The sequence below is a fragment of the Novosphingobium sp. TK46 genome, assembly GCF_055361525.1.
This window is the reverse complement of sequence record NZ_CM143963.1, coordinates 7501-63990: the sequence shown is the minus strand read 5'-3', so window position 1 is coordinate 63990 and position 56490 is coordinate 7501. Positions and strand designations below refer to the sequence as shown.

The 56490-nt window shown below is 63.3% G+C and carries 56 protein-coding genes and 1 pseudogene (2 of these 57 cut by a window edge); 26 read left to right on the top strand and 31 right to left on the bottom strand.

Going from position 1 to position 56490, the window contains the following annotated elements; all coding sequences use genetic code 11:
* Positions 1-629 carry the 5' portion of an ABC transporter permease gene (locus ACXJ1Z_RS00315; RefSeq protein ID WP_463778687.1) on the bottom strand. Its footprint begins 187 nt before the window's first position, so only the first 629 of its 816 coding nucleotides appear in the window; its start codon is at positions 627-629; the stop codon falls past the left edge of the window.
* Between the two features lie 62 nt (positions 630-691).
* Entirely contained in the window at positions 692-1774 is a 1083-nt protein-coding gene (locus ACXJ1Z_RS00310) for a putative urea ABC transporter substrate-binding protein (protein ID WP_463778685.1), read from the bottom strand.
* 709 nt (positions 1775-2483) lie between these two features.
* Here ACXJ1Z_RS00310 and ACXJ1Z_RS00305 point away from each other — a divergent pair.
* The gene (locus tag ACXJ1Z_RS00305) at positions 2484-4964 is read left to right on the top strand and encodes a TonB-dependent receptor (protein WP_463778683.1); all 2481 of its coding nucleotides are present in this window, start codon (positions 2484-2486) and stop codon (positions 4962-4964) included.
* A gap of 100 nt (positions 4965-5064) precedes the next feature.
* Here the strand turns inward: ACXJ1Z_RS00305 and ACXJ1Z_RS00300 are convergent, their stop codons facing one another.
* Both ACXJ1Z_RS00300 and ACXJ1Z_RS00295 read right to left on the bottom strand, forming a co-directional pair.
* Complete coding sequence (locus tag ACXJ1Z_RS00300; RefSeq protein ID WP_463778681.1) at positions 5065-7146, bottom strand: AsmA family protein; 2082 nt, start codon at positions 7144-7146, stop codon at positions 5065-5067.
* A 97-nt stretch (positions 7147-7243) separates the two neighbouring features.
* Entirely contained in the window at positions 7244-7507 is a 264-nt protein-coding gene (locus ACXJ1Z_RS00295) for a DksA/TraR family C4-type zinc finger protein (RefSeq protein ID WP_463778679.1), read from the bottom strand.
* 182 nt (positions 7508-7689) lie between these two features.
* Here ACXJ1Z_RS00295 and ACXJ1Z_RS00290 point away from each other — a divergent pair, with 182 nt between their 5' ends.
* From ACXJ1Z_RS00290 to ACXJ1Z_RS00280, 3 genes are read left to right on the top strand one after another with little or no spacing between them, the layout of a single operon-like run.
* On the top strand, positions 7690-7935 hold the full coding sequence (locus ACXJ1Z_RS00290) for a glutaredoxin domain-containing protein (protein ID WP_463778678.1): 246 nt from the start codon (positions 7690-7692) through the stop codon (positions 7933-7935).
* Between the two features lie 23 nt (positions 7936-7958).
* Positions 7959-8444, top strand: a complete 486-nt coding sequence (locus ACXJ1Z_RS00285; protein WP_463778676.1) for a TspO/MBR family protein — start codon at positions 7959-7961, stop codon at positions 8442-8444.
* 27 nt (positions 8445-8471) lie between these two features.
* Positions 8472-8957: a DUF427 domain-containing protein gene (locus tag ACXJ1Z_RS00280; protein ID WP_463781129.1), complete on the top strand. Its 486-nt coding sequence runs from the start codon at positions 8472-8474 to the stop codon at positions 8955-8957.
* Positions 8958-8978: 21 nt separating this feature from the next.
* Here ACXJ1Z_RS00280 and ACXJ1Z_RS00275 read toward each other — a convergent pair whose 3' ends face one another.
* From ACXJ1Z_RS00275 to ACXJ1Z_RS00255, 5 genes are all read right to left on the bottom strand, one after another.
* Positions 8979-9617: a methyltransferase domain-containing protein gene (locus ACXJ1Z_RS00275; RefSeq protein ID WP_463778675.1), complete on the bottom strand. Its 639-nt coding sequence runs from the start codon at positions 9615-9617 to the stop codon at positions 8979-8981.
* On the bottom strand, positions 9614-10948 hold the full coding sequence (locus tag ACXJ1Z_RS00270; RefSeq protein ID WP_463778673.1) for an ABC1 kinase family protein: 1335 nt from the start codon (positions 10946-10948) through the stop codon (positions 9614-9616). The genes ACXJ1Z_RS00275 and ACXJ1Z_RS00270 overlap by 4 nt, the downstream gene beginning before the upstream one ends.
* Positions 10945-11886, bottom strand: a complete 942-nt coding sequence (locus tag ACXJ1Z_RS00265) for an NAD(P)/FAD-dependent oxidoreductase (protein WP_463778671.1) — start codon at positions 11884-11886, stop codon at positions 10945-10947. The genes ACXJ1Z_RS00270 and ACXJ1Z_RS00265 overlap by 4 nt, the downstream gene beginning before the upstream one ends.
* Before the next feature lie 97 nt (positions 11887-11983).
* On the bottom strand, positions 11984-13375 hold the full coding sequence (locus ACXJ1Z_RS00260) for a sensor histidine kinase (protein ID WP_463778669.1): 1392 nt from the start codon (positions 13373-13375) through the stop codon (positions 11984-11986).
* Positions 13363-14025, bottom strand: coding sequence for a response regulator transcription factor (locus tag ACXJ1Z_RS00255; RefSeq protein ID WP_463778667.1), 663 nt, complete (start codon positions 14023-14025; stop codon positions 13363-13365). Before ACXJ1Z_RS00255 ends, ACXJ1Z_RS00260 begins: the two co-directional genes overlap by 13 nt.
* 136 nt (positions 14026-14161) lie before the next feature.
* Between ACXJ1Z_RS00255 and ACXJ1Z_RS00250 the strand changes: the two genes are divergently transcribed.
* Positions 14162-14803 carry a hypothetical protein gene (locus tag ACXJ1Z_RS00250; protein WP_463778666.1) on the top strand — a complete coding sequence of 214 codons (642 nt, stop codon included), beginning with the start codon at positions 14162-14164 and terminating at the stop codon, positions 14801-14803.
* Between the two features lie 51 nt (positions 14804-14854).
* Here ACXJ1Z_RS00250 and ACXJ1Z_RS00245 read toward each other — a convergent pair whose 3' ends face one another.
* The 4 genes from ACXJ1Z_RS00245 to ACXJ1Z_RS00230 are packed head-to-tail and all read right to left on the bottom strand — an operon-like array spanning position 14855 to position 18751.
* On the bottom strand, positions 14855-15640 hold the full coding sequence (locus ACXJ1Z_RS00245; protein ID WP_463778664.1) for an SDR family oxidoreductase: 786 nt from the start codon (positions 15638-15640) through the stop codon (positions 14855-14857).
* A gap of 33 nt (positions 15641-15673) precedes the next feature.
* The gene (locus tag ACXJ1Z_RS00240) at positions 15674-16444 is read right to left on the bottom strand and encodes an SDR family NAD(P)-dependent oxidoreductase (protein ID WP_463778663.1); all 771 of its coding nucleotides are present in this window, start codon (positions 16442-16444) and stop codon (positions 15674-15676) included.
* 40 nt (positions 16445-16484) lie between these two features.
* Positions 16485-17267: a carboxymuconolactone decarboxylase family protein gene (locus tag ACXJ1Z_RS00235; RefSeq protein ID WP_463778661.1), complete on the bottom strand. Its 783-nt coding sequence runs from the start codon at positions 17265-17267 to the stop codon at positions 16485-16487.
* An 11-nt stretch (positions 17268-17278) separates the two neighbouring features.
* Positions 17279-18751 (bottom strand): aldehyde dehydrogenase family protein, encoded by a 1473-nt coding sequence (locus ACXJ1Z_RS00230; protein WP_463778660.1) that lies wholly within the window; start codon positions 18749-18751, stop codon positions 17279-17281.
* Between the two features lie 160 nt (positions 18752-18911).
* On the opposite strand from ACXJ1Z_RS00230, the gene ACXJ1Z_RS00225 reads away from it, so the two are divergent.
* Positions 18912-19634 (top strand): FadR/GntR family transcriptional regulator, encoded by a 723-nt coding sequence (locus ACXJ1Z_RS00225; RefSeq protein WP_463778658.1) that lies wholly within the window; start codon positions 18912-18914, stop codon positions 19632-19634.
* Between the two features lie 29 nt (positions 19635-19663).
* Here the strand turns inward: ACXJ1Z_RS00225 and ACXJ1Z_RS00220 are convergent, their stop codons facing one another.
* Both ACXJ1Z_RS00220 and ACXJ1Z_RS00215 read right to left on the bottom strand, forming a co-directional pair.
* Entirely contained in the window at positions 19664-20311 is a 648-nt protein-coding gene (locus ACXJ1Z_RS00220) for a hypothetical protein (RefSeq protein WP_463778657.1), read from the bottom strand.
* Positions 20312-20357: 46 nt separating this feature from the next.
* Positions 20358-20963, bottom strand: a complete 606-nt coding sequence (locus tag ACXJ1Z_RS00215; protein WP_463778655.1) for a phosphatase PAP2 family protein — start codon at positions 20961-20963, stop codon at positions 20358-20360.
* A gap of 116 nt (positions 20964-21079) precedes the next feature.
* Between ACXJ1Z_RS00215 and ACXJ1Z_RS00210 the strand changes: the two are divergent.
* The 6 genes and pseudogenes from ACXJ1Z_RS00210 to ACXJ1Z_RS00185 form a co-directional block, all read left to right on the top strand.
* Positions 21080-21604: pseudogene (locus ACXJ1Z_RS00210) on the top strand (ABC transporter ATP-binding protein); the annotation flags it as partial.
* Positions 21605-21615: 11 nt separating this feature from the next.
* Complete coding sequence (locus ACXJ1Z_RS00205) at positions 21616-21963, top strand: TonB-dependent receptor domain-containing protein (protein ID WP_463781128.1); 348 nt, start codon at positions 21616-21618, stop codon at positions 21961-21963.
* A gap of 95 nt (positions 21964-22058) precedes the next feature.
* Positions 22059-22352, top strand: a complete 294-nt coding sequence (locus ACXJ1Z_RS00200) for a hypothetical protein (RefSeq protein WP_463778654.1) — start codon at positions 22059-22061, stop codon at positions 22350-22352.
* Positions 22353-22441: 89 nt separating this feature from the next.
* The gene (epsC, locus tag ACXJ1Z_RS00195) at positions 22442-23416 is read left to right on the top strand and encodes a serine O-acetyltransferase EpsC (RefSeq protein WP_463778652.1); all 975 of its coding nucleotides are present in this window, start codon (positions 22442-22444) and stop codon (positions 23414-23416) included.
* A 69-nt stretch (positions 23417-23485) separates the two neighbouring features.
* Entirely contained in the window at positions 23486-23914 is a 429-nt protein-coding gene (locus tag ACXJ1Z_RS00190) for a hypothetical protein (protein ID WP_463778650.1), read from the top strand.
* 28 nt (positions 23915-23942) lie between these two features.
* Positions 23943-25040, top strand: a complete 1098-nt coding sequence (locus ACXJ1Z_RS00185; RefSeq protein WP_463778648.1) for an extracellular catalytic domain type 1 short-chain-length polyhydroxyalkanoate depolymerase — start codon at positions 23943-23945, stop codon at positions 25038-25040.
* Between the two features lie 4 nt (positions 25041-25044).
* Here ACXJ1Z_RS00185 and ACXJ1Z_RS00180 read toward each other — a convergent pair whose 3' ends face one another.
* A complete protein-coding gene (locus tag ACXJ1Z_RS00180) occupies positions 25045-25698 on the bottom strand; it encodes an alpha/beta hydrolase (protein WP_463778647.1) in 654 nt (217 codons plus the stop codon).
* 101 nt (positions 25699-25799) lie between these two features.
* Complete coding sequence (locus tag ACXJ1Z_RS00175; RefSeq protein WP_463778645.1) at positions 25800-26180, bottom strand: copper resistance protein CopC; 381 nt, start codon at positions 26178-26180, stop codon at positions 25800-25802.
* A gap of 165 nt (positions 26181-26345) precedes the next feature.
* On the opposite strand from ACXJ1Z_RS00175, the gene ACXJ1Z_RS00170 reads away from it, so the two are divergent.
* The 9 genes from ACXJ1Z_RS00170 to ACXJ1Z_RS00130 all read left to right on the top strand — a co-directional run bounded on the left by ACXJ1Z_RS00170 (position 26346) and on the right by ACXJ1Z_RS00130 (position 33645).
* On the top strand, positions 26346-26606 hold the full coding sequence (locus ACXJ1Z_RS00170) for a hypothetical protein (protein WP_463778643.1): 261 nt from the start codon (positions 26346-26348) through the stop codon (positions 26604-26606).
* Entirely contained in the window at positions 26606-27049 is a 444-nt protein-coding gene (locus tag ACXJ1Z_RS00165) for a periplasmic heavy metal sensor (protein ID WP_463778642.1), read from the top strand. The genes ACXJ1Z_RS00170 and ACXJ1Z_RS00165 overlap by 1 nt, the downstream gene beginning before the upstream one ends.
* A 10-nt stretch (positions 27050-27059) precedes the next feature.
* Positions 27060-27623: an RNA polymerase sigma factor gene (locus ACXJ1Z_RS00160; RefSeq protein WP_463778641.1), complete on the top strand. Its 564-nt coding sequence runs from the start codon at positions 27060-27062 to the stop codon at positions 27621-27623.
* Between the two features lie 25 nt (positions 27624-27648).
* Positions 27649-29418, top strand: a complete 1770-nt coding sequence (locus ACXJ1Z_RS00155) for a copper resistance system multicopper oxidase (RefSeq protein WP_463778639.1) — start codon at positions 27649-27651, stop codon at positions 29416-29418.
* Entirely contained in the window at positions 29415-30293 is an 879-nt protein-coding gene (locus tag ACXJ1Z_RS00150; RefSeq protein WP_463778638.1) for a copper resistance protein B, read from the top strand. Before ACXJ1Z_RS00155 ends, ACXJ1Z_RS00150 begins: the two co-directional genes overlap by 4 nt.
* Positions 30294-30370: 77 nt before the next feature.
* Entirely contained in the window at positions 30371-31480 is a 1110-nt protein-coding gene (locus ACXJ1Z_RS00145) for an AraC family transcriptional regulator (RefSeq protein WP_463778636.1), read from the top strand.
* A 206-nt stretch (positions 31481-31686) separates the two neighbouring features.
* On the top strand, positions 31687-32208 hold the full coding sequence (locus ACXJ1Z_RS00140; protein ID WP_463778634.1) for a nuclear transport factor 2 family protein: 522 nt from the start codon (positions 31687-31689) through the stop codon (positions 32206-32208).
* A complete protein-coding gene (locus ACXJ1Z_RS00135) occupies positions 32205-33101 on the top strand; it encodes an SDR family NAD(P)-dependent oxidoreductase (protein WP_463778633.1) in 897 nt (298 codons plus the stop codon). The genes ACXJ1Z_RS00140 and ACXJ1Z_RS00135 overlap by 4 nt, the downstream gene beginning before the upstream one ends.
* Entirely contained in the window at positions 33091-33645 is a 555-nt protein-coding gene (locus ACXJ1Z_RS00130) for a nuclear transport factor 2 family protein (RefSeq protein ID WP_463778631.1), read from the top strand. Before ACXJ1Z_RS00135 ends, ACXJ1Z_RS00130 begins: the two co-directional genes overlap by 11 nt.
* Positions 33646-33751: 106 nt before the next feature.
* Here the strand turns inward: ACXJ1Z_RS00130 and ACXJ1Z_RS00125 are convergent, their stop codons facing one another.
* Positions 33752-34921 (bottom strand): FAS1-like dehydratase domain-containing protein, encoded by a 1170-nt coding sequence (locus ACXJ1Z_RS00125; protein WP_463778629.1) that lies wholly within the window; start codon positions 34919-34921, stop codon positions 33752-33754.
* A 309-nt stretch (positions 34922-35230) separates the two neighbouring features.
* Here ACXJ1Z_RS00125 and ACXJ1Z_RS00120 point away from each other — a divergent pair, with 309 nt between their 5' ends.
* Complete coding sequence (locus ACXJ1Z_RS00120) at positions 35231-35590, top strand: GIY-YIG nuclease family protein (RefSeq protein ID WP_463778628.1); 360 nt, start codon at positions 35231-35233, stop codon at positions 35588-35590.
* 22 nt (positions 35591-35612) lie between these two features.
* On the opposite strand, the gene ACXJ1Z_RS00115 is transcribed toward ACXJ1Z_RS00120, so the two are convergent.
* Together ACXJ1Z_RS00115 and ACXJ1Z_RS00110 are read right to left on the bottom strand one after the other, a co-directional pair.
* Positions 35613-36305, bottom strand: coding sequence for a spermidine synthase (locus ACXJ1Z_RS00115; protein WP_463778626.1), 693 nt, complete (start codon positions 36303-36305; stop codon positions 35613-35615).
* A 6-nt stretch (positions 36306-36311) separates the two neighbouring features.
* Entirely contained in the window at positions 36312-36656 is a 345-nt protein-coding gene (locus ACXJ1Z_RS00110; protein ID WP_463778624.1) for a DUF6481 family protein, read from the bottom strand.
* Positions 36657-36847: 191 nt separating this feature from the next.
* On the opposite strand from ACXJ1Z_RS00110, the gene ACXJ1Z_RS00105 reads away from it, so the two are divergent.
* Positions 36848-37306, top strand: coding sequence for a YaiI/YqxD family protein (locus ACXJ1Z_RS00105; protein WP_463778623.1), 459 nt, complete (start codon positions 36848-36850; stop codon positions 37304-37306).
* Between the two features lie 24 nt (positions 37307-37330).
* Here ACXJ1Z_RS00105 and ACXJ1Z_RS00100 read toward each other — a convergent pair whose 3' ends face one another.
* The 11 genes from ACXJ1Z_RS00100 to ACXJ1Z_RS00050 all read right to left on the bottom strand — a co-directional run bounded on the left by ACXJ1Z_RS00100 (position 37331) and on the right by ACXJ1Z_RS00050 (position 51657).
* On the bottom strand, positions 37331-38230 hold the full coding sequence (locus tag ACXJ1Z_RS00100; protein ID WP_463778622.1) for a pirin family protein: 900 nt from the start codon (positions 38228-38230) through the stop codon (positions 37331-37333).
* 171 nt (positions 38231-38401) lie between these two features.
* A complete protein-coding gene (locus tag ACXJ1Z_RS00095; RefSeq protein WP_463778621.1) occupies positions 38402-39871 on the bottom strand; it encodes an efflux transporter outer membrane subunit in 1470 nt (489 codons plus the stop codon).
* A gap of 14 nt (positions 39872-39885) precedes the next feature.
* Positions 39886-43068: an efflux RND transporter permease subunit gene (locus ACXJ1Z_RS00090; protein WP_463778619.1), complete on the bottom strand. Its 3183-nt coding sequence runs from the start codon at positions 43066-43068 to the stop codon at positions 39886-39888.
* 68 nt (positions 43069-43136) lie between these two features.
* Positions 43137-44411, bottom strand: coding sequence for an efflux RND transporter periplasmic adaptor subunit (locus ACXJ1Z_RS00085; protein WP_463778618.1), 1275 nt, complete (start codon positions 44409-44411; stop codon positions 43137-43139).
* A 347-nt stretch (positions 44412-44758) separates the two neighbouring features.
* Positions 44759-46102, bottom strand: a complete 1344-nt coding sequence (locus tag ACXJ1Z_RS00080; RefSeq protein ID WP_463778616.1) for a PepSY-associated TM helix domain-containing protein — start codon at positions 46100-46102, stop codon at positions 44759-44761.
* Positions 46099-46671 carry a hypothetical protein gene (locus tag ACXJ1Z_RS00075; protein ID WP_463778615.1) on the bottom strand — a complete coding sequence of 191 codons (573 nt, stop codon included), beginning with the start codon at positions 46669-46671 and terminating at the stop codon, positions 46099-46101. Before ACXJ1Z_RS00075 ends, ACXJ1Z_RS00080 begins: the two co-directional genes overlap by 4 nt.
* Before the next feature lie 198 nt (positions 46672-46869).
* Positions 46870-47733: an acyl-CoA thioesterase gene (locus tag ACXJ1Z_RS00070; protein ID WP_463778614.1), complete on the bottom strand. Its 864-nt coding sequence runs from the start codon at positions 47731-47733 to the stop codon at positions 46870-46872.
* Positions 47726-48175, bottom strand: a complete 450-nt coding sequence (locus ACXJ1Z_RS00065; RefSeq protein WP_463778612.1) for a MerR family transcriptional regulator — start codon at positions 48173-48175, stop codon at positions 47726-47728. The genes ACXJ1Z_RS00070 and ACXJ1Z_RS00065 overlap by 8 nt, the downstream gene beginning before the upstream one ends.
* Positions 48175-49872, bottom strand: coding sequence for a long-chain-fatty-acid--CoA ligase (locus ACXJ1Z_RS00060; RefSeq protein WP_463778611.1), 1698 nt, complete (start codon positions 49870-49872; stop codon positions 48175-48177). Before ACXJ1Z_RS00060 ends, ACXJ1Z_RS00065 begins: the two co-directional genes overlap by 1 nt.
* Positions 49872-51170, bottom strand: coding sequence for an OmpP1/FadL family transporter (locus ACXJ1Z_RS00055; RefSeq protein ID WP_463778610.1), 1299 nt, complete (start codon positions 51168-51170; stop codon positions 49872-49874). Before ACXJ1Z_RS00055 ends, ACXJ1Z_RS00060 begins: the two co-directional genes overlap by 1 nt.
* Before the next feature lie 58 nt (positions 51171-51228).
* Entirely contained in the window at positions 51229-51657 is a 429-nt protein-coding gene (locus ACXJ1Z_RS00050) for a DUF2147 domain-containing protein (protein WP_463781127.1), read from the bottom strand.
* Between the two features lie 190 nt (positions 51658-51847).
* Here ACXJ1Z_RS00050 and ACXJ1Z_RS00045 point away from each other — a divergent pair, with 190 nt between their 5' ends.
* The 3 genes in view from ACXJ1Z_RS00045 to ACXJ1Z_RS00035 are tightly spaced (at most 42 nt apart) and all read left to right on the top strand, a layout consistent with a single transcriptional unit that may run on beyond the window.
* Positions 51848-52984: a thiolase family protein gene (locus tag ACXJ1Z_RS00045; protein ID WP_463778608.1), complete on the top strand. Its 1137-nt coding sequence runs from the start codon at positions 51848-51850 to the stop codon at positions 52982-52984.
* A gap of 2 nt (positions 52985-52986) precedes the next feature.
* Positions 52987-55320 carry a 3-hydroxyacyl-CoA dehydrogenase/enoyl-CoA hydratase family protein gene (locus tag ACXJ1Z_RS00040; RefSeq protein WP_463778607.1) on the top strand — a complete coding sequence of 778 codons (2334 nt, stop codon included), beginning with the start codon at positions 52987-52989 and terminating at the stop codon, positions 55318-55320.
* Positions 55321-55362: 42 nt separating this feature from the next.
* On the top strand, positions 55363-56490 hold the 5' portion of the coding sequence (locus ACXJ1Z_RS00035) for an acyl-CoA dehydrogenase C-terminal domain-containing protein (protein WP_463778605.1). The gene runs 663 nt beyond the window's last position; the window shows 1128 of its 1791 coding nt (coding positions 1-1128); it begins with the start codon at positions 55363-55365; the stop codon falls past the right edge of the window.

Genomic DNA, 56490 nt, shown 5'->3' with positions numbered 1-56490 from the left:
ATCAGGAACACCCACGCCGGGCCAAGTGACAGTCGCACCGCTTGCAGCAGGCGCGGCATGGCTTGGGGCAGGGCCACGCGGATCATAATCTGCCAACTGCTGGCCCCCAGCGTCTGCGCCTTCACGATCTGCTCGCGGGGCAAGGCGCCAACATGCGCGGCGATGTCGCGTACCATGACTGGCGAAATGCCGATGACGATCAGCGCCACCTTCGCCGTCTCGCCCAGACCCAAGGCAATGAACAGGATTGGCAGCAGCGCGATCGGGGGGATCACGGCGATGCCGGTGACGAGTGGACCGAACGTTGCACGGATCGGTGGCAGCACACCCAATACCAATCCGACGACCAATGCGGTCAGCGTCGAAATTCCGAGGCCGAGTGCGAGGCGCTGCAGGCTGGCAAGCGTGTCGGCCCAGAACACCAGCTGACCAGAGAGCTGGTCGGGCACGAACATCAGTGCCGACATCGCACTGGCCATCGCGCTGGGCAGCGGCAGGATCTTGTCCATTGGATTGGCGGCGTGCCGCTGCGCCGCCAGGAAAAGATACAGCAGCACCAGCAGCAGGATCGGCAGCGCGCCTAGTAACAGACGATCGCCTCGCTTTGGCTGACGGTTCACCCAGCGCATGACGTCAGTTCACCTCGATGGAGCGGATTGGCGGAAGTGGATGGCAAGGATTGGCGGCCGGCTTACAGCTTGCCGTCCGCCGCCATCTGCATGAAGCTGGAGTCGAACCGGAATGTCACGTGCTGTGCATCCCCCATGGTCTTGTTGCCCGGGAAAGCCATGCCCACGGCATCGGCTGAACTGGCGCCCTTGAACAGTCCCTTGCTGAAGCTGAAGTCGCGCACGCGCTGCATGTTGGTCATCAGCGTTGGCGAGGTGGTCGCAGCGACTGCTGCTTTGGGATTGGCATACAGGTAGGTGGTCTTGAGCTGGCTGTCGAAAGCCTCCGGCGAGGCTCCCGCCAGTTTGGCCATGGCCGCGCGGGCCTTTTGTCCTTCTGCATCCTGGCGCTGCATCAGCGTCACCGTATCGTACCAGATGCCCGCCAGGGCCTTGCCGAGGTTCGGATTGGCCTTGAGCGTGGCGGTGTCGACGACCATCAGATCGAGGATCTCACCCGGGATTTGGGCAGAGCTGAATACTTCCTTCGCACCCGGCAGCCCCTTGATCACGGAAAGCTGCGGGTTCCAGGCAACGACCGCGTTGGTATCGGGGCTGGAAAAGGCGCCGACGACATCCGCATCCGCAGTATTGACGGTCTTCACATCGGTCATCGACAGGCCAACGGTCGAGAGGGCGCGGGCGAGCAAGTAATGAGAGACCGATAGCTCGACCAGATTGACCGACTTGCCCTTTATCGCGGCAAGCTGGCTGGCGTTCTTCAAGACGATACCGTCGTTGCCATTGGAATAATCGCCGACAATGATCGCGCTGGTATCCTTGCCGCCAGCGGCGGGGATCGTCAGCGCGTCCATGTTGGTTATGGTCACGCCATCGAACTTGCCGGCGGTGTACTGATTAACCGACTCAACATAATCGTTGACCTGCACGAGGTTGATCTTGATGCCGTACTTGTCTGCCCACTTCTTGACGATGCCGGACTGCTGGGCATAGGGCCATGGCATCCAGCCGGCGTAGATCGACCAGCCAATGTTGAACTCGGTCTTTGCTGCGGGTGGTCCGCTGGGTTGCGAGGAACATGCAGTGAGAAGGAGCCCTCCGGCCAGCAACGCGACTGTGGCTGCTTTGCGTATCGACGTGACCATGATTCGTCCCCTTTCGCAATGCAGCATCGGTCCACAAGGGCGCCTTGTCCAGCATTGATATTACTAGCAGCGCATTTTGTAATACTCGTCGTGATCGGTACGTTGTTCCTTGCTGGCGTGGGTTCGCTGGCGGCGTGAGGCTATGCTTCGTCGTTCTGGCGGAAACGCTGCGCCAAAATCGATCGCGTCAATCACTGCGCGTTCAGCGCTTGAATTCGCCGTTATCTTGCGATCGTTCCCGAGTGCCCTGGACGCCAGCATATGACAGGTGCGTGCCCGATCGCTAAAAGTTGCATCAAAACCACACTTTTGCGCAGTGCAACATACGCAATGACATAACCATTACATTGCCTGGTTATTACGCTTGACCAGTTCCGTAATATCAATACCGTATGGTGCATCGGACCACACAGAGCGGTCCCGAACAAAGCTTTCCGTCATCACAGGGTCGTCGATTCGGCCATGGTTCGAGGATTGTCGTTTGGTTGATGCACAGGCCTGCAATGCCGTTTCCTGTCGGGGCGCAACATCTGCAAGTCATTGGCACGCAATGATGACAGTCTGGTCATCGCCGCAAGCGATCTACATTACTACCGTTTACGCGAAGTGACTTGCTGTTTTTTCAGCATCGCATGTCTCACCCGCTTGGCACAGTTGAGCATGATGACGATACGATAATTGTTAACCGGACGCGTCGATAGCCATGTAATTGGCGGGCCGCGTTCTTGGGGAGAGATGTCACCTACAGGCTTTATCAATAATAAAGGGGGCCGACGTGACCAAGCAATCTTTCCGCACAAGCCTGATTTGTGCGACGGTACTTACAGGATTTTCCCAGGCGCCCGCATTCGCGCAGGCGGCCGACGGCGCAGCCGCCGGCAACGGCAATGCCAACGAGATCGTGGTCACGGCAACTCGCCGCTCGATCTCGCTGCAGGACGTACCGATCAACATCAGCGCCGTCGGGCAGGAACAGCTTTCGCGTAATCGCATCGATGACGTGCAGGATCTCGCGGCTTTCACGCCCGGCATGACGGTCACGGACACGGGCCCGCGCTCGACAGGCAACATCGTGCTGCGTGGTATTTCTTCCGCAGACGCCAGTGGCATCAGTAACCAGAACAGCGCGGTGGGCGTTTATCTAGGAGAAGTTCCGCTATATCTCGATTTCAAATTGATCGATATCAGCCGCGTCGAAGTTCTGCAGGGACCGCAGGGCACGCTGTACGGGCTGGGTACGCTATCGGGTACGGTACGTTACATTCCCAATCGTCCCGACTCGAGCAAGTTCACCGTCGATGCGCACTCGCGCGTGTTCGACATGGCTCATGCCAAGAACCCTGGCTTCATCATGGATGGCGCCGTCAACATCCCGATCATCGCCGACCACGTCGCCTTCCGCACGACGGTGGGATACTATGATGTCCCCGGCTTTATCGACAATAACGCCTTGCTGATCGAGCCCGGCGTTTCTGATCCGCAGCCCGGCCGCAGCCCGACCGGCGCTGACTTTTCGCTGGGTACGCCCGACCAGCGTGCAGCAAACTTCTACTCCAAGAGGGATGTGAACGATGAGCGCACCTTCACCACTCGCAACCAACTGCTGCTTGAGGTCAATCCCGACATCAAGGCTTACCTGACGTACGCGCACCAGGAAACCAAGTCGAACGGAAGTCAGACCAATGGCGCCGGCGTACTCAACACCGGCAGGTATGAAAACCCGACCCGCTATCTTGAACCAGGCGCACGTAACACCGATTTGTACGCAGCCGAATTCAATATAGGCCTTGGTGAAATCGCGCAGTTGGTATCGACCACCGCTTGGACAGTGTCGAAGAACGTCCAGCAAAACGATAATACCGATTTGCTGCTTGATCTGGATTACGGGTACGAGGCGTTTCCGCAGTTCTCGTCGTTCAATCAATCGACCGAGAAGTACAAGCAGTTCAACCAGGAAGTTCGACTTGTTTCCACGCACGGCGGTCCCTTCAGCTGGGTCCTGGGTGGTTTCTATAACAACCTGCGTCGCGACAATCAGTATCGTGAGTACACACCGGGCCTACCAGGCTTCTTCGGTGTCTTCCGCCCGGACAACCTTGAGTACATGTCATTCGTCGACACGCGCATTCGCGAGAAGGCCGTTTACGGTGAAGGTACGTTCCACATAACCGAGGCGTGGCAAGTCACCGGCGGCCTGCGATATTACAAGTACGATGCCTTCGCCAGCGGTGGCACCGATACGCCGCTGACCTCGGGGGGCATCCGGCGCACGCCTTTCCCACTGGTGGTATTCGATCCGAGCCGTATCCGTTCGGGTAATACGAAGAACGACGGCTTCGTTTACAAGGCGAACACCTCGTACAAGTTCAGCGACGACCTGCTGGTTTACGGTACTTACAGCACGGGCTATCGCACCGGCAACGTCAACCGCGTGGCGCCGTGCATCCAGCCGCTACCGCCGGGACAGAACGTCTGCGCGCTGCCGAGCGAACTGTCATTCGATCCGGACAAAACGAAGAACGCCGAGATCGGCGTACGCGCCTCGCTGCTGGACAAGCGACTGCAGTTCACCGCCGACGTGTTCCATGTGAAGTGGGACGGCATCCAGGTGCCTAGCCAAACGGTCAACGGCGCGGTTGGCATTACGGTGAACGCAAGCAAGGCGGTGTCGAAGGGCGTCGAATTCTCCGGCCAATTCAAGATCACCCCGGAACTCTCGCTCCAGGGTACCTACTCGTACACCGACGCGAAGCTTACCGCCGATGCACCCGGAGTCATCGTCAGCCAGGGTGAGCAGTTCGATACGTTCGATGGCGATCGTTTGCCCGGTTCGACCAAGCACTCCGGCTCGGCGCAGTTGACCTACACCTACCCGCTGGAAAATGGGGGCGATATCGAAGCAACCTGGGCTGCGACCTACACGGGTAACATCTACTCGCGCATCGGACTGCGCGGTAATGGCGAGGTCATCCCCGATTACCTTACCCACCGTGCCTCCGTTACCTATCATGGTGAGCATTTCGACATCGGTGCCTATGTCGACAACATCTTCGACAAGTATGCGATCACCGGTATCAACAACGATATCAGTTCGTTCAACCAGGTCCGTACCGATGTCGTCGAACGATACTATGGCCGCAGCGTCCTGACCCCGCGTCGCATCGGCTTGGACATGCGCTTCCACTACTGATCCATCGAATGTGCGCTCCAAACGGAGCGTCCGAGGGCGGTACTGTGTTTCGAACCCGGACGGTCTTGGCGCCTGTCCGGGTTCGATCGCGTCAGCGGGCTCAGTCCTTCTTCTTGGGCTGTCCATTGCCAACGTCCTTGCGGGCCTCGCCCTTGGTGGTTCGCTGCGCGGCGGCGCTTGCACCGGCCAGCACGGGGCCGCAAGCGGTGGACTTCGCATTGCCCACATCGACGAAAGCGAGCAATCCGGCCACGGGCGTTCCGATCAGCGACAAGCCGATGCCCGCGCCTGCGCGACCGAGCAATTGCGGGCTGATGACCTGCAGCCTGGGCTCGGCGAAGTGGCCACCGATGCTCACCGGCGACTGGCCGGAAAAAAGGCTGAACTTCTTACCGTCAGCCTTGAAGGCGATATCCACGGCCTCGCTGCCGAAGCTGAACGCGCCGCGTCCGGTGACGACGTTCTTGCTGGTATCGATCAGGATCGGATCGGTCGCCGCGGTGCCACCGCGCACGGTGAAGGCAACCAGACCGCAATTAACCTCGATCGGCTTCTTCAGCTTGCCCTCGAACATCTTGTAGACGAACGTGCCAAGGTCAAGTTCGGCAAGCTGGGCGTTCTGGGTCCACAGTGTGCCGCGTGGCATCACGAAGGCGATCCGACCCGATGAGGTCGCGAGCGAATCATGGATAGTGTCGCCGCGCCCGGCAAGCTTGATGCGGCCGTGGATGGTGCCGGTGGTTCCTGAATCGGCAACACCGAAGCCGGCCAGCAGGCGACCCATCGGCGTTGGGGACAGACGGATATCATAGCTGATCGCGGAAGGTCGCTGGCGAGTGTCGAACACCAGGTCGGATTTCACATCGCCACGCGCCATCGAGAACGTCAGCGGCGACAACGCCAAGCGGCCACGTTCCAGTGCGAGCTTCATGGAGATGTTCGACATCGGCAGATTGCGCGATCGCACCGTCGCGATCTTCCAATCGAGACCCGCATCGAAGCGCTGCATCATCGCCACCGGCAATTCGGCGTCGGGCATGATGCGCTGTGGCGCGGCGCCGGTGGCCGAAGCGGCCGCGATCGCACCCTTACTGGCCACGATGTCGGGATTGTAGCCGATGAACGGTGCGGCATCGATGATATCGAGGCGGCGCGTCGTAAGCTTTGCATCAAGGCGCAGACGCTCCGTATTATCCGCAGTGAAACCGCCGGACACGTCGGACTGGCCGAAGGTACCGGTTAGCCTCGTGAAGCTGTACTTGCGCGCATCCTTCACCATCTGCGCCTTGAGTGCGAAGCGGCGCGTACGCGGGATCGCGACGTCGATCACTTCCATCAGCTCCGACAGATCGCGACCGCGCGCCGTAACCTTGAGCGGCACGCCTTCCACGTCAGTCAGTGTGGGCAGGGTACCCGACACGTCGATCACGCTATTGGCGGCCTTGGCCTGTAACTGCAGCTGGTTCTCACCGCCGCCGGCGCTGGCGTTGGGGGACAGCAGCTTGGCGGTGAGCGTGAATGGTGTCTTGCGAAAGCGTCCATCGCCGGTGATGTCGACGGCATCGCCGATCCGCGTGTCGGTGGCCACGATCGGCTCGACCGATAGGTTAGCCAGCAGAGGCATCTGTGGATCGAGGTATCGCACTTTGGTGCCGGCGATGACCGCCTTATCAATTTGCGGCATCTGGAAAGGCTCGCCTTGGCTATCGCTGCCGAAGGTCCAGGTGTTGCGCTTGTGTGCCTTATCCCATTCCAGATCGATGACGCCGTCTGCCAGGTCGAGTGTATAAGCATGCTTGCGGCCGAACAGCAGAGAGAAGGGAGCAATGTGCGTCTCGATCCGTTTGGCCGAGAACAGACTGGGCTTGCCCGCCCATTGCGGGTTCGAGACATTTAGCTGCTCGGCGAGGAACTTGATTCGCAGCGGGGCGAAGTACAGCTGGAAATCCCCACCCACCGTGACGGTGCGATCCGCGAGCGAGCTGGTGATGCTTTCGAACGGACGCTTGAGAAAGCGGCCCTTGGTGATGAACAGTATCAGCCACACGAGAAACAAGGCAGCGATCAGGGTCAGCACGATATTGCGCGCGATCCGCCACCGCCGTTTGCGCAAGGCGGGCGCGGACGATTGTTCGTTGGTCGCAACGACGGCGTGCGATTCGACGGCGGTGCTGGTTTCCATGGGAGGTCTATCGTCCGAACGTACCTTCTGGTTGCAGGGTGGGACTGTTGTCGTGTTCGGCCTGCCGTGTTTTTGGGTGGTTTACCGGCCTAACGGGTCACCGCAGTTGGCTGTCCTTGCTGCCGCGTCGATTGATCCCGCTCGATCGGATGCTGGCATCTCGCTTGCTCTGGCAGGCGATGCATGTGCGCGTGCCAGGCAGAGCCAGGCGCCTCCGTTCGGGAATGTCCTCGCCGCAATCCTCACAATATTGGGCGCTCTCACCTGACGGCATGCGCGCTCGCGCGATCGATACCGCGTCAAGCACCGTATGGTCGATCTGATCCTGCACGGCGCCATCACGCGTCCAGCCACCTGCCATACCGCATTTCCTCATCAGAGCAGTTCGCCCCAGGGTCGGCGTACCACGTCAGATCTGAAATCGCCGGCGCGCACAGGGTTCCTGCATGATCGCGGGTATGGCCCCGAAGGGCGGGGAACGCGTGGCATCCTCCCGCGCTTTATCGGCTGATTTACGTTTAGATCCGACACGAGGCTTTGATTATGACCGACAGCAAGAGCGCCACGTTGTACCGCATGGTCCTGCCCGACCACACCTGCCCCTTTGGCGTTCGCGCCAAGGAGTTGCTGGAAAAGGGCGGCTTTGCGGTAGAGGACAACATCCTGTCGTCGCGCGGGGACGTCGACGCGTTCGAGGCGGAACACGGTGTTGAAACCACGCCGCAGGTTTTCATCGATGGCGAACGGATCGGCGGCAGCGACGACCTCGAGCGGTATCTCGCTTCGTGAGGGTGCTGCCGCGCGCAGACCGGATGTCGCGTTCTGCCGCGCTGCTGATCGTTGCGGGGGTGCTTGGCGTCAGCGCGATCGTCGGCAGGCGAAACGCACCCGATCCCTCCCATCCCGGCATACGGCGCTGGTACAAGCGGTTGGACAAGCCCGCCTACACACCACCCGATGCGGCGTTCGGGGCGGTGTGGCCGGTGCTCGAAACCGGTCTAGCGATTGGGGGCTATCGCCTGCTACGCCGGCCGGCGACCGGATCGCGATCGCTTGCGGTAGGACTGTGGCTGTTGAACACCGGCATGATCGGTGGCTGGACGCAGCTGTTCTTTCGCAAGCGGGCACTCGGTTCCAGCGCAGTCGCATCGGGGGCGATGATCGCGACCGGCACCAGCTACGTCGCCGCTGCCGCCAGGGTAGATCGCATCGCCGCCATGACCGGGGTGCCGTTCGTCGGCTGGCTCGGCTTCGCTACGCTGCTGGCCGAGCGGATCTGGGCCAGGAACACGCGCTAGGAAGAACGAAAGATGTCGCAACCGATCATGCCGGATTTGTGTGGCCCCGGCCAGCGCAGTGTATGGGACTTTCCTAGACCGGCGGTGGCTGAACGCGTGACCCGCCATATCCGGATCATCCACAGCGACGTAGTTGTCGCGGACACGCGCACGGCGTTCCGCACCCTGGAAACCAGCCATCCGCCAAGCTATTATATTCCGCCGCAAGATATTGCCGCCGGCGTGCTCGATCGGGCCGACGGAACCTCGTTCTGCGAATGGAAGGGCCACGCCATCTATTACGATGTCGTCGTCGCAGGCGAGCGGCTGGAACGCGCGGGATGGAGCTACCCCGCGCCGACCGCACCCTTTGCCGACTTACGCGATCATGTGGCGTTCTATGCGGATCGGTTCGACGCCTGCTTCGTCGATGGAGAGAAGGTCGTCTCCCAGCCAGGCGGATTTTACGGCGGCTGGATCACGTCGGACCTCGCCGGCCCTTTCAAGGGCGTGCCGGGCAGTCGCTGGTGGTAGCGTGATGCAGGCCGGTTGGCTTCAGGCGCGACCGATCACGGTGACAAGCGGATCGCCGCTGCGTCCATCTGCCAGCAGAACGGTCGCGACTTCGCCGAAGCCCGCACGCTCGAGGTAGAGCTTGACCAGCGCGGCATGGCCACCAGTGTCGAGCCGCAGCCAGATCGCCACCGCCTTGGTGGGAAAGCACCGGTTCGAGAAGCTGACGACGAACGGACCGCCGGGTCGTAGGACCCGACGTATTTCCGCAAAGACCGCCACGGGCTGCTGCAGATATTGCACCCCCACGCAGCACAGAGCCGCATCGAAGGAGCCGTCTTCGAGGGGGAGCGATGCTTCGCGGTTGAGATCCTGGACGAACCAGCGATCGAGCCTGGGGTTGGCGGCAAGTTCAGCGGTGTTCATACCATGGCCGACCACACTGGCATATTCGATATCCGTCGGCAGATGGCTGACCCAACTCGACATCAGATCGAGAACGCGTCCACCTTGCGGAATGCGCTCGCGATAGCAATCGCTCAGTGCAGCGACCGCGCCTTCGTCGATATGGGTGACGAGCCGGGGCGGACCGTAGAAGGCCAGATCGTCGCCGTCATCCTGCCGGGCGAACGCGCCTGCGGGGAAGTCCGGCATCGCGGCTTGCTGACGCTCATCGGTCACGACGCAGAGCCCTCCAGTTGCTCAGCCACCATCGTGCGCACATCGACCCGCGCTTTAAGACGCGCGGCGAGCAAGGCAGTGCCGCTGATCTTGCGCTGGACGAACAGCATGTCGGCAGGGGGTAGATGCCAGGCCGCCCGGTCGCTCGCCACCGCCATGCCATCGTCGCGCAGCACACCGACGAAAGCGCGATCCCCGAAGCCAAACAGACCGGGCTTGTTGAGTTCCGCAAGGATCACGTCGATCATGCGGTCGAGCACCGCGCCGTGCCGCTGGGTCATCTCGGCCGTCGTGATCCCGGCCGCGATCGAAGCGTTTTTGACCCGCTCGCGATCGCCCGACAGTCCCGCCAGCAGCAATCCGCGATACGCTTCGGCCGTGGCAGGCGCGATCGGGCGAGCAGCGCCAAAGTCCAGCAGCACGAGGCGGCCGCTATCGGATTGGTAGCGATAGTTCGCGAAATTCGGATCGGTCTGCATCGTGCCGAATTCGAACAGTTCGCGCAGCACCAGCCGCAGCAGTGTGACCATCAGCGCGTCGCGGGTTTCTTGCGGGGCATCCACCAGCGTCTCGACCGGTACGCCCTCGACGAAGCTCATAGCCAGCACGCGCGACGTGGTGAATTTGGGTTCCAACGTGGGCACGACGAACTCCGGCGACCCGGCCAGCAGGGAGCCGAACAGGGTCATCTGCCGACCTTCTCGCTCATAGTCCGCCTCTTCCTTGAGCTGTTGCTTGGCCTCTTCCAGCAAGGGACGAATATCCAGACCCTGCGGCAGCACGCCCGACACGCGCAGCAAAGTCGCGACGTTGTCGACATCGGCGTCGATGCTTTCGGCAACGCCGGGATATTGCACCTTGATCGCCAGCTGCCGACCGTCATGGGTGGTCGCGCGATGGACTTGCCCGATCGATGCGGCGGCTATCGGATTGGGTTCGAACCGGGCGAACTGTGTGCGCCAGTCACGGCCCCATTGTTTCGCCAGAACCGTCTGCAGCTGCGATGGCGGCATGCGATAGCCGCGTTCGCGCAAACGGCTCATGATCTGCGCCAGTTCCGGCGGCAGCATGTCGCCCGCATCCATCGACACCATCTGCCCTAGCTTCATCGCTGCCCCGCGCAAGTGGGCGAGCTGGTCCGCGACGCGGGACACGTTGCCAGGTGTCAGCAGCATGTCGCGCATGCGCGGTCGCTCTCCGCTGGCAAGGCGACGTGCGCCCTCGGCGACCATCCCGCCGGCAACGCCACTCGCCAATCGGCCGAACGAGCCCAAGCGCGAAAGCCGCCCGCTCGGAACGGTCCTGCCGCGGCTGTCGCTGTCGTCGCTCATGCCGGTACCATCGCATCGATGGCATGGGCGAGTTGCTGTCCGGAGAGCCAGGCGCATTCGATACGCGGCCCCAGCAGCCAGTCGCCACAGGCACCCAAGCGCACAGCCGGATCCCACAAGACCTTGCCTCCAGCCGCACCAGACCGCGCAAAACGCCAACGATGCGCGGTGATCTCAACTGGCAAGGGCACGGGGATCCCGAGCTTCGTCGCCAGTTCGGTCAGGAGTGCATGGCCGACAGCCTCCGGTTCCTCTTCCAAGTGTGCGATGGACCATCCGGGGTTGGCCTGGATTACCCAGCTTTCCGGGCCGACTCGCGCCGGTTTGGCCGAGTTGCGCGCGGCCCAGCCGATCGGACCGGCGTCGCGCAGAACCTCGGGTCCGGATAGCGGGGCAGCGAACGCGGCCATGACGGTCCAGCAAGGCGCCGATGGCGTTTCGCGCGCGAGTTCGGCCATCGCGGCTACATGGGGGCGCAACAAATCGGCGGCTTGCTCCGCCGGGACCGCGACGACCAACCCATCGAACGTCCCGGCATCAAGCTTGTCGCCATGCAGAACCCATCCCTCTGACTGCCGCTCGAAGCTGACGATGCGAACGCTCCAAGTGACGTCATGTTGATCTGCCAGTCGCCTGATCGGCGCATTCATAGCCGGCGTGCCGACCCAGGCATCGGGTCCGGCGGCGGGCCATTTGGACACGACGTCGCTTGCGGCCCAATCGGCCACCTGCGCCGCGAAGTGCGGATCATGCGCGGTGAAATACTGCGCACCATGATCGAAGCTGGCTTCACCCAAGGGCGTGGCGATACGGCGAGTTGCCATCCGCCCGCCCGGGCCACGGCCCTTGTCGAACAGGCTGACCTCGTGGCCGCTCGCAACCAGCCCCCGCGCGCAGGATAGCCCCGACATTCCCGCTCCGATGATCGCTATGCGCATGTCGCTCCTCGTTGGGTGTTGACCCGTATCGCTCCGAAGATAGGAAGCTGTCGGGGATAGCGACACATGCCCCTGAGTGCGCTCACCTGTCTTGCGTTCACCCGGCGTGTCGGCTGCCGGCTGCGGGCAGGATGACTATAGCGCGCAAGCCCCCGCCGTCGGCATCTTCAAGCAGGAAGTCGCCGCCATAGATCGCGGTCAGGTCGATCGCGATGGCGAGGCCGAAGCCATGCCCATCGCCGCGCTCGTCCAGGCGGATACCGGGCTGTCCCACCAGCGCGCGTTGGGCCGCCGGTATGCCGGGGCCATCGTCGGTAACGGCGATACACACGCGCCTGGCATCGTCACCGTCGCGCCGGCATCGAACCTCTATACGGCTTGTGGCGTGTCGCGCGGCGTTGTCGAGCAGATTGCCCAGCAATTCGTCCAAGTCCTGCGGATCGAGCGCGACGCGCAAGCTATCGTCGGCTTCCATCGTGAAGGTCAGGCTGCGGTCGCCATGAAGGCGCCGGACGGTGTCGATCAGGTCCGTTAGCGCCGGCGCCAACGAAGTCGCGGCGCGGTGGTCGACCGCCTGGACCCTGGCGCGGGCAAGGTGGTGGCGAATGGTCGCGTCGATGCGCGAGACCTGCGCGGCCATCGCGGGATCATCTCGCGCATCGAGCGCGAGCGCGGCTACCGGTGTCTTGAGCGCATGCGCCAGATTGGCGGCGGATTGCCGGGCGGCGGTCAATGCCGCCGCGTTCTGCCGGCTCAGCGCATTGAGTTCGAGCGCAAGCGGGCGCAGCTCGTCTGGCTGATCCTCATCCACGGTGCTGCGTTCGCCGGCGCGGATCTGCGCCATCTGATCGCGCAATCGGCGCAAGGGGCTCAAACCAAGCCGCAACTGCAACAAGGTCGCCAGCGCCAGCAGTACCGCCAGCACGGCTAGGATCGCCAGCAGCGGCACCAGTGCGCCGCGGATCGGGCGACGCACGACGTCGCGCGGGGCGGCGGCGGTCAGGGTGACCGGTCCGGCCTTCGTCAACATCGTCAACTGTCGGGCATGGACCGCAACATGGTCGCGGCCGACACCCTCCCTCACCTGAACATGCTCGATGGATTCTTCGGGCGGGGGAGGGCCATGATCATTTTCCCGCCTATGTTCAGGTCGCGGAGGGCGCGGATCGAGCGACGGGAAATCGCGCGAACCGATCGTGCCCATCGGTGATACGATCCGCCAACGCCAGCCGGGACCGCCCTGCAACGCGCCGATACCCTGCGTCAGGCGCAGTCGATCCACCCGCCCGTCCGCGTCCACGGTACTCGCGAGCAGTGCCACTTGCGCATCGAGCCGCTCGTCCAGCCCCTCGGTCACGAAACGTTCGAGTACGCCTGCGATCGCCCAGCCGGCAATCAGCAGGGCCATAACCGATGCGAGCACAGACAACATCAGCATGCGCGCGTGCAGCGAACGCGGGACGATGCGCAAGGCGGTCAGTCGGGACATGCAAGACGGTAGCCGCGCCCACGCACCGTTTCGATCAGAGCGGCTCCGATCTTCTTGCGCAGCCGTCCGATGATAACCTCCAGGCTGTTGGAATCAACGTCGGCATCGCCTTCATAGACACGCTCGAGTAAATCGAGCCGTTCGATGACGGCTCCCTTGTGCAGCATGAGCTGCGAAAGGACCCGCCATTCGAACGCGGTCAGCTTCAACGGCAGTCCCTCCAGCTCGAACTGTCCGGTCTGGCTCTCGAAGCCGAGCGGCCCGCAGGAAAGGCGTGTCTGCGCATGTCCGGCGGAACGACGGACCATGGCGCGCAAACGCATGACCAATTCCTCCACGCGGAACGGTTTCACCAGATAATCGTCGGCGCCTGCCTTGAACCCGGCCACTTTGTCTGACCAGCCTTCGCGTGCGGTCAGGATCAGCACCGGCAAGTCGCGCTCCGCTTCGCGCCAGGCGCGTAGAACGGCGATTCCGTCCATGCCGGGAAGACCAAGATCGAGCACCGCTGCATCGTATCGCTCGGTCTCTCCCAAATGCGCGGCATCGATGCCGTCCGCGGCAAGATCGACCGCGAAGTTTTCTTCGCGCAACGCATGGGCGATGCGGGGGCCGAGATCACGATCGTCTTCGACAAGCAGGATACGCATGAGCCCGTCCTAGGCGCGGTGTTTAAACCCAAACTGAACCGGCCGGTTCAGCGCAGGGAGGGTGCCCGGCGACTACTAGGGGGTCGTCGCAAGAAGACCAAAGGAGTTGATGATGAAAGATCGTCTGATCACAAGAATGAGCTCGCGCCAGAAGCTGGGCTTGGGCGCCGTGGCGCTGCTGGGGCTCGGTTTCGCGGGAGGCGCGGGCGCGGTCTCGTTGACCCGTCCGCCGGTAAGCATGGCACCTTCCGTTCCGACACCCGTGGCGCGGCTGGCGAATGCGCGCGGCATCGTCACCGTGAAAGGCCGTGTCGCCGACGTGTATGGCGATCGCTTCGTGGTACAGGATGCGACCGGTCGTGCGCTGGTGGCCGCCGGCCATGATGGCGCGACGGCCTTGACGGTCGGCGCCCCGGTGCAGGTGCAGGGGCGCTTCGAAGACGGACAACTGCGCGCACGCTATCTGGTGAATGCTGCTGGCGAAGTCGAGGAAGTCGGCCCACCGCGTCCGCCCAAGGGGTCGCACGATCGTGACGGCCGCGACGGGCCACATGGTGGCCCTGGTGGGCCCCACGATGGCCCGCCGCCGCCGCCGCGTCCTGGCGATGCACCACCGCCGCCGCCGGCAGGGCGTCCCGGTGCGCCGGGTGTGGCAGGACCGGATGGTGCAGCGCCACCGCCGCCGCCTGTGGCCTCCGAGCGCGGACAAGTGCCGCCCCCGCCGGTAGTGGGACGGCCGGTCGCGCCCACTGCGACACCCCCGGCGCCTGGTAACTGAAGGTTTGGGACGAGGTGGCCTTGTCGGCCTCCTCGTCTCATCTTCCAGAATTCAGGGACGCAAGACCCAGCCGCCATCCACGTGGATCGTCTGGCCGCTGATCCAGGCTCCGGCTTGCGAGCACAGCAACAGCGCGGTGCCCACCAGCTCGTCGGGCTCTCCGCGTGCGCGTAGGGCCACGGTCATGTTCAGGAACTGGATGAAGGGTGAATCGTCGGGCACCAGCAGCTTGCCGGCATCGCTGGTAACGTTGCCCGGCGCGATCGCATTGCAGGTGATGCCGTCCTTGCCGAACTGCTTGGCCAGCGTCGTCGTCAGCCCGACGAGTGCCAGCTTGGAGATGCCGTAGAGGCCGGTCGCGGGAAAGGCGCCGCCGGACGTCTGGTTGATGATGCGGCCGCCGCCACGCTCGCGCATCGAGGGAATGACGGCCCGGGCGCAGAGCAGCGCACCGTTCAGGTTCACCGCGAAAGCCTTGTTCCACGCATCCAGGCTGATCGTCTCGCAATTGTCGTAGCTGATATCGACCATCAAGGCGGCGTTGTTGATCAAGATATCCACTCCGCCGAACGCATCGACGGCGGCCTTGCCCATCGCCAGTGTCGAGGCTTCGTCGGCGACGTCGACCTGGACGCCGATCGCCTTGCCGCCTTCAGCGACGATTTCCTCTGCCACAGCCTTGGCACCATCACCGTTGAGGTCGGCAACGACGATCGCCGCACCTGCCTGCGCGAGGCCTGCGGCATAGGCCCGGCCGATCGAGTTGCCGCGCCCGCCAGCGCCGGTAACGACCGCTACTTTGCCATCGAGGCGGAACTGGTCGAGTGAGAATGTCATGTCTTGCGTATCCTTGATCAAATGGCGTGGATGTCAGCCTGCGGTGATGCCGGCGTCGATCGAGAGGCAAGCGCCGTGAAACCCGCGCCCCGCCTCGGAGCCGAGCATGAGGATCATGTCGGCCACGTCGTCGACTTCGACAGTGCCCCGCATCCCCGAAAAGCGCTTGAGCAGCTCGAAATCGCAGTTCTCGGGCGGAACGAAGTTGGCGGCTATGTTGGTGATCATACCACCTGGCGCCACGGCGTTTATGCGGATCGGCTTTTTCTGAAACTCCATCGCCAGCGCCTTGGTCATGCCGACGATGCCCCACTTGCTCGCGCAATAGGCGGCGGCGTAAGCCTCCCCTATGTACGAGGCCGACGATGCGACGTTCACGATCGCGCCGTTCGTTTCCAACAGATAGGGGATCGCCGCCTGCGACAGGATGAAGGGGGCGGCGAGGTTCACGTCCAGCGTGCGCTGCAACTGGGCGAGGGGCATGTCCGGCGTATTGGCAAGATAGATAAGACCCGCGACGTTGCACAACGCATCGAGCCGCCCAAACTTGTCAATCGCCGCTGCGACGACCGCCTGGCATGTCGTGGCGTCTGAGAGGTCGGCAACGTGGGTGGCGACATCCGTTGCTGTTACGCCCAGTTGCGTAGCGGTCTCGGCCAGGGCGGTCGCGTTGACGTCGACGAGGAACACCTGAGCGCCGGCAGCGGCGAATTTGCGCGCAGTGGCTTGGCCCAACCCCGATGCCGCGCCAGTGATCAGCGCGACCTTGCCCGCAAGTTGAGGTTTCTCGAACAGCGAGGTCAAGGCAGCATCCTTTGGCAGGCGGAACGGATGAACGGAGCGATCATCCGTTCCATGGCAGGCCATTCTTGACCTTCTGGATCATCTCCAGAATGACGCCTTGCATCCGCGATGCCTTCGGCCAGCCAGCGTGGGTGCCGTATTGCAGCACGAACTCGAGCATTTCCTCGGGCTTGCAATTGCCGCTCGCCATTGCAGCGTGGATGTGGCTGCGGATCGGTATTTCAGCGCCGGATTCACACACTCCGACGAGGGTGATCCAGCGACGCGACGGTTCATCGAGCCCGCGACGGCACCACATCTCTCCGAAAACGAAGTTGTTGATGCCCTCGAGGTATGGTGTCGCGGGCGGACCCGGTTCGAACAGCATGACCTGATGGAATTCGCCATGTCCGCGATCGTTGCGCACCTTGGGATCCCAGGGTGCCGGACAGATCGGCGGAACATCGGCGGGCGGCAAGCCGAGTTCGTCAGCCACGCGGGTTATCACGCGATCGAGCCGACCCCCGTTGCCCCAGCCCGCATAAACGGCAAGGTGGAGCGCCCCTTCGCGAAGCTCCGCCAGCGACAGATGCTCGCCGGTAAGCGCCCCACGCACGAAGTTTTCGATTTCGGCGTCCGCCAGCCCGCAGGTGACTGCGGTGGCGATCGCCACGAGGAAACGAGCCCGGCGCGGAAGTCCCGGACGGGTCCAGACTTCGGCGAAGAGGAAATCACGCCAGGATTCCTCCAGTAGTGTGTTTGGTGTGGTCGCCGGGCGTCCGGTCACCTCGGCCTGGGTGGCGAGGCCGCGTGAGGCGCGGTCCTGTGGATCTAGCAACGACATGATATCCTCCGTCAATCCTTGAGGTTGACCCACACGTTGCGGACCTGCTGGAACTCGCGCAGGCCCTCGATCCCGCCCAGGCGACCATGGCCCGAGTGCTTCATCCCGCCGAACGGTACGCACGGCGTCATTGCCTCGCCGCTGCCGTTAACCTGCACCTGACCCGCCTGCATCTGATTGGCGACGCGGTGCGCGCGAGACAGATTGGTGGTGTGGACATAGGCGCCCAAGCCATAATCCGTGTCGTTTGCCAGAGAAACCGCCTCCTCCTCGCTATCGAAGGGCGTGACGACCAGCACCGGGCCGAACACTTCCTTGCGGGCGATTTCGCTATCCGACGCGACGTCGGCCAGCACGGTGATCGGGTAGAAGTAACCGTCACCATGTTCACCGCCCATCCGCTCGCCACCGCACAGGACGCGGCCGCCTTGTGCTGCGCCATTCTCTACCATACCGGCGATACGGTTCAGCGCGGCATCGTTGATGACCGGGCCCATGAAGGTATCCATCGCGAAGGGGTCACCCACCTTCACGTGGCCCGCCATCGCGGTGAGCATCTGCAGATACGGCTCGTAGATCGCCCGCTCGACCAGCAGGCGTGTGCCATTGACGCAGCCTTGACCGTTGGCGCTGACCGCGCCTGACAGACCGCGCTTGGCCGCGTCCTGCAAGCTGGCATCGGCGAAGACGAGCACGGCCGACTTGCCGCCAAGCTCCAAGCCGACCGGCTTGAGCGTTTCGGCGGCGCTGCCCAGGATCTTGCGCGCGGTGGCACCGCTGCCGATGAACTCGATCTTGTCTATACCGGGATGCGAGACCATCGCCGCGCCGACTTCGGCGCCGCCGGTCACCAGGTTGACGACACCGGGTGGGAAACCGGCCTGCTGAACCAACTCGAGCAGGCGCATAAGCGACCACGGAGCGAGTTCGGGCGCCTTGAGCACGATGCAGTTGCCGGCGGCCAACGCCGGGGCCATCACCATGGTCGCGGCAAAGAGCGGGCCGTTCCAGGGAACGATTACCCCGATCGTGCCGAATGGTTCATAGCTCACGTAATCGTGTGCCGGGCCACCCCAGGTCGCGACGGTGCGGCCTTCGATCTTGTCGGCCCAGCCGCCATAATACCGGAATTTCTGCGCGGCATCGTAGCTCATGTGCGAGCCGGCGATAATGATGGAGCCATTCTCCGCCGTCAGCAACGGCGACATCGAGGCGGCCTCAGCTTCGAAGATGGCGGCGAGGCGGAACATCAGATCCCGGCGCTTGTCCCCCGGCATGGCGCGCCAGGCAGGCTGCGCAGCCTTGGCGGCCGATACGGCACGATCGACGTCATCAGCGTTTGCCATGCGAATTTCACGCGTAACCTGGCCGGTGGCCGGATAAACGTGCGCCCATTTGTCGCCATTCCCGCCAGCTTCGCGGCCATCGCCAATGACGATGGCGTGCTGCGGAAACTGCGAGATGTCCGGATGCTGAAAGCCCATCCCATTCTCTCCTATTTAGGCGTCGGTTGAAACTACCGCTTCGTTGTGTTGCGGAGCCTATGGCGCTAAAACTTAGCCGTCAATTGATTTGATATCCCCATTTTAGCTTGAAAATACCCGTCGAAAGTCGAATTATCTGCTTATTATTAGGAGAGGGACGTTGGCACGAGCGAAGCGGAGCAGCGAAGGTCGCAACCTGGTTGGGCGAACGACGGACGTCTTGCGAGAGCGCATTTTCGCCAACGATCCGGGATCTTTAATTGGCTCGCTGCAGGAACTGGCGCGCGCCCTGCAGGTGGGCATCGTGACGTTGCAGCAAGCGGCGCGCGTGCTTGAGCATGAGGGGCTGCTGGAAGTTCGCCGGGGCCCCGGCGGCGGGTACTATGGAACTCGGCCGGACGAGGCCGCGCTGGAACGCGCGTTGCATTCGTACATGCGTATGAATCCGACGTCGTTCGAGGAAGCGCTCGACATGACTTCGCTGCTGTTCAACGAACTCGTCACCGCGGCGGCAGAATGCACCGCCGTCGTCGAACGCGAGGAACTCAAGGGGCTCGCGCAGCGCCTGAACGCGCTAGACAGCATCGAAACGCTCGGGGCGTTCGAGGCTGATTTTCAGGAACTCCTGTTCCGAATGGTTCGGCGTCCGCTGTTCGAGATGCTGACACGCGTCACGCTCGGGTATTCATCAAATCAGCAATCTCTGCGGATCCACCAACTTGAAAGCAATTTTGCCCTCTGGCGCGAAGGGCGGCGACGGATCATCCTGGCGATCCTGGCCAACGATCCGGAACTGACGAGGTTCGAGGCTGATCGGCAGAACCGGGCGACCGTGCTCGCTTATCTGCGCCAGCTTCGCGCGGCTCCCGCTACTCAAGGATGATGGCGTCACCAGTGGATGCGATGCGGATCCTACTTACGGGGTAATAGGCTAGTCCATCGCGCATCGAGACGAACCTGGCTGCTCGCCGGCTTGACGCGTTCCACCAGCGAAAGTCCGCGCAGGGTCAGGGTGTGGCCGCTCAGCCAGTGGCCGGCGATCGTGTAACCCACGTCGTAGATCGCGACATCCTCATGCGGTTTGCCGTCGACGAGGAAGCGTGTGGTGATCGTCACCGGCAAACGCTCGTCCCCCCGGCTGTCATCGGGCAGACCCGCCTGTTCGCGTGCTTTCTCCAGTGACTTTTCGAACCAGCCGGCCTCGATCCTGGGCTCGCCTGTGGTCTGCGCCGGATCGACGGACAACGCTGCAGGAAAGGTGACGGTCTGGCTCTGCACCGTCTGTGCTTCGTCGCCGGGTTTGAGAATCAGCGTTCCCTTGCCCGAACTCGTCGCGGTAAGCACTAGGGTAGCCGCTCGTGAGGATGCTTGCTGCGCTTCAATGTGCTTGGTCACCTCGGCATCGCGGCGCTCGCTCCAACTGTTCCACAACGTGAGCGCCGAGATCGAGACGGCGACGACGGTGAGCACTTCGGCAAGGGTTATCCAGCGCCGCCGGGTCGCGGCCGCTTGCGCTGCCTGAACCGTGGCTTTCGTGTCTGGCTCTGAGTTGTCGGTCACGCTCGCGTTCCATCACCCACCAGGTCTGACGTCAAGTCAGACCTGGTCATCGCCGCAAAACAATGCTCACCCCGCGCATCAGCAACCGTCCGGCAAGACCGACGACGGTGTTCGCCGCCGCTCCGATCGCCACGCCTGCGCCGACATCGGTAAGGTAATGCGAGCAACGCGGAACTTGCGCGAGCGCCACTGCTCCGGCTGCCGCCAAAGCGAGCGGGCGCTGCCGCGGGTACAGGGCGCTGAAACCGGTCGCGACCGCCATGGCGCCCGCGCTGTGGCCTGATGGAAAGCTGCTTTCCTCCTTGCCGGTGTCGCTGCCCGCCTGCGGTTTTTCATCGTCCTTGCCATCGGCGCTACGGGGGCGGGTACGATCGACGCGATCCTTGACCATGGTCTTGGCCTGGGTGGCGAGTTCGTGCGCCAGCAGCATTCGTGTGCCCGCTGCGATCATCCGAATATCGCGGCGGACCAGTCCGAGCACGACGACCCCGCCGCATAACGTACGGGCTTGCGGCTGATCGCTGATGTCGCTCAACTTGCTCATTAAAGCGACAATCGGATTGGACCGCGCGGGCTTCACCGCCTCGTGCACCTTGTGATCGACGTTGAGCAATGCTGAGGCGGCGTCGTCGGCGTGGTTTTGCAATGTCATGCCTGCTGAACCCGGCGCCGATGCTTTTGTGCCGCCCGCCCCATGGTACGGACGCATGATGGCCCTCTAGGCAGTTGAAGGTGAGAGCGCGCGTCCACTCCGCATGCGATGTCGCAATGCTACCCTGCCGCCGCCATTCCTTCTATCTGCGTATCGGCTGGCGGCTGAATCTGGCAACCGTGACCGTATCGGGGTTGAGCAAGTGCTTCGGCGCCGGCGTGGCATTGCACCCCACTGAACTTGCGATCGCCGACGGCGAGTTCGTGGTGATCGTCAGTCCCTCCGGCTGCGGCAAGTCGACGCTGTTGCGTCGGATCGCCGGGTTGGAGGAGCCGAGCGCCGAACAGGTCTGCATCGACGGTCGCGACATTACCGATGCGGCGCCCGCCGATCGCGGGCTCGCCATGGTGTTCCAATCCTATGCGCTCTACCCACATCTCAGCGTCGCGGAGAACATCGCCTTTCCGCTCAAGGTGGCGCATGTGGCGAAGGCGCGGGTTGCTGAACGTATGGCGCAAGTGGCTAGTGCGCTGGATTTGACGGCCTTGCTGGACCGCCGCCCAGCGGCTCTTTCGGGCGGTCAGCGCCAGCGGGTGTCGATCGCACGCGCTATCGTGCGAGAGCCCAAGGTGCTCTTGCTCGACGAGCCGCTATCGAACCTGGATGCCGGACTGCGCGTCCGGATGCGACCGCATCGCGTGGCAAGTTCGACGTCTGGGAAGCCTTTGACGAAATCAATGCGCCGCTCCTCAAGGATCAGCCGCTCGCGCACCTGCTGTCGTTCGGCGCGGCAGGTCGTTATTCCGATTACTCCACTATCGGCAGTACCTGGACATACCAGTTCAACGGCATCTGGGCTCCCGTCGAGGATATCAGCTTTCGCGGTTCCCACGGCCAATCGGTCCGCGCACCGGCTCCAGCGACTTCGTTTCGGACCCTTGCTATCTTGGCACGCGCGGCGATGGCACGCAGTTCCGCGAGGCGAACTGCCGCGGTCTGATCACGGCGGCGGGCGGCGACCCCAATAGGTTCACGAGCGCCGCCAACCCGAACGCGAACATCAACATTCCCGGCGCCCAAGAGGGCAACCCGAACTTGCGTGCCGAAACCGCCCGTACCTGGACGGCGGGTGTGGTGCTGCGGCCCGGCTTCGTGCCCCGTCGCGTCGCGCTATTTCCGCTTCAAGGATTTCATTTCCGCTTCAAGGAGTTGTGGCAGCATGACGTCCAGCATCATCAGCTGGATGCGACCGAGGACTTCGCGTTATACGCCGGGGTCAACAATCTTGCCGACCAGAGGCCGGATATCGGGTTCGAGACCAACGTTCCGATTTCGCCTTTGGGACGCTACATCTATGCTGGCGCCAAGATGAGGATCGAAGGGCGCTGACACATTTGTTCTTTTGACTTTCGGCGATGGCACCGAACCGGCTAATGGGGATCGAGATGAGTAGCGATCCCAAAGCCCAAGGTGCTCCGGTGCCCGAATCCCGTTCCAGCGAGGACCATGCCGACATCTGGGATGTCGCCGCTGTCGTGCGAGAACTTGCCGACGTTCGCCGCAACTGGCGCGAGATCAATGCGCAGCACATCGAATATGGGTCGGAAAGCTACCCGTCACGCGTGCGGATCAGCAAGGTCATCGAGGAATTGTCGGGCGCGCTGTTCCCGATGCGGCTCGGCCCGGACTTCGTGCGTCCGCACAACGAAGACACCTTCGTCACCCAGACCTTGCAGATCGCACTCAGCCGCTTGCATGCCCAGCTGCGCCTTGAACTGACCTATGCTCAGGATCGCGCCGATGGCGAGGATGTCGATGCGCACTCCACCCGCATCGTCATCGCCTTGTCGCGCCAGCTGCCTGAGATCCGGCGTTTGCTCGACCTCGACATGGAGGCGGCGTTCCGAGGGGACCCATCTGCTCGCAGCCTGGACGAGGTGCTGATCTGTTTTCCGGGGATGCTGGCCATCATCCACCATCGGGTGGCCCATGCGCTCTACAACCTGGGCGTGCCGCTGGTGGCGCGTATCATCGCCGAGTTATCGCACAGCCGCACCGGGATCGATCTCCATCCCGGTGCCCGCATTGGCGAGGGCTTCTTCATCGATCATGGCACCGGCGCGGTGATCGGCGAGACCGCGATCATCGGCAACAACGTACGCATCTACCAGGGCGTGACGCTAGGCGCGAAGAATTTCCCGATCGACCCGAACGGCGCCTTGATCAAGGCGTTGCCACGCCATCCGGTGATCGAGAATAACGTGGTGATCTATGCCGGTGCGACGATCCTGGGCCGCGTCACGATAGGCGAGGGCTCCGAAATTGGCGGCAACGTCTGGCTGACCCATGACGTGCCGCCGTTCAGCCGTGTCTACCAGGCGCGCGAGCAAAACCTCGTAATCCGGGCGAACGGCGATCTTAAGTCCGAGGGGGCGCATAACGGGCTTTTGTAGCTCTGCCTCATGTTTTAGGGATGAAGTCACTGTCTTGAAACGACGTTAGAACATCCCTATACCATCCATATGGATGGTGATTTTGCAACGTCGAAGGTTCCTGAGCCGAAGCGCTCGGATAGTGAGAAGATCACGATCAACCTAGGTTTCGTTGACCTAGGCCACATAGATCTTCTCGTGCGCGAAGGCTTCTACTCGAACCGCACTGACTTCATTCGTACGGCAATCCGCAATCAGCTCGAACGCAATGGCGAGGCCGCGCGGCAATCGACCATGCGACGGCAGTTGCAGTTGGGTTTATGCCACTATTCGGTCGAGGATCTCGATGCTGCGCGCGCTGCCGGCGAACTGCTCGACATTCGCGTGCTGGGTCTCGCGACGATCGCCAGCGATGTTACACCCGAACTTGCAAGAGCCGCTATCGGCTCGATGACCGTATTGGGCGCATTGCACGCCACCCCGGCCGTCAAGGCCGCCTTGGCCGACCGCATTGCGTGAATACTTCGCTTTCTCAAAGGAACTCGACATGGCTCTGGAACTTCCGCTGGTCGAGGCGCTACGGCTGACCCGCGCCGGTAAACTTGGCGAAGCGACCGCGTTGCTGCGCAACGGTCTCGGCGCCGCGGTGCAGATGCCGACGAAGACGGTGCGCGAGGTCATCGATCTTGTCGCACAGCCCCGTCCCGAAACGCGGGACAGTCGCCGCATTCACAGCCCCGACCGCGACGCCGCGAACGTCGGGCAGGGACCAGCGCAGCCCGGAGCGCGCTTCGAAGCGCGCCATCACATCGGCAAGGCAGGATCGATTGCGTACATGCTCTATCGTCCCACGAACGTGGTTTCCGGCATGCCGCTGGTCGTCATGCTGCACGGCTGTACGCAAACGCCCGAAGACTTTGCGAAAGGCACCGGGATGAACGCGCTGGCCGAGGAACTGGGTTTTCTGGTGGCCTACCCGCGCCAGACCCAGGCAGCCAATGCGCAAAAATGCTGGAACTGGTTCCGACCTGGTGACCAGAAGCGCGATGCCGGTGAACCGTCACTGATCGCCGGGCTGACCCGCGATGTGATCGCTTCCGAACAGGTGGACTCCAGCCGGGTCTATGTCGCGGGTTTGTCAGCCGGTGGCGCGGCCGCCGCGATCATGGCCGACGCTTATCCCGACCTCTTTGCGGCCGTGGGGGTTCACTCGGGCTTGGCTTGCGGTGCGGCCAAGGACATAGCCGGGGCATTCGCCGCCATGCAGCAAGGCGCTGGCGCATCGATCAGGCCGTCCAAGCCGGGAAGCCGCTTCGTGCCCGTCATCACCTTTCACGGCGATAGCGATCGTACCGTGAGCGAGGCGAACGCACGCGGGATCGTCGCTGCTGCCACTGCGGCTGCAGGTCGCCCGGTGATGGTCGAAAGCGAGATGGGCAATGTGGCGGGGCGGCGCTTCATCCGCGCGCTGAGCAAGGATGCAAGTGGTGAGGTGTTGATCGAACAGTGGACGGTCGCGGGCGCCGGGCATGCATGGTCCGGTGGGGACACGTCCGGCTCTTATACCGATGCATCCGGCCCCGACGCCTCGCGGGAGATGTTACGCTTTTTCCTGACCCATCGCAGCCCGGCTCAGTCGGCCTGATCCATCAGAGGGCAAGGGCTTTCACCACGAAGTCGGCGCCCAGGCGCAAGCCAACCGGGTCGACGCTGTGACCGACGCCCATCGACACATGCGTTTCAACCGACACGTCCAGGCTTTTCAGCACCTTCTCGGCATCGTGCACGGCTGCGACGGGGACAATCGGATCGGCAGAGCCGTGGATCAGCAATACCGGTGGCTTGGACTTGATCTGGTGGGCGAGGTCAGGACCGCTGGTCAACATACCCGAGTAACCGACGATCCCCGCGACCTGACGCGCACGCCGCAAGCCGACATGCAGCGCCATCATGGTCCCCTGACTGAATCCGACCAGCGCCAGATCGCTTTCCGACAGGTCGTATTGCGTCAGCTTGCGATCGATGAAGGCGTCGATCGCAGGTGCCGCCATCGCCGCGCCGCTGGCGAGAGCTTGCGGCGTGAACGAGGCCAGGCCCCACCACTGATATCCGCCGCCCATGCCGCAGCGTTCCGGAGCGTTGGGGGCAAGAAACAGGGCGTCAGGCAGGAACGATTGCCACTGCGGTGCCAGCGAAATGAGGTCCGCCCCGTCCGAGCCATAGCCATGTAGCAGCATGACGATCTGTTTGGGTTTGCCGCCGGAAAGAGGCTGGAGGCTGGAGCCGTTTACGATCTTGGACACGTTGGTTTGTTCTCGTGATGAAGGGATGCCGATTTGAAACGCACGCGCTTCAAGCTGGTGCCACGAAGGTCGTCGTTCTGCGGCGAGGGTGAACCCAGGCTTCAGCGAACGGTGAAGGTCAGCGCCCCATACGCCTTGTGAGAGGTCTGGCCCCCGAGCTTCCAGTCGAGACGATAGCTTCCAGGTGGCAGAGGCCTGGGAAATTTCAGGCTGGCGGTTCGCTCTTTCACGTCGACAGCAAAACCCTTTATGGTCATCGGCTTGTGGTTCGACATGCCCGGCATCGCCGTCATGACCAGACCGATCGACAGGTCGTGTGGAGAAACGCCCTCGTTGAAGGTCAGGTCCAAGGAGGTAGGGCGGACCACCACGCTTCCCTGAACGGGTGTCGATGCTTCAAGCACGATCTTGGCTTGCGCCGTCGGTGCGAGCATTGCTGCGACCAACGCTGCGGTGAAGGCGAAGCTGCGAGTGTGGAACATGGTTGGACTCCGTAAGCAGGCGTATCAGGTGAAGGCGTCATTTGATTATACGCGGCCGGTGGCACGACCCCTCGCACGCACGGCCTCGATTGCGTCCTGTCTATTTTCGCCGAGGGTTCTCTGCCATTGCTGCGTATCCTGGATCGAGGCAGGAGTGGAACCACCATGACGAAGATCGACGACTTGCTTGATGTCCTTGCCAACGATCCCTTGCCGGCCAGGTTGGACAACATCGATGGTGAAGTCATGGCTCGGCTCGATCGCCGTCTCGAAAGCCGGGCGACGCGTCGCTCGCTGGTCGTGGCAGGCGTGATCGCCGCCGTCATCGGCGGCGGCGGCGGGGTGGTCTCGCGTCCCAGCGCTTTGGCGGCGCAGCCGCTGTTCGCCATACCTGTACAAGCCCCTTCGAACCTGCTGGGCCGCTGATGCGCGCGAAGTCACGTTATCTCGCCGTCGCCTTGGTCGCCGCGGTGGCTGCGCTGATCGCCGTATACGCGACAGGCCTGATGTTGTCCGCCCGCAATGCCGGCACCAGCGATCTGCACGAGGTGCTGCATCGCGAAATCGATTTGAACCCGGATCAACAGCGACGGATCGCGACGCTGGAGAGCGAATTCGCGCATCAGCGCCGCGCCTTTGACGACGGGTTGCGCGACGCCAATGCCGAGATCGCGACCGCCTATCGCTGCGAGCGGGCTTATGGTCCGGGAGTTTCCAAGGCGATCGATCACTCGCATTTGGTGATGGGCGATCTGCAAAAGCTGACCTTGCGGCACGTATTGGCGATGCGAGCGGTGCTGACCCCTGCGCAGGCCAAGATCTTCGATCGACAGGTCGTCAAGGCGCTCACCACCACGCCTGCGCTTTGAACGATCGCGCGTGGCGGAACCAGCGGATCTTGCTCGCGACGCTGCGCTTATCGCATCGGCCAGGGCGGGCAGTCAGTCAGGATACGCGCAACTACTGCAGGTACATCGAACTGCGGTGTTCAGGTTGTGCCGCAACCATGTCGGTGAGGAGGCCGAGGCGCTCGATCTGACGCAGGAGACATTCGCATCTGCCTTCGCCGCGCTCTCCAGCTTCGATCCGACGCGTTCGTTCCGAACCTGGATCCTGCGCATCGCCATCAACAAATGCCATGATTGGGCGCGGCGTCGCGCGGTGCGGCGCATCTTTACCTTCGCCAGGCCCTTGGATGACGCACTGGATGTCGCAGACAAGTCACCAGGCCCCGAGGACGTGCTTGCCGCCAGCCAGGACATCCGGCACCTACGTCAGGCAATTGCCCGCTTGCCCATGACGCTGAAGGACCCATTGGTCCTCTGCGCTCTGGAAGGCATGAGCCAGGCGGATGCCGCGCAACTGCTCGGTATAAGCGAGAAGGCGGTTGAGACGCGGATCTACCGGGCCAAGCGCCGTATCGCTGAAATTATCGAGGGTTGAAGGCGCGGGACGCGTATAGGATGCCATGCCCCGATTAGAACCGCTCTCTCGCCGCCGGCTACTCAGATCGGGGGGCCTGCTTGTCGCATCGGCCACTGCGGCGACCGCGGTTCCGGCATGGGCTCGCGGCATTTCCCAAGGGCTGCCCATGGCAAGGGCCGGAGGGAGCGAGGTGCTGTCGGGCAAGCGCATCGCGCTCGACATCGGTTCGAGCCATTTCGCGACGGGTGGGCGAGGCGCGCATGCCATCACCGTGAACGGCTCGCTGCCTGCACCGCTCATCCGCCTGCGCGAGGGCGAGGACGTCCGTATCGACGTGACCAATCGCACGGACCAGCAGAGTTCGATCCACTGGCATGGCTTGCTGTTGCCGTTCCAGATGGATGGCGTTCCGGGCGTAAGCTTTCCCGGCATCGATCCCGGCGAGACATTCTCCTATTCGTTTCCCGTGCGGCAAGCGGGCACATACTGGTATCACGGACACTCCGGCATGCAGGAGGCGATGGGGTTGTATGGGCCTATCGTGATCGACCCTGCCGAGCCGGATCCGGTCGCGGCTGACCGTGAGCACGTGCTGGTCCTCTCCGATTGGAGCCCGATCCATCCTCACGAGCTGATGCGCCGCCTCAAGTTGGCAAGCGGTATTTTCAATCGCCAGAAGCAGACGGCGGCAGGACTGATTGCCGGGCGCGACCAGCTGCTCAAGGATCGTCTGGAGTGGGGCCGGATGCGTATGGACCCAACGGATATTTCGGACGTATCCGGCACGACCTACAGCTACCTCGTCAATGGCCTGGGTACGCAGGAGAACTGGACCGGCCTGTTCACGCCGGGCGAACGCGTGCGCCTGCGCATCATCAACGCCTCGGCGATGACCAACTTCAATCTCCGTCTGCCGGGCTTGCCGATGACCGTCGTTGCCGCCGATGGCAACGCGGTGGTCCCGGTAGAGGTCGACGAATTCCAGATCGCCATTGCCGAAACATACGATGTGGTCGTGCAGCCCACTACGGCGGAGGCCTATGCCATCGTTGCCGAGGCGATCGACCGCTCAGGCATGGTCCGAGCGACGCTGGCTGCACGGCCTGGGCTGGCCGCGCTGGTGCCTGCGCGGCGGCCACGACCGGTTTTGACGATGCGCGATATGGGCATGGATATGTCGGCGATGGAAATGGGGGATGGCGGGGAGATCGATCTCAGCAAGCCCGTGCCGCAGCCCATGGAAGGGCACTCCATGTCGATGCGTGATCCAGCGGTCGCACCAGGGGTCAAAATGGGGCCGGGAGTTGCCATGCTCTCGCCCATGCCGGTCGATCGTCTGGCGGATCGCCCTACCGGTCTGGAGAATGTCAGCCATCGGGTTCTGACATATGCCGATTTGCGCGCGATGCCCGGCGCCCGCCATGCGCGGGATCGGGCCACGCCGACCCGCTCGCTCGATATCCACCTGACCGCCAACATGGAGCGCTACATGTGGTCGATGGACGGCCAGACCATGTCGCAAGGGGCGCAGCCCATCCCCTTCCGCCTTGGCGAGCGCGTGCGGGTCAACCTTATCAACGATACGATGATGCCGCACCCTATCCATCTGCACGGCCACTTCTTCGAACTGGTCACCGGCGATCCTGACGATCGCCCCCTTAAGCACACGGTAAACGTGCTGCCGGGCGGCAAAGCCTCGTTCGACCTGACCGCCGATGCCGAGGGCGACTGGGCATTCCACTGCCACATGTTGCTGCACATGCACGCGGGAATGATGCGAGTGGTGACCGTTCGGGCCGAGGGTGCGGCGTGACAGTTTCATTCCGCCACACGGCAGCGCTGGTCGTGCTGCTGGCTTGGCCCATGGATGCGGTGGCGCAGAGTGCGCATGACCACGAACACGCATCGATGCCTCACGACATGGCCGCGATGTCGTCACCGGCTACGAACGGAATCGGCTCGGCAGCGCCGCCGCCGGTTCCAGCCGATCATGCAGCCGATGCCCTTTTCCCGCTGCAACGGATGGCTGCTGCACGGCGCGAATTGCTGGGAGAGGACCGCATCACTTTTTCCCAGATCCTCGTCGACCGACTGGAACTGCAACCGGCTGGCAGGGGGACGGGATATGCGTGGCAAGGCGAGGCGTCGTTCGGCACCGATCGCGATCGCGCCGTAGTAGCCACGGAGGGAGAAGGACGGATCGGCCGCAAGATCGTCGAAGCGGAACTGCAGGCCAAATGGCGCCATGCAATCGGTCCCTGGTTCGATGCCGAGATCGGGTTGCGGCACGACCTGCAGCCCGGTCCGTCGCGCTCGTATCTTGTCCTGGGCGTGGAAGGGATGGCCCCTTACTGGATCGACACCGAGGCGCAGCTGTTCGTCTCGAACAAGGGCGATGTGCATGCGCGTCTGCAGGCGGGGCTGGACCAGCGTATCACCCAGCGCATTGTCCTTCGACCCGAAGCCGAAATCGATATCGCGCTGCAGGACGTTCCCGAACTCGGCATAACCTCGCGCATACCCGAATGGTCGCTGGGGTTTCGTCTGCGTTACGAGGTGACGCCCCGGTTTGCCCCCTACATCGGCCTCGATCTTAGGCGGGATGCACCCGCTACACCATCTCGTGCCGCTGGACAGAGGGATCGCGATGGCATGAACCTTCTCATCGGCATGCGTACCTGGTTCTGAGACAGCGATCGTGACGGCAAGCCTGACGCCAGAGCGACGCATTGCCTGCGTCGGGAACAAGTGGCACGATCGGTTCGATGACCCTGCCGGCCGATCCTGCGTGCGAAACCGATAAAGTGGATCCTCCTGCCCGGCCTGCCAGGCGCGGAACCAGAAAGCCATTCGACGAAGTCAGCGCAAGGCTTCTCGTTGGTTTTCAAAACCTCTGCGCCACGCTTGGCGGCAATCCCGATGACGTTCTCGCCAGCGTCGGTCTGGTGGGTGATGATCTGGCAAAGCCGGAGACGACGACGACCTATCAGCAGCATGTGGACTTGCTTGCCAATGCGGCAACGATGCTCGCGGCTCCAGACTTCGGGATGCGACTGGCAAGCGGCCAACGCGCCATCGACATCCATGGGCCGTTGGGCAAGGTCATGCGTCACTCGCGGACCCTCGGGGATGCTCTGGCATATGTCATAGAAAATGCGCATGTGCACAGCACCGCCGCTCGCATCGCCCGGCACGCCATTCCCGGGCGCCGGGGCATCGTCATTTCGCATGAAATCATTTCGGGTGATCTGGCATCACAGCGCCAGGCGAAGGAGCATATCCTGCTGGCAGGCCAACGTGGCACGATCGCGCTGACCGGAGGGCGCAGCCGTGCGCGCAGGGTCATGATGCGTCACGGACCCATCTCTCCTTCCGCTGTCTATCGCCGCTACTTCGGTTGCGAAGTCCTGTTCGACCAGCCGCTCGACGCCTTGATCTTCAGCGCGCAAGATCTCGCCAATCCGATCGCCGGCCGCGATCCAAAGCTTCACGCAGCGGCGATCGCGGCGATTGCTGCTCGGCATCCTTTCCATGCCCCACCCATCGCCATCGCCACCCGCGCCGTGATCCTGCGTCTCATGCCGGTTGGGCAAGCGACGAATGCCCACGTCGCGTCCGAACTGGGTATGCATGCGCGCACCTTGCACCGTCAGCTGACGCGAGCCGGTACGACGTTCCAGCAGATCAAGGACGAGGTGCGATGCGAATTGGTACGGTACTATCTGTCGCAAACCGATCTGAGCTTTCTGGCGATCACCGGTAAGCTCGATTTCGCCGAGCAAGCGGTCTTTACGCGTTTTTGCCGCCGCCATCTGGGGATGACACCAAGCGATTTGCGCAATCAGGCGATTACCCGAGAGCCTGGATCGCACTGAACTGTGGCCGTCGATCTGGAGCGCGCGTGGATGCGCACTGGCGTCGATAGCGCGGCAAAGGTGTCCGGATCGGTCAAGTCTTGTCCATGGTGGATGTGCTTAGCTTGACCAAGAAAGCACGAACAAAGGTCAGCGGTGCCGATGGTCAGCCATCGGCGGCGGCGGTCGGGATAGCAGCGTGACGAAGCGCATCTGCCAGGAGAGGCATGTTGGATAACAGACTGACCGAATTGCTTGATCGCGAGGCGATCCGTGGCTGCCTTGCACGGCTGGCTCGTGGGGAGGACAGGCGTAGCGCGGATTTGATCAGCAGCTGCTGGTGGCCCGACGCGAAGTTCGACTATGGCGTCTATGCCGGCGACTTCGATGCTTATCTTGCTTGGGTCGTCCCCGGTGCCGACGCGATCAAGAACACACAGCATGTGCTGGGCCAGACTCATATCGTCTTGAACGAAAGGTCCGCCCGCGCCGAAACGCATGTGCTGTCCTATCATCGTGTCGATATGGGCGCAGGCGACCGCAACACCTGCATCGGCGGACGTTATCTCGATACGATGGAGAAACGCGGCGAGGATTGGCGCATCGTGGACCGGATCATGCTTTATGATTGGGAGCAGGACTGGGGCGCCGCCGCCGACTGGTCGAAGGGCGTGATGGGCTATCCCTTCACGGCCGATCACTTCCCTGGCACGGCCAAGGGCGATTTTAGCGAAGGATGGTTTGCATGAGTGCTCCTCTGGCCGGCAAGGTCGCGGTCGTAACCGGCGCAAGTCGCGGTATCGGGAAGGGCATCGCGCTGGTGCTCGCCGAGCAAGGTGCGACAGTCTACATTACCGGCAGAACCGTCAGGGAAGGGGATTACTACCTGCCCGGCACGGTCGGTGGCACGGCAGCCGAATGCGACGAACGCGGTCGCGAAAGCGGTGGCCGGGGCGTGGCCGTCGCTTGCGATCACAGCGACGATGACGCGGTAGCGGCGTTGTTCGATCAAGTTCGTTCGGAACAAGGTCGCCTCGATATTCTGGTCAACAATGCCTTCACGATCTCGGAGGACTTGCTCGATCCCAAGGGTTTCTGGGAAAAGCCGCTCTCGAACCTGGAGATGTGGGACGTTGGCGTAAAATCCAATTACGTCGCCGCGTGGCACGCCGCCAAGATCATGGTGCCGCAAGGCTCCGGCCTCATCGTGGCGATCTCGGGCTTTGCTGCGGTAACGTACACCTACAGCACGATCTTCGGCACGTCCAAGTCGGCCGCGGACCGCATGGCGCGCGACATGGCAATCGAACTCGAGCCACATGGCGTCGCCAGCCTGACGCTGTGGCAGGGCCTGACGCTGACGGAAAAGGCCAAGGACAACCTCGCCAGGCTGGGCGACAAGATGACGACGACGATCACCTCCATGCAGGGCAGTTCGGTAGAGCATCCCGGCCGGGTCATCGCGGCGCTCGCAGCCGATCCAGCGATCATGAAGCGATCGGGGGGAGAGTTCATCACTACCGAGCTCGCCATGGAATACGGCATCACCGACATCGACGGATCGGTGATACGATCGGCCCGCGAAAAGCGGGGTTCGCCAATTTGGAAGCCGATCTCGGAGGTCGATTATCGTGGCAAATGATCGCGAGGCGCGGCTTGATGCGATGCTGGACAAGCAGGACGTTCGCGAGTGCGTCGAGCGCTTCTGTCGTGGAATGGACCGCTTCGATCGCGACACCTATCTGTCGGCGTTCTGGGACGATGCCGAAATGGCTGCCGGTCCGTTCGTGGGCAATGCGGCTGATTGTTGGGACTGGGCGGTGCCGATGCACGAACAGGGCCAGATCTTGACACATCATGCCTTGTTACAGAGCAACATCGATCTTGCTGGCGACACGGCCCATTGTGAAAGCTACTATCTCTTCGTCGCGCGAAATCGGGACGAGAGCCTGGTTACAGCTGGTGGACGTTATATCGATCGGATGGAGCGTCGTGATGGTGAATGGCGGATCGCGGTGCGAACCAACGTGATCGAATGGGCCGGGTTGCCGCCCGCGATCCCCCCGCCATTCGCGGACGTTCCGGATATCGCCGTAAATGGTGTCAGCGCGCGGTCGTCCGACGATCCCTCCTATGCCCGTCCGCTCGTCAACCGACGTGAATTGCAGAATCCGGCCAAAGCCTGATCGAAGCGATCGCACTGAAGGGTTCTGAAAGGCGACTTCTGAAGCGCCTCTCGGGCCCGCCTGCATCCCCATCAGCCGCATCGGATGCGGCTGATGGGGCGAAGTCTCAGTCAGGCTTCTTTGGCAAAACGATCTCGGCAGAACCTGCCGCCATCGTTGTGCCCTTCTGAGTGGCCATGTGATGCTTCACATGGATGAGATGCCGGCCCTTATCGTCCACCGTCTTGTCGACGACTTCGGCTGTTTGGATGGTCGCGTCGCCCGATAGTGCCGGGCCACGGAAGTTGGCGATCGAATGCGCGACCATGCCGTGCTCGCCCGCCCACCCCGACAGATAGTCGATGACCCAGGCGCCCATGGCGCCGCCGTAGCCATAGGCGCGCGGCATGCCGATTTTGCGAGCGAACTTGGGGAACAGATGACCACGCGATGGACCGAAATAGGCGCCATCGGTGATCTCGGGGTTCTCTAGCAGGACGTCGGGATCGTTTTCGAAGCCAGCCATTTCCGGCGTGAAGCCGAGCGCGGCCAGATCGATCTTGCGCACCTGCACCGCACCCCAGGTGTTGATGATCCAGGCGCGCCATTCGGTCGTGAAGCTGGCGATCGAGTGGGGGCCAAAGACACGCTCGGGCAGCTTGTCGCCGATCGCGATATCATCCCACCAGCGCGGCTTGTGGCCCTGTTCGCGCAGCATCCGGATCCAGCCGAGCTTGCGCTCTTCAAGGGCCTCGATCGCTTCGTCGGTCCACTCCGGCTCTTCGATCTCCTCCGGGTTTACGCTTTGGCCGCCGGCTGCCGCGTTGTAGCGGATCGCGGTCGAGCGCTGCTTGGCGAGCATCTGTCCGTGCTGATTGGTGTAGAAGTTGTCGCCCCGCTGGAAGCAGGTCGGCCCCGCGAGCTTGGTTTCCTTCACGACATAATCGAAAGGAATGCGCTCGTTATACACCATGTCGCCGCCGGCGATGCGACGGTCTTCGAACCACCATTCCTCACCGCCGAACAGGAGGTGCGAATCCGGGATGCAGCCGACACAGGCGGGCGATGTCCCCATGCCGTCGTCCACGGCGCAAGCGAAGCTCTGCGGCGCGACCAGCTTGCCCCAGCGGCTAGCCTCGGCAAAGGTCGGGTCGTAATGAAGCATGTTGGGGTAATGCATCGCATGCGCCCAGCGGCGAATGTCATTGTTGGCGATCGGTTCGCGCAAGCGCGACGAGGTGATCGCCTTGCCAAGGTATTGGTCGATGTCAGAGCAATCGAGCGTCGTCACAGTCACACGAAGTTCCTTTCAGCGGCGAGGCCCGGCATGGATCGGGCCTTGCGCATTGTCACGCATCAGCCGGAGATTGAGCCGGCCTCACGAGTATCCGTGCTCGACGCGTCCGGCATGGTCTTGACCGATGTGGACAGCGCCAACGCTCAGAGACGGGCGCTGCGCGACATGCGGCTGATCCTTTATGGACCTTGCTGCGGTCAGTTTGCTGCGCCGACGGGGTGGTGTTACGGCTCGTCGCATCGATCATAGCCACTGCATCGCCAGCCGGTTGCGTCCGGATTGTACGGCGTGCACCATCGAGCATCGGACATGACGCAACCTCACTGGATCAAGAGCGCGACACGGGTGGCGTGCAGCCTGAGCGCCACGACGAAAGGCGAGCGCGGTTGCAGCCATAGCGTGTACCTGATCCTGCTCCATGATCCCGCAAGGATGGATCCATGGGGCATCTATGTGGGGCAAACCGTGCGCGATCCGGATCAGCGCTTCGACCAGCACAAGGCGGGTTACAAGGCCAGCGGCGTGGTTCGCCGGTTCGGCGTGCGCCTGCTCCCCGATCTTGTTGCTCATCTCAACCCGATGCGCCGTTGGGAGGCGATGGAGCTCGAAGCCGGCCTTGCCGAGGAGTTGCGTTCAGCCGGCATACCCTGGGTCGCTGGTGGCCACTGACGCGCAGCCGGGTGACGCCGTGTCAGCCCGGCCTTTGCGCGAACCAGATGATGTGACTTTCGCCACTGCCATCGGGCAGGGCACGGACCGGCACCTCCGTCACCGCAAAGCCATTGCGCGACAACTGCGCGGCAAAGGACGGCTCGGTTCCGGCGGACCAGATCGCAAGGATTCCTAAGGGCTTCAAGGCCTTGTACGCTGCTTGCAATCCAGCGTTGGAATAGAGGCCATCGTTCAGGCGCCGGGTCAAACCCTCCGGACCGTTATCGACATCCAGCAAGATCGCATCGTATCCGCCCCTGGCCGCATCGATCAGCATGGCGACATCGTCCATAACCAGCAGAACGCGAGGATCGTCGAGGCAGCGCGCGGTGAGTTCGCGCATCGGACCGCGTGCCCACTCGATGATCTCAGGCACGATCTCAGCAACCGTGATACTCGCTTGCGGTCCAAGCGCGGCCAGGGCCGCGCGCAGCGTGAACCCCATGCCGTAGCCGCCGATCAGCAGGTGCGGCGCATCGCGTGATTGCAAGCGGTCACAGGTCATCGTCGCGAGCGCCTGCTCCGACGCGTGCATATCCGAGCTCATGAGTTCGTTGCGCTCGAGCACGATCGCGAAATCGCCCTCGTTGCGCAACAAACGCAATTCGACACCGTCGGGGACCCACGCACTGCCGATCAGTTCGTCACCGCTGAGCGGCAGGTCACAGGTCAACCGCGATTACTTCCGGCGTGCTTTGCGCGCGGCGTACTTCGCGTCGCGAAGCGCCTTCTTCTCTTCCGCCGTCAGTTCGGGCGGCGGCGGCGGCGGAGCGGCCGCGCGGGCTTCCTCTTCAAGGCGTGCAGCTTCGGCCGCCGCTTGTGCTTCGGCTTCGGCCTTCGCCGCCTTTGCCGCTTCGCGCTTGGCCAGCTGTGCCGCCTCGCGCTGCTCCGCCTTGGCGATGCGCTCGGCGATCACTGCGGGATCGACCGGCGGCTTCGACTTCAGCTTTGCCAGCGCCTTGGCCCGCGCCTCGTCCGCGGCTTGCCTCCGGTCCTGAAAGCCCGGCTCCTTGTATCCTGCCATCAATACTTACTCTATTTCCTTGAAGATCATCGAAAATCCCCACCGCCGGGAAGGCGAGGGACGTTGCCGTCAGCAGCGCTGCATGCGACCACTGCTGTTCGGGCGCGCCGCCTTTAGCACAATTGCGTGCAAAGGCCATGCGAACCTGATGTGGGTATCGTCGCGCTCACGACAACACGCTATGACGTGGTATGATCCAGATCCTGATCGATGCCGATGCCTGCCCGGTGAAAGACGAAACCTATCGCGTCGCGGCGCGATACAAAGTGCCGGTCACGGTCGTCAGCAACAGCCCGATCCGCACGCCGCGCGATCCGCTTATCTCCCGCAAGATCGTCAGCGATGCCTTCGATGCCGCGGATGACTGGATCGTCGAACAGGCGGGGCCTGGCACGATCGTGATCACCGGCGACATCCTGCTGGCTGATCGCTGCATCAAGCTGGGTGCCGTCGTGATCTCCAACAGTGGAAAGCCGTTCACGTCGACGTCGATCGGCAGCGCAATCGCCGTACGCGCGATCATGGCCGATTTGCGAGCCGGTGGCGACGCTGTCGGTGGTCCTGCGCCCTTCAGCGGCGCCGATCGCTCGCGCTACCTGTCCAGCCTGGACGAAGCGGTGAACAGGCTGAAGCGCCAGCTCGGCTCATGAAGCAGGCGCTCATGAAGCAGGCGCTCATGAAGCAGGCAAGGGGATGAACTCATCGTCGCCAGGAACGCTGGCAAAACGGCCCTCGCGCCAATCCCGCTTTGCCTGCTCGATCCGCTCCGCAGAAGTCGAGACGAAGTTCCAGAATATCTGGCGCTGTTCGGGGAATGGCTCACCCCCAACCAGCATAATCCGGGTGGCGCCGATCCCGCGCAGCACAAGTGCTTCGCCGGGTTTGAACACGATGAACTGGCCGGTCTCGAACCTGCCTTCCTGTCCGACAACCTCGATCGCGCCGGCTACGACGTAGGCAGCTCGCTCGATGTGCTCGGCGCTGAACTGATACCGCGCACCGCCGTCGATCACCACGTCTGCGTAAAGAGTGTCAGAGTAAGTCCGCACCGGGGAGCGCAAGCCATCGGACTGTCCCACTACCAGTGAGAGCCTGACACCATCGGCATCCAGGGTCGGGATCTGGTCTGCGGAATAGTGGTCGAAGGCGGGGGCGATCTCCTGCTGGTCAGCGGGCAATGCGATCCAGGTTTGCAAGCCGAACAACCCCCCGCCAACGCCCCGCGTTTCGGCGGGGCTGCGTTCGGAATGGGTGATGCCCGACCCAGCAGTCATCAGGTTGACCTCACCGGGGCGGATCGTTTGCAATGAACCCAGGCTGTCGCGATGCTCGATCTCGCCTTCCAGAAGATACGTCAGCGTCGAAAGTCCGATATGCGGATGCGGTCGTACGTCGAGCCCGGCTCCGTTGCTGAAGGCTGTCGGCCCCATCTGGTCGAAGAAGATGAAGGGGCCGACCATGCGGCGCTGCGGCGATGGAAGCGCACGACGGACACTGAAGCCATCGCCAAGGTCGCGCACCGGCGGCAGGATGACGAGATCGACGCTGTCAGTGTTGCTCGATTGAATGCCCATCCTGCCTTGCTCCTGAAATCCATAATGTCGAACTAGCCAATAGCCGTCATTCCAGTTGCAGGTGAGTGGATTAAACTCTGCCAAAGCGTTCGATAAAGTCGAAAAGATACTTCTTCGCAGCCGAGGCGGATGTCGCTGCTATCGCAGGTGACTACCGGCTCTCGCCCTCCGCTACGTCCCAGCCGCGCGCTCGGTAACGGCCATGGCAATTGCGGGATCCCGCCAAGAGCCGCCGAGCGCCCGGAACAGGTCGACCTGCGCGAACGCTACCGCGCGGGTAGCTGCGGCATACTCTGCCTCAGACAAGACGAACGTGCGCTGGGTGTCGAGAACGACAAGGGCATCGATCGATCCACGTTGCTGGCGGGCGATGCCCACGTTCGCGGCACGTTCGGCAGCATCGCGAGCAGACGCGAGACGTTCGCGGCGCAGCAGCGCGTTGCGATAGACGGAGAGCGCGGTCTCGGTCTCTTCAAGCGCCCGCAGCACGGTGCCGTCGAAAGTTGCCAGATCGGCCTTGGTATCAGCCCGGGCGGCGCCGATGCGGGCGCGGATGCCCTCCTGATTGGGGAAAGCCCACGAGATCAGCGGTCCAATCAGCCAGCGCAACGGTCCCCCGCCGAATACGTCGGTCGATCCGATCGCGGTCGTGCCGATTGCCCCGCCAAGCGATATCTTCGGGTACAAGTCGGCAGTCGCGACGCCGATCCGCGCGGTGTCGGCTGCCAGCCGGCGCTCCGCAGCTTTCACGTCGGGGCGACGGGCGAGCAGCAGGCGTCCGTCGCCAACCGGAATGGGCTGCGCGACATCGGGCGTCGTCGTGCGGAGCCGCGCCGCCTCTGGCAAATCCTGCGGCGCACGGCCGGTCAGCGTTGCCAGCCGAAACAAGGCGCCATCGCGTGTTGCGGCAAAAGTCGGGATCGTCGCCGCTTGCTGCTCGCGCAATTGCGTCACTCGGATCACGTCGAGGTTTTCGTTCAGACCGCGCTCGAAGCGGACGTTGGTTATCCTGATTGCGCGGTCGAGCAGATCGACCGTCCGTTGGGCGACTGCCAGTTGCGAGGCCGCGCTGCTCGCATCGACATAGGCGCGTACGGTGTCCGAAACGACGGTTACGCGAACCGCGTCGGCATCCTCCTGCGCGGCGGCGAGATCCCCGCGACTGGCTTCGACGCCGCGCTTGACCCGGCCGAACAGGTCAAGCTCATAGGCGACGCTCAGTTCGCCATCGACGATGCGGTTTTCGCGGTTCAGGCCCGGCAGGACCTGCATGGCAGAGGAACGGTTCTGCACCGCCGATCCGTTTATGTCGGTCTGCGGCAATCGATCAGCGTATGAGCCGCGCAACTGCGCGCGCGCCCGCTCGATCCGCGCCACCGCCACACGGACATCCGTGTTGGCATCAAGCGCGTCCTGCACCAGAGCTGCAAGCACCGGATCGTCATAGAGCTGCCACCAGTCGTTCCGTGGTGCCAAAGTCGACACCGCCGGTGACGTCGTACCGGCGAATGGCACTTCGGAACGGGGCGGCGGGACGGCGGTGACGTAGTTCGGGCCCACGGCGCAGCCGGCCAAGCTCGTCGCGGCGAGCAGGGCGGCGAGGCTGGTCCTCATCGGGTGCCCGAAGGTAAGCAGCTTCATGCTCGATTGTCCTTTCATTCCGCCGGCTGCAGCGCAGCGTCGTGGCTGCGCTGGGGGCGGGGGCCGCGCCGCAGCTTTTCAGCCAGCGTGCGGCACACGACGTAGAAGGTTGGGGTGAACAAGAGGCCGAACCCGGTAACGCCCGTCATGCCGAAGAAAACGGCGGTGCCCAATGCCTGGCGCAGTTCGGAGCCGGCGCCTTCGGCGATGACCAGCGGGACCGTGCCGAGGATGAACGCGAAGCTGGTCATCAGGATAGGCCGCAGGCGGGTGCGGGCGGCGTGGACTGCGGCGTCGATCGTCGACATGCCTTCCTCTTCGGCCTGCTTGGCGAACTCGACCACGAGGATCGCGTTCTTGGCCGCGAGAGCGATGAGCACGACGAGGCCGATCTGAGTCAGGATGTTGTTGTCCATGCCCCTGATCTGCACGCCAAGCATCGCCGCGAAGAGACACATCGGCACGATCAGCACGATCGAAAGCGGCAGCGTCAGGCTTTCGTACTGCGCGGCGAGCACGAGAAAGACGAAGAACACCGCCATGCCGAAGACGATCCCGGCGGTGTTGCCGGCAGTCGACTGCTGATAGGCGATGCCCGTCCATTCAAAGCCGTACCCGGCGGGCAAGGTGTCGTTGGCGATCTTCTCCATCGTCGCGAGCGCCTGCCCGGTCGAATGGCCGGGAGCGACGCCGCCATCCACCTCGATGGCGCGCTGCAGGTTGTAGCGCACGACGCGGTAGGGGCCGGTTTCGTCCTTGAAGGTCGCGACCGAACCGATCGGCACCATCGCCCCGGAGTTGGAACGGGTCTTCAGATTCGCAATATCGGCGATGGAACCGCGATAGGCCGAGTCGGCCTGAGCCGTAACGCGATAAGTGCGCCCCAACAGGTTGAAGTCGTTCACGAAAGCGGATCCAAGATACACTTGCAGTGCCTCGAAGATGCGCTGCGGCGGCACGCCCAGCATGTCGGCCTTGGCACGGTCGACGTCGGCGAAGACACGCGGGGTCGCGGTGTTGAACAGGCTGTAGACCTGCTTCAAGGCCGGATCCTTGTTCGCCGCGCCCAGCATCGGGCCCATGGCCTTTTGCAAATCGGCATAGCTGCGGCCCTGCTTGTCCTCGACGATCATGCGGTAGCCACCAGCCGGGACGATGCCGTTGATGGTCGGCGGCGGCAGCAGGAACACCTGCGCCTTGTCGAAGCCTTTCATCGCCGCGCCGGCCTGTTCCATGATCTTGGCATAGGACGCGCCGATTTTCAGCCGTTCCTCGAAGCTATCGAAGGGGAAGTAGATCGCCGCCGCGTCGGGCGCCGCCGTGCGCGAAGGGCCGTGCAGCCCGGCGAACATCACGGCGCCGCGAATGCCCTTGATCGGCAGGATGCGCTTGGCCATTTCGCGCGCCACTTCGTCCGTTCGCGACAGCGACGAGCCCGGCGGCAGGAAGGCGGCGGCCAGGAAGTAGCCCTGGTCCTGCTGTGGCACGAAGCCGGCGGGCGTGGTCCAGAACAGGCCCAGCGTGGCGAGGATCAGGGCGGCATACGTCGCCATCATCCGCGCCGGGGCCTGCACCAGCTTCAAGGTCAGCCGGGAGTAGCGATCGCTCAGGCGCTCGAAACCGTGGTTGAACTTGTCGCCCGCACTCTGGAGCCACTGGCGCCAGCGGGGAGCGCTTGCGGGAACCCGCTCGCGCTCGCGCAGCAGGATCGCGGCCAGCGCCGGAGACAGCGTCAGCGAGATCAAAAGCGAGATGACGGTCGCGGTCGAGATGGTTACGGCGAACTGCTTGTAGAACGCGCCCGAGATGCCGCTGATGAACAGCGTCGGCACGAACACCGCGCACAGCACCAGCACGATGGCCACCAGCGCACCCGACACCTCGTCCATCGAGCGCCGCGCAGCCTCGATGGGCTTCATGCCTTCCTCGATATAACGCTCGACGTTCTCGACCACGACGATGGCATCGTCGACGACGATGCCGATCGCCAGCACCAGGCCGAACAGCGACAAGTTGTTGAGCGAGTAGCCCAGAGCAGCCAGCATCACCGCGGTGCCGATCAGCGACACCGGGATCGCGACAATTGGGATAATCGCGGCGCGCCAGTTCTGCAGGAACACCAGGATGACGATGACGACCAGGATCACCGCCTCGAACAGCGTATGATAGACCGCGTCGATCGACTGGCCGATGAACTCGGTCGGGTTGTAGATCACCGAGTATTCCATGCCCTTGGGGAAGGACTTGGAGAGGTCGTCCATCTGCGCGCGAACGGCATCGGCGGCATTAAGCGCGTTCGACCCAGGCCGTTGCATCACCGCCATCACGACGGTCGGCTTGTTCGAGAGGTAGGTGTTGATGGTGTAGTCCTGCGCGCCCAGCTCAACACGCGCGACATCGCGCACGCGCACTTGGCGGCCGTCGGGATCGCTGCGCACGACGACATCGGAGAACTGCTCGGGCGTGGTGAGGCGGCCCTGCAGTTCGACACCGACCTGGTAGGCGTTGCCCTTGTCGTACGGGGGAGCACCCAGCGCACCGGCGGAGACCTGCACGTTTTGCGCGCGTAGAGCGGCGACGATCTCGCCCGGGGTCAGGTCGAGCGCGGAGGCGCGGCCGGGATCGATCCAAATCCGCATGCCGAAGTCGCGCGAACCATATAGACGGACGTCGCCCACGCCTTCGACGCGGGCGAGCTTGTCGCGCACCTGGGTCAGGGCATAGTTGGACAGGTAATCGCGGTTCAGGCTCTCGTCCGGCGACTGCAGGTTCACCACCATCAGGAAGTCCGGCGAGGACTTGTTGGTAACGATGCCGAGCTGCTGCACTTCGGCCGGTAGGCGCGGCGTGGCGATCGCGACGCGGTTCTGCACCAGCACCTGCGCGGAATCGAGGTCGGTGCCGATCTTGAAGGTGACCGTGATCGTCGTCTTGCCATCGCCCGTGGACTGCGAGTCCATGTAGAGCATGTTGTCGACGCCGTTAATCTCCTGCTCGATCGGCGCGGCGACGGTGTCGGCCACGGTCTCGGCGGAGGCGCCCGGATACTGCGCCGTCACCGTGACGGTGGGGGGCACGATATCGGGATATTGCGTGATCGGCAGGCCGAGGAAGGCGAGCGCGCCCACCACGGTGATGATCACCGCGATGACGCCCGCAAAGATCGGCCGGTCGATGAAGAACCGGGAAAATCGCATGGGCTTTGTCCCTGTGTGGGCGCCGCCACGAGTGGCGCGCGCCCGTTACGGGTGAATGGGGGTAGGCGTCAGTCGAGCGTCGCCTGTGCTGCGGTCGGCGAATTGGCGCCGGCTTGTGTCGGGGCGACCGCCTTGGCGGGTGTGATCCTGCCCGGCTTGGGATCGACCTTGCTGCCGGCGACCGCCGCCTGGAAGTTGCTGACGACGACGCGATCGTTGGGTGAAAGGCCCGATTGGATAACCCGCAGGCCATTGACCAGCGGCCCGATCTGCACCGGCTTGGCGGTGACGGTGCCGTCCTTGCCGACGGTGAGTACCACCTTGCGTGCCTGGTCGGCCTGTACCGCTTCGTCCGGCACCAGCAGCGCGCGAACTTTGCCGCCGTCCGCCAGACGCATGTTGCCGAACATGCCCGGCGTCAGGAAGCCTTCGGGGTTGGGCACCACCGCGCGGACCCGGATCGTGCCGGAGCGCGGATCGAGGCCGTTGTCGGTGAAGTCCAGCTTGCCGTTCCAGCGGTAGTCAGCCTCGTCCTGCAGGCGGACCTGCACGTTGGCCGGCGCGCTGCTCGCCTGCCGCTCGCGTTGAGTCTTGAGGAACAGCGCCTCGGAGGCATCGAAGTTGAAGTAGATCGGATCTACCGCGTTGATCGTGGTCAGCAATGTCGCCTGTGCGCCGCTCTGGCCGGACACCAGGTTGCCGATGTCGACCCGGCGATCGGAAACCCGTCCGGATATCGGCGCACGCACGGTGGCGAACTCAAGGTCGAGGGCACGTTGCGCGACACGCGCCTGAGCACCGGCGAGGCCTGCCGCGGCGGCCTGTATCCGCGCACGCAATTGATCGACCTCGGTGCCGGCGACCGCTTCGTCTCCGGTCAAGCCGCTCACGCGGGCATAGTTGGACCGGGCCAAGGCGACGGCGCTGCGGGTGGAGGCGACTTCCGCCTGCGCCTCGGCGAGTGCGGCGCGGTAAGGGCGAGGATCCACGACGAACAGGGGCTGGCCCTGCCGTACGAAGTCACCATCTCGAAACAGGATTTGCGTGACGGCGCCTGATACGCGCGGGCGTATCTCGACGGTGCGACTGGGAGCGAAACGGCCGACATAGTCGTTCCACTCGGTAACCTCGCGCGTAATTGGAGCAGCGATTTGGACGACGGCGGGGGGCGGCGGAGCCGCTTCGGCCGTATTACCGGAGAGGAACTTCCAGCCCAATCCCGCCACCAAAGCTATGGCGATGACACCGATCGCGATGTTGCGCCGGTGCCGCGGTCTGCGATGTGGGTATTGGTCCTGCTCGATCGCATGAGAGGGTAGTTCGATGTGGGCGGGCGAGTTCACGCGGAATAATCTCCGAAACAGAGGCGCATGCGGTACGCGCATGGATATGATCCGCGCGCCTGGCGGCGTCGGATCGCTCCCGGCACGACCAGGAGGAACAGCAATGGTGCCCGTCATAACGGTCGCTTGTGAAAGCGTCGGCTCAGCGGGCGAAACTTCGAATTCAGGAAAATCGTTTGCGAGCATCCAGCCGTTCTGGCGCCACACCTTGTGTACCATCCGGTATATATAACGGGGCACTCGATCGTCAAGGCACTTTTATACCGCCGGGTATTTTTATCAAGGCTGAGTCTGAACCAACGATGACTTTGGGTCGATCCGGTCCTTGGCCTTTTTCGTCACGGCGCCTATCGCGCCAGCAGCAGCACTGGAACGAGGATCGCGATAACGGAAAGAGCCTGCATGACCCGGCGGAACCGATGGGGATTGAAGGGCGCCAAGGCCACCAGCAACATCGCTGCTAGTCCAACCCAGAACAACCCCGCGAATGGCAGCTTGTTACCCAAAAGCAGGCGCGCGGCGAGCGTGCCGCCTAGTGCGACCGGAACGCCCCAGACGATGGCGTCCCACGCACGCACGACGCGTGGCTCATGGTGGCCGCGGCGCCTTCGCTTTCCCAGCCAGATGTAGATGCCGGTAGCGCAGATCGCGGTTAGCGCCGCTCCGAAGACGAGATAGCCAAGCTTTACCAGCAAGCCACCGTAGTCACCGAAGTGCAGGCTGTAAGTCGAAGCCGCCGCCTGCTTGCCGATCGCGCCATCTGCCATACCGCCGCTGCCGAGGAAGGCGCCTGCGGCGTTGAAGCGATAGCTTTCGCCGAAGATCAGGCGCCGGGCATGGCGGGCGGTGATCTGCACTTCCTGCCCAACGGTGAGCGGTTCGTGCACGGTTACATAGGTCGGCATAACACCCGCTGAAAGGCGCGTCATGTGGGCAAGCGCCGCAGTCACGTCGGGAGCGGCGGCCGGACGGGGATCGGGACGGCCTTCCGCACCAAACAACTCGGGATAAACTTCCTCGACCTTGCCGTTTTCGAACAGACCGGCAAGCCCCCACGTCGTGATCCCGCCAAGGCCAATCGCAGCACCCGTAAGCGCGATGGCGGTCGAGAAGGGCAGTGTCCACACACTCATGCGGTTGTGCCAATCGGCCAGGCCAAGCCCCGATCGATCGCGTGCGCGCAGGAGGAACGCGTCTCGGAAGATGCGAGGATGCGCAACCACTCCGCTCAGCGAAAGGGCCAGGATCATGACACCCAGAGCACCCACCACGGTCAGGCCGACGAGGCCCGGCAGGTTCAGTGTGTAGTGCAGCGCGAGCAGGAAATCACTCCAGGCATTCTGCTGAGGCCCGGCGATCGAGCCATCTGCGCGCAGCAACATCTTTTCGCGATCGGTACTGACGATCGTGCGGGGCATGGTCTCGACCGGCAGATGGACAAAGACATGCGTGGTCCGGGGCTTGGCGTGATCGCGTGCCAGGGCCGCTTCCACGCCGCGCTGCACGGCGCCGGGGGAAATCGTGGTCATCTCGGGCGCATCGGCCTGTTCGAGACGTTGAAGTTCGGGGAAGAACACGCAGATCGTGCCGGTCAGGCAGACGATGTACAGCAATGCGCCTGCTACCAGTCCGATGACCGTGTGACCGGCCAGGGATCGCTTTACCGTCGAAGGATCCGCGGCGGCGCTCACGACATCAGACCCAGCGCCAGGCAAGGCAGCACCGGCAGGCTGGCAGCCGCCAGGATTTTAAACTGCGTTCGCCGCTCGTTCAGCACGATCGCATAGGCAAGAACGGCCCAGGCGATCGGCATCATGAACAACGCGCCGGCATAAGCGTTCGACTTGCCGCCGCCGGCCAGCAGGATCGACTGGCTTGTGGCGAGACCCAGGCCAAGGGCGACGATCAAGGCAGCCACGACCACCAAAACGAACGTCAGCAGCCGTGATCCCAGCCTTAAGGGAGACTTGGTGATGCTGCGACGGTTCGACCGGTCGCCTGCTGATCGCTTGTTCGGTCTGGATGCGAAAGCCGAGGCGGCCAGCAGGGTGCAGGCCAATGCCATCGGCATCAGGCTTACGACTGCGGCGCCCCACGCTCCCGCAGCGACCGAACCTGCAGCGACACCTGCCAATAGCGCGAGCCATCCGGCCAGATTGATGGGGATCGAGCGTCGGGGTCGGGACCATGAGAACCGGAGCAACGCCACGCCCACAGCGGCGATGATGATCCCGCCCGACAGAAAAGCATTGTCGGTCATGCCGCGGACCTCAGCCGATAAGTCGGTCGGCATTCATACGACGTGCAACCACGGTTCGGGTATAGATGGCATCGATGCACGTGGCGGCTCCTGACTGTGGCCAGCCGAATAATGCGAACGGTTCGCATTTGCAAGTCGGAGGCGCAGAGTGCGGTCTGCGCGTCGCATCAAATGGGCGCGAGACCCCCCAGACCCTTGCTAGCCGGGTCGATGCCGCATCAAGCCTTCCTGGGCCATGCTGGCGATCAACCTTCCCGATTGATCATAGATCGAGCCACGCGAGAAGCCACGCGAATGCCCCGACCACGGACTCTCCATCGCATAAAGCAGCCATTCTCCCAGCGGTGGATCCTCATGGAACCACATCGCATGATCCAGGCTTGCGCCCTGTATCTCAAGAGAAAACCACTCGATCCCATGTGGCAGGATAGCGGTGGAAACGAGACCGAAATCGCTGACGTATGCCAGAGCCGTTCGCGCTAACGCTGGCCCAAGCACCGGGTCTAGCCGGAACCACGAATGCTGGCTTGGCATTCCAAGCGGGCCGATGCCTTTTCGATCCGGCTGCCCGGCGCGGATATCGAACGCGTTCAGACGATCGGCAATCGCCGGCGGCAACTTGGCGCCGTGTTGCCGTAGTAACTCGGCCATCGGCATGGCTGCGTCCGGTCCCGGCACATCCGGCAGGCGCGCGTGATGGGCCAATCCGTCTTCACGGCGTTGGTAAGACGCGGCCAGATTGAGGATCGGCTTGCCATCCTGCAGGGCCACAACCCGACGATTGGCGAACGTTCCGCCATCGAAATCCCGGATCACCCGGTAGATGATCGGCCGCCGGTTGTCGCCGGCTCGCAGGAAGTAAGCGTGTAGCGAGTGTGCCATGCGGTCACCCTCGACGCTGGCGCTTGCGGACGCGAGAGCCTGCGCGATGACCTGGCCGCCGAACACGCGCCCTGGTTCTTCGGTTAGGGCAGCGCCGCGATAGAGGTCGGTGTCGAGTTCCTCGACGCTCAGCAGGCGTTCGAGTTGACCCTTTGAAGCAAGGGATGCGGTTTCAGCCATGCCCGGCATCCTGCATGCCGTTTGCGTGCGTCGAATGTGCCAGCAGCCAATCACGGGCCTGCGCTTCGATGACCTGAAGTTCTTCCAGCGTCTGTTCGATCGCCTCGTTTTGGCGGCGTAGCTGCTTGATCCTGTCCGACACTTTGACGACCAGTTGCTGCACCTGAACATGGTGCTCGGGGTCGACCTCATAGAGATCGAGGAACTCCTTGATTTCGCGAATGCTGAACCCCAGCCGCTTGCCACGCAGGATCAGTTGCATCCGCCCGATCTCGCGCCGCGAATATAGCCTCGCCGTGCCCACGCGTTGCGGTGCGATCAGGCCCTTGTCTTCATAGAAGCGCAAGGTGCGCATGGTGACGCCAAGCAGCGTCGCGGCCTCCTGTATCCCGATCTCCTCGATCGTACCGCGCCCAGCGTCCGCAATTTCGATCGTGGCCATCAGGCCTTGCCACCGGAGTGATGGCGCGCTGCTTCTTCGGCCACGAGTTCCTTCTTGGACAGCTTGCCGACCATGGTCTTAGGCAGGTGCGCGCGAAATTCGATCTGGGATGGCATTTCGATCTTGTTCAGCCTTGGCCGCAGGAAGTCGAGCAGTTCTTCTTCGGTCAGGATATCACCGGCATGAAGTGCCACGAACGCCTTGGGTGTTTGCCCCCTGTACGGGTCGGGAATGCCGATCACCACCGCCTCCTCGACCGAGGGATGCTCGTAGAGCGCGTCCTCGATGATGCGGGGATAGACATTGTACCCGCCGCACAGAATCAGATCCTTGATCCGGTCCACCAGGAACAGGTATCCATCTTCGTCGAGGTAGCCGATGTCTCCCGTGCGCAACGCGCCATAGATGAACGTGGCTTCCGTCTCTGCCGGTCGGTTCCAGTAGCCGGCCATGACTTGCGCGCCCCGGGCGCAGACTTCGCCGCGCTCGCCTGGCTTCATCACCTTGTCGATGTTGTTTGGGTCGCGGATTTCGATCGCGGTGCCGGGAAAGGCGGGCCCGCACGAGTTGTCCTTCACCAGGCCCTCAAGCGGGTTGCAGGCAATGATCGGACTCGCTTCGGAGAGCCCATATCCCTCGACCACACGCACCCCGGTCTTCGCTTCGAACTTCTGGCGGATTTCCAGCGGCAGCGGCGCGCCGCCGGAAATGCAGACGCGAACCTGATCGAATTCGCCATGCAGGTCGACGCCGTTCAAGGCCGCGTAGAGCGTCGGGACGCCGAAGAACTGCGTCGGCTTGACGCGCTTGGCCGTCTCCAGGAACGACTTCATCTCGAACCGGGGGAGCAGGATCATCTCGGCGGCGGTGTCGACCGAGTAGTTCAGCACCGTGGTCAGGGCGAAGACGTGGAACATCGGCAACACGCCAAGCGTGCGCTCCTGCCGCTCGGGCATGTGGCCGACGTGCGAGATCATCTGTGCCGAGTTCGCGGACAGATTGGCGTGGGTCAGCATCGCGCCCTTCGGCGTACCGGTGGTGCCGCCGGTGTATTGCAGCACGGCCAGATCGTGGGGATCGCGCGGCACCGGATCGGGTGCGGCATCGCGCATGACCAGATCGTTGAAGCGGATGAAGCGCAAGTCGTGCGGCTCGTGCGCGATGTCCTTTCGCTTTAGCAGGCGATACGCGCTGCGCTTGATCGCCGGCAGCACTTCGGCGATCGGGCAGACGACCACACGCTGCAGCGTCGTGCGGCCGATGAGCGGCTCGATCTTCGGAAGCGACATGGCCAGATCCGACGCGATCATCACCGCGACTTGCGAGTCCGTGACCTGATATTCCAGTTCGCGCTCGGTGTAGAGCGGGTTGAAGTTTACCACGACGCCGCCGATGCGCAGGATCGCGAAATAGCAGACGACGTAATAAGGCGTGTTCGGCAGACAGAGGCCGACGCGGGTGCCGGGCCGAACGCCCAGATCCTGCAGACCCCGCGCGGCACGGCGAGACAGATCGCCGATCTCGCAATAAGTCCACTTGCGGCCCATGAAGTCGACCGCCGGCCAGGTGCCATGGCGGGCGACGGCATTGTCGAGCAGATCGGTTAGCAGACGCGGCGCGAACGCAGGCAGTTCCTCTGTCGCCACCATCTGGGTTGCCGGCGTGGAAGCGCCGGCGTTTCGCGCCGCGGCAGCCATCAGAACGCCACCCTTGCGCCGAGCGAGAAGACCAGGGCGGACGCATCCCGAAGCTCTCCATCGACAAGGATCGGCGTCTGCGCAGCGGTTCCCGGATAGGCGGCGCTGATGCGGTTTACCGGCGCGTCCTTGAACGTGATGTAGCTGGCGGCCGCATCGACGGTGAACCGCTCGTTTATCGCGTAGCTGGTGCCGGCCGAGAAGTTCCACCGGTTGCTGTCGGGCACACGGGCGTCGCGGTTGCCGTCACTGGTGGGGGTTTCGCCGTACTGCACGCCGGCACGCAAGGTCAGTTGCGGATTGAGGTCGTAATCGACGCCGCCCGCATAGGTCCATACGTTCTTGTAGTTTTCGGGGATCGCGGTGTTCAACGGTGCGCCAAGACGAATGGCATCGAACTTGTTCCAGCCATAGCGTACGATCTGGCCGTTGAGGGTGAGTTGCGACGTTGCCTTTACGCGGATGCTGCCGATCGCCTGCCCCGGCGTACGGAAAGTGGCGCGCGTATCCAGCTCTCGGTTCTGGCCGGCCAACGGGCCAAGCAGCCCTTCGGTGGTGACGGTGCCGTCCAGCTTGTGCTTGATGCTCGACTTGTAGGCCAGGCCAACGGTCACCGGCCCGCCACGATATTGGGCGCCGGCGGACCAGCCCACATCCCAGCCGTTGCCCTTCAGCGTCTGTCGGCCATCCGGCAGTGCAGGCGACAGGTTGGGCAGATAGTTGCTGAGCGTGGCGTCGGCATATTCGACGTTCAGAGCCGCGCCGATGCTCAACTGCGGGGTCACCATAAAGGCGACTGATGGCTGAATGTCGAAAGTGCGAAGCTTGGTCTTGTCCGCGGTATAACGGGCCCAGCTGTCGGCATCGTAGTCCGTCGTAAAATTGTACGGTGCGCTGACGGCGAGGCCGAACGCGACGCGACCCATGCCGTATGCCACCGCGCCTGATGGCAGGACGCCGTTGTTGATCGGGTTTCTCGCTCGCGGATCACCACCAACCGAAGCGGGCGGCTGCCCCGGGCGAACGATCACGGTTCCCTGATCGACGACCTTGCCACGCGGGAGGATCGCGCTGGCATGGACCGACGCCTGGCCCCCATCGATCCCCCCAATTGCGGCAGGGTTCCACCACAGCGAGTCCACGCCGGTATCGGCAGCTTCACCCGAAAAGGCGCGACCCTGGCCGCGTACCGATTGCTCCTGAAGGTAGAAGGCCTGCGCGCTGGCGCTTGCAGCCATGCCGAACGCCAGTGCGCCAGCCGCCGTTCCGGTAAGGATCCTTACCTTGCTGGTCGTCATTATCGTCTCTCCTGTATTTTCTTTTTTTAAAAGCACTTGTTCCGATCAGCCCGGGTGATCAGCGAATGCGCGTCCAGTTCTGTGTCTTGCACAGGGGCCACACGATGCAGCCCTTCAATTTGAGCGTGTCGCCGGAGGGCGTGATCGTCGCCTTGTAGGTGCCGCCATCCTCGGGGTTGTAGATCGTTCCGCCGTTCCAGCTATCCGCCCCGCGCGTGAACCCGCCGACGATCTGCAGGTTCTTCAGTTTGCGGGTGCGCTTGGCCGCGTCCTTGTTGTTCAGGTCGCGAAGATCAGGGTTGGTGCGGATGTTGTCGGACTCGGTCAAACGTCCGCAGATCGATGAGCCGCATTTCGTGATGTCGACGACACCATGCTTCGATGGGGTGCGCCACGTGCCAATGGCATCGTCGGGGCTTGCCGCCAGCACCGGTGCCGCCACCAGCGTCGTCGTGATGGCCAGGCAAGCATATCTGAGCTTTATCATCATAGTCTTCCTTCACTCTCCAACGCCTGATCGCGCCTGTCCTTATGTGGGCAGTGTCGCTTGATGATCGAGCCTGGACTCGGTCTAACGCAAAAATTGCTTGACGTATAGGGAAAGTAGCGCACCTTTACATGCACAGGGTCGATGGCGCGGAAGCGCGACATATCGGACCCGTCGATGGAGAGTGTGCATGCAAAGCGTCGTCGTTGCGGGTTTCGCCCGCTCCCCGTTTCATCTCGCCAACAAGGGTGCGCTGGCGCGGGTTCGTCCCGACGACCTCTTGGCGCAGGTGATCCGTGGATTGATTCAGAAGACCGGCGTCGCGCCGGCCGATATCGAGGACGTGATCGTCGGCTGCGCCTTTCCCGAAGGCGAGCAGGGGCTGAACATGGCACGCCTGTCCGCGCTGCTGGCCGACATGCCGATCAGCGTCGGCGGGATGACGGTGAACCGCTTTTGCGGCTCCTCGATGAGCGCGGTGCACATCGCCATGGGCCAGATCGCGATCGGCGCGGGCGAAGCGTTCATCTGCGCCGGCGTCGAGTCGATGAGCCGGGTGCCGATGATGGGCTTCAACCCGCTGCCCAACCCCGAGCTCGCAAAGAAGAGCAGCGCCTACATGTCGATGGGCGAGACGGCGGAGAATGTCGCGACCAAGTACCAGATCGGCCGGGCGGAGCAGGAGGCCTTCGCGGTCGAGAGCCAGACGCGCGCCGCCACTGCGCGTGACAGCGGCAATTTCGCTGACGAGATCGTGCCGATCCAGACCAAGGCAGGCCTCGTCAGCGAAGACGGCGCCATTCGCGGCGACACGTCCGCCGACGCGCTGGCCGCATTGAAGCCCGCGTTCGAGGCGCAAGGCTCGGTGACCGCGGGTACGTCCTCGCCGGTGACCGACGGCGCCAGCGCGGTCCTCATCACCACCGAGGAGTACGCCAGGGCGCATGGCCTGCCGATCCTGGCCCGGATCAAGTCGGTCAGCGTGTCGGGCTGCGCGCCCGAGACGATGGGCCTCGGTCCGATCCTGTCGAGCCAGAAGGCGCTGCAGCGTGCCGGCATCGAGGCCAAGGATCTCAGCGTGATCGAGCTGAACGAGGCGTTCGCCAGCCAGGCGCTCGCCTGCATGCGCGACCTCGGCGTCGATCCGGCCAAGACCAACATCGACGGCGGCGCGATCGCGCTCGGCCATCCGCTGGGTGCCACCGGTGCGCGTATCGTCGGTAAGGCCGCGTCCTTGCTGAAGCGTGAGGGTGGGAAGTACGCTCTCGCGACGCAGTGCATCGGCGGCGGTCAGGGCATCGCCACCGTGCTGGAGGCGGTGGACTGATCATGACCGACACCATCAAGAAAGTCTGCGTGATCGGTGCCGGCACCATGGGCGCCGGTATCGCCGCTCAGGTCGCCAATGCCGGGGTGCCGGTGCTGCTACTCGATATCGTGCCCAGGGAAGGTGCCCAGAACTCGGGGCGCAATGCCATCGCCGAGGGAGCGGTGGCAAAGATGCTCAAGACCGATCCCGCGCCGTTCATGAGCACCCGCGCCGCCAAGCTGGTCGAGACCGGCAACATCGACGACCATCTCGACAGGATCGCGGAGTGCGACTGGGTGATCGAGGCGGTGATCGAACGCATCGACATCAAGCAGAGCCTCTACGCCAGGATCGAAGCGGTGAAGCGAGAGGGCACGGCGGTGTCGTCGAACACCTCGACGATCCCGTTGGCCAACCTTGTCGAGGGCCGGTCGGATGCGTTCAAGCGCGACTTTCTGATCACCCACTTCTTCAACCCGCCGCGTTACATGCGCCTGCTCGAGATCGTCGCCGGCCCCGACAGCGATCCTGCGGTGGTGAGCAAGGTTCAGGCCTTTGCCGACGTGGCGATGGGCAAGACTGTCGTGCGCGCCAAGGACACGCCCGGTTTCATCGCGAATCGCATCGGCACCTACTGGATCCAGGTCGGCATCAACAACGCGATGGACCTCGGCCTGACCGTCGAGGAGGCCGACGCCATCGCCGGTCCGCCGATGGGCGTGCCCAAGACCGGCATCTTCGGCCTCGTCGATCTGGTCGGCATCGACCTAATGCCGCACTTGAAAGCGAGCCTCACCGGCACGCTGGCGAAGGACGACCCCTACCACGCGATCGCCCGCGACATCCCGCTGATCGAGCGGATGATTGGGGAGGGCTACACCGGTCGCAAGGGGAAGGGCGGATTCTATCGCCTCAACCGCGACAAGGGAAAGCAGCGCGAGGCGATCGACCTCGCGACCGGCGAGTACCGGGCGAAGGTGGATGCCCGCGGTCCTGCGGGCGCTGCCGGTAAGGGCGACTTGCGTGCGCTCGTCGAAACCAAGGGCAAGCTGGGCGACTATGCGTGGGCGGTGCTTTCGGGCACGCTGGCCTACGCAGCGGCGCTGGTGCCGGAAAGCGCGGACGACGTGGTCGCCATCGATGACGCGATGACCCTCGGCTACAACTGGAAAGCCGGCCCGTTCGCGATGATCGACAAGCTCGGCGCCAAGTACCTCGCCGATCGGCTAGAAGCCGAAGGCAAGCACGTCCCCGAACTGCTTAAGCTGGCGGGTGAGCGGACGTTCTACCGCATCGAAGGCGGCAAGCGTCAGTTTCTGGGTACCGATGGCGAATACCACGACATCGTGCGCCCCGAAGGCGTGCTGCGCCTCGCCGACATCAAATTGGCCGCCAAGCCGCTGCTCAAGAACGGCTCCGCTGCGCTCTGGGACGTGGGTGACGGCGTCGTTTGCCTGGAGTTCACCGGCAAGATGAACGCGCTCGACGGCGAGGTCATGAAGCTGATCGGCCAGGCGATCCCGCTGGTGGCGCAAAGCTACAAGGCGCTGGTCGTCTATAGCGATGCCGACAGCTTCTCGGCCGGGGCGAACCTCGGCCTCGCCATCTTCGCGGTGAACATCGCCGCGTGGAGCGAGATCGAGAAGCTCGTTGCTGGTGGCCAGATGGCGTACAAGGCGTTGAAGTATGCGCCGTTCCCGGTGGTCAGCGCGCCTGCAGGGCTCGCGGTCGGCGGTGGGTGCGAGATCCTGCTGCATTCCGATGCGATTCAGGCCCATGCCGAGCTCTACACTGGCCTCGTCGAATGCGGCGTCGGCCTCATCCCTGGCTGGGGCGGCAACGGCGAGATGCTCGACCGCTGGCGCAACGCACCCGGCATGCCGAAGGGCCCGATGCCCGCAGTGGCCAAGGTGTTCGAAACCGTCTCCACCGCGACCGTCTCGAAGTCATCCCAGCAGGCCAAGGAGCTGATGTTCCTGCGCCCAGAGGACGGCGTGACCATGAACCGCGACCGACTGCTCTACGACGCCAAGCAGAAGGCGCTCTCGCTGGTCGAGGGCTACAAGCCGCCGGAGCCGCCGACCTTTCGCCTGCCGGGCGAGAGTGGCCACGTCGGCCTCAACATGGCGGCCGAAGGCTTCCGCGAGCGCGGCATGGCGACCGACTACGACATGGACGTCTCGGACTCGCTGGCGACCGTCCTGTCGGGCGGCGGGTTCGACTATGTCGACACCGTCACGGAAGCGGACCTGCTCACGCTGGAACGCCAGGAGTTCATGCGCCGCGTACGCGACAAACGCACGATGGCGCGGGTCGAGCACACGCTCGAAACCGGCAAGCCGCTGCGGAATTGATGTGATAAGGGCGCGCGATGATGCGCCCTCCAGGAGAGTGACATGCAAGTCTACGAAGCACCCCTGCGCGACATGAAGTTCGTCCTCCACGAACTCCACAACGACGACGGCTTCGGCAATATCGAGGCGCTGGCCGAGTTCACCCCGGATCTGATCGACGCGATCCTGGAGGAATCGGCCAAGGTCGCACAGGAGGTGCTGCTGCCGCTCAACCGCAGCGGTGACGTCGAGGGTTGCACGCTCGAAAACGGCGTCGTGCGTACGCCTTCGGGCTTCAGGGAAGCCTATCAGATGTTCCGCGAAGGCGGCTGGTGCGCGCTCGCGTCCGATCCCGAGTGGGGTGGGCAGGGCCTGCCCGAGCAGGTCAACAAGATGACCGAGGAAATGATCTGCGCGGCCAACGTGGCGTTCAGCCTCTATCCCGGCCTGACTCACGGCGGCACCACGGCCATCGAGGGGCATGCGACCGACGAACTCAAACGGCGGTTCCTGCCCAAGATGGTTTCGGGCGAGTGGTCCGGCACGATGTGCCTTACAGAGGCGCATTGCGGCACAGATCTGGGCCTGCTGCGCACCAAGGCGGTGCCGCAGGAGGACGGCAGCTACAAGCTTACCGGCGCGAAGATCTTCATCTCGGCCGGCGACCATGACCTTACCGAAAACATCATACACCTGGTGCTGGCCCGCATGCCCGACGCGCCTGCGGGCGTGAAGGGCATCAGCCTGTTCCTCGTGCCCAAGTACCTTCCCAGGGACGACGACACGCCCGGCCCCGCCAATGGCGTTTCGGTTTCGGCCATCGAACACAAGATGGGCCTCAAGGCCTCGGCCACCTGCCAGATCAACTTCGATGACTCTACCGGCTGGTTGGTCGGCGAGGCGAACAAGGGCATGGCCGCCATGTTCACGATGATGAACACCGAGCGCGTCTCGGTCGGCATCCAGGGTCTGGGCGTGGGGGAGGCGGCGTACCAATCGGCGGTCTACTATGCCAAGGATCGCCTGCAGGGCCGTTCGCTTTCGGGCGTGAAGAACCCCGGCGGACCCGCCGACCCCATCATCGTCCACCCCGACGTGCGCCGCATGCTTATGACGATGCGCGCCTATAACGAGGGGTCGCGGGCGATCACCGGCTGGGTCAGCCGTGCGCTCGATGCCGAAAAGCACGCG

Bases quoted from the DNA above. Each gene is read 5' to 3' on its own strand.
- ACXJ1Z_RS00310 (WP_463778685.1), bottom strand. From the start codon at position 1,774: ATGGTCACGTCGATACGCAAAGCAGCCACAGTCGCGTTGCTGGCCGGA.
- ACXJ1Z_RS00300 (WP_463778681.1), bottom strand. From the start codon at position 7,146: ATGGAAACCAGCACCGCCGTCGAATCGCACGCCGTCGTTGCGACCAAC.
- ACXJ1Z_RS00295 (WP_463778679.1), bottom strand. From the start codon at position 7,507: ATGGCAGGTGGCTGGACGCGTGATGGCGCCGTGCAGGATCAGATCGAC.
- ACXJ1Z_RS00290 (WP_463778678.1), top strand. From the start codon at position 7,690: ATGACCGACAGCAAGAGCGCCACGTTGTACCGCATGGTCCTGCCCGAC.
- ACXJ1Z_RS00285 (WP_463778676.1), top strand. From the start codon at position 7,959: ATGTCGCGTTCTGCCGCGCTGCTGATCGTTGCGGGGGTGCTTGGCGTC.
- ACXJ1Z_RS00280 (WP_463781129.1), top strand. From the start codon at position 8,472: ATGCCGGATTTGTGTGGCCCCGGCCAGCGCAGTGTATGGGACTTTCCT.
- ACXJ1Z_RS00270 (WP_463778673.1), bottom strand. From the start codon at position 10,948: ATGAGCGACGACAGCGACAGCCGCGGCAGGACCGTTCCGAGCGGGCGG.
- ACXJ1Z_RS00265 (WP_463778671.1), bottom strand. From the start codon at position 11,886: ATGCGCATAGCGATCATCGGAGCGGGAATGTCGGGGCTATCCTGCGCG.
- ACXJ1Z_RS00260 (WP_463778669.1), bottom strand. From the start codon at position 13,375: ATGTCCCGACTGACCGCCTTGCGCATCGTCCCGCGTTCGCTGCACGCG.
- ACXJ1Z_RS00255 (WP_463778667.1), bottom strand. From the start codon at position 14,025: ATGCGTATCCTGCTTGTCGAAGACGATCGTGATCTCGGCCCCCGCATC.
- ACXJ1Z_RS00250 (WP_463778666.1), top strand. From the start codon at position 14,162: ATGAGCTCGCGCCAGAAGCTGGGCTTGGGCGCCGTGGCGCTGCTGGGG.
- ACXJ1Z_RS00245 (WP_463778664.1), bottom strand. From the start codon at position 15,640: ATGACATTCTCACTCGACCAGTTCCGCCTCGATGGCAAAGTAGCGGTC.
- ACXJ1Z_RS00235 (WP_463778661.1), bottom strand. From the start codon at position 17,267: ATGTCGTTGCTAGATCCACAGGACCGCGCCTCACGCGGCCTCGCCACC.
- ACXJ1Z_RS00230 (WP_463778660.1), bottom strand. From the start codon at position 18,751: ATGGGCTTTCAGCATCCGGACATCTCGCAGTTTCCGCAGCACGCCATC.
- ACXJ1Z_RS00215 (WP_463778655.1), bottom strand. From the start codon at position 20,963: ATGACATTGCAAAACCACGCCGACGACGCCGCCTCAGCATTGCTCAAC.
- ACXJ1Z_RS00190 (WP_463778650.1), top strand. From the start codon at position 23,486: ATGGATGGTGATTTTGCAACGTCGAAGGTTCCTGAGCCGAAGCGCTCG.
- ACXJ1Z_RS00185 (WP_463778648.1), top strand. From the start codon at position 23,943: ATGGCTCTGGAACTTCCGCTGGTCGAGGCGCTACGGCTGACCCGCGCC.
- ACXJ1Z_RS00175 (WP_463778645.1), bottom strand. From the start codon at position 26,180: ATGTTCCACACTCGCAGCTTCGCCTTCACCGCAGCGTTGGTCGCAGCA.
- ACXJ1Z_RS00170 (WP_463778643.1), top strand. From the start codon at position 26,346: ATGACGAAGATCGACGACTTGCTTGATGTCCTTGCCAACGATCCCTTG.
- ACXJ1Z_RS00165 (WP_463778642.1), top strand. From the start codon at position 26,606: ATGCGCGCGAAGTCACGTTATCTCGCCGTCGCCTTGGTCGCCGCGGTG.
- ACXJ1Z_RS00155 (WP_463778639.1), top strand. From the start codon at position 27,649: ATGCCCCGATTAGAACCGCTCTCTCGCCGCCGGCTACTCAGATCGGGG.
- ACXJ1Z_RS00145 (WP_463778636.1), top strand. From the start codon at position 30,371: ATGACCCTGCCGGCCGATCCTGCGTGCGAAACCGATAAAGTGGATCCT.
- ACXJ1Z_RS00140 (WP_463778634.1), top strand. From the start codon at position 31,687: ATGTTGGATAACAGACTGACCGAATTGCTTGATCGCGAGGCGATCCGT.
- ACXJ1Z_RS00135 (WP_463778633.1), top strand. From the start codon at position 32,205: ATGAGTGCTCCTCTGGCCGGCAAGGTCGCGGTCGTAACCGGCGCAAGT.
- ACXJ1Z_RS00120 (WP_463778628.1), top strand. From the start codon at position 35,231: ATGACGCAACCTCACTGGATCAAGAGCGCGACACGGGTGGCGTGCAGC.
- ACXJ1Z_RS00110 (WP_463778624.1), bottom strand. From the start codon at position 36,656: ATGGCAGGATACAAGGAGCCGGGCTTTCAGGACCGGAGGCAAGCCGCG.
- ACXJ1Z_RS00105 (WP_463778623.1), top strand. From the start codon at position 36,848: ATGATCCAGATCCTGATCGATGCCGATGCCTGCCCGGTGAAAGACGAA.
- ACXJ1Z_RS00100 (WP_463778622.1), bottom strand. From the start codon at position 38,230: ATGGGCATTCAATCGAGCAACACTGACAGCGTCGATCTCGTCATCCTG.
- ACXJ1Z_RS00095 (WP_463778621.1), bottom strand. From the start codon at position 39,871: ATGAAGCTGCTTACCTTCGGGCACCCGATGAGGACCAGCCTCGCCGCC.
- ACXJ1Z_RS00090 (WP_463778619.1), bottom strand. From the start codon at position 43,068: ATGCGATTTTCCCGGTTCTTCATCGACCGGCCGATCTTTGCGGGCGTC.
- ACXJ1Z_RS00075 (WP_463778615.1), bottom strand. From the start codon at position 46,671: ATGACCGACAATGCTTTTCTGTCGGGCGGGATCATCATCGCCGCTGTG.
- ACXJ1Z_RS00070 (WP_463778614.1), bottom strand. From the start codon at position 47,733: ATGGCTGAAACCGCATCCCTTGCTTCAAAGGGTCAACTCGAACGCCTG.
- ACXJ1Z_RS00065 (WP_463778612.1), bottom strand. From the start codon at position 48,175: ATGGCCACGATCGAAATTGCGGACGCTGGGCGCGGTACGATCGAGGAG.
- ACXJ1Z_RS00060 (WP_463778611.1), bottom strand. From the start codon at position 49,872: ATGGCTGCCGCGGCGCGAAACGCCGGCGCTTCCACGCCGGCAACCCAG.
- ACXJ1Z_RS00055 (WP_463778610.1), bottom strand. From the start codon at position 51,170: ATGACGACCAGCAAGGTAAGGATCCTTACCGGAACGGCGGCTGGCGCA.
- ACXJ1Z_RS00050 (WP_463781127.1), bottom strand. From the start codon at position 51,657: ATGATAAAGCTCAGATATGCTTGCCTGGCCATCACGACGACGCTGGTG.
- ACXJ1Z_RS00045 (WP_463778608.1), top strand. From the start codon at position 51,848: ATGCAAAGCGTCGTCGTTGCGGGTTTCGCCCGCTCCCCGTTTCATCTC.
- ACXJ1Z_RS00040 (WP_463778607.1), top strand. From the start codon at position 52,987: ATGACCGACACCATCAAGAAAGTCTGCGTGATCGGTGCCGGCACCATG.